We start from the raw sequence: 55943 nt of genomic DNA on the forward strand, positions 1-55943 counted from the left end.
CTGCCGCAGGAACTCAAGGCCATGGGCAGCGACCGGGAAATCCTGATCATCGAAGGCATGGCACACCCTGCTCTCGTGGACAAGATCCGCTATTACCAGGAAGACCTGTTCACCCAGCGCCTGCTGCCCAAGGTGCAGGTTCCGATTCTTGTTCGGGAGCTGTAAAACAAATCGCCGCGCTTCAGTCGATATAAAGGAAGTTGCTGGCGCAAGCAATGGGTATCGATCACTTGCTGTTTGATGAGGTTTTGGGAAAAGGTCCTGAAAAATCCAGAAGCGGGCGGCGTTCTGGCAAGCAAACCGTGAGTCGGCAGGTTCGGTACCGCCAGAGGAAGCGGTCAGGCGCCCAGCAGCGAGAGTCCGCACACGCGCAGCACCTGCCCCTGCACGGTGGTGGCTTCCGGATGGGAGATGAAGGCGATGGCTTCGGCCACATCGGCTGGAAGACCTCCCTGGCTGAGCGCATTGAGTCGGCGTGCGGCTTCGCGTGCCATCCAGGGCATATGGGCTGTCATGGGAGTTTCGATGAATCCCGGGGCGATGGCGTTGATGCGTCGGCCGCTGGATTGCCAGATGCGCGCCCGCTGCTGCACATGGCCGATGAGGCCTGCCTTGGTGGCGGCGTAGTTGGTCTGTCCGGCATTGCCGGCCAGGCCGCTGATCGAAGAGAGGCAGACTTCCCGGGCGCCGGGTTTCCACAGGGTCGCCGCGTCGAGCGCTGCATCGATGGCCAGAATCGCCTGCAGGTTGACTGCCATTACCGTGTGCCATTCGTCGGCACGCATGCGGGCGAATGTGCGGTCGCGCGTGATGCCGGCGTTGTGCACCATGAGGTCGATTCCCCCGTGGCCAGCCAGGGCGGCGGCCAGAATATCGGGGGCATCGGGCTGGATGATGTCGAGCGGCAGGGCAAGTCCCCGTACTTCATGGGCGAGGGCATCGAGCGTCGGGGCGGCTTCGGGGCGATCCACACAGGCCACACGCGCTCCCTCGGCGGCCAGCCGTCGTACCGTGGCAGCACCGATGCCTCCCGCAGCGCCGGTGACGACTGCCAGGGTGTCGTTCCAGGGGGAGGCCGCTGGGCCAAAGGGATGGTCCGCCTCGTCCTGCAGCACAAGCACCTGACCGGACACATAAGCACTGCGGTCCGTACCCAGGAAACGGAGCATGGGAGCCCACTGCTCCGGGGCATCGTACAGAGGCCCCTGGGGCAGGCACACCATGTTGACAGTGGCGCCCCGGCGCCCCAGCTCCCTGGCGAGCGAGCGCATGAATCCTTCCAGCGCACGGCGGCAGAGCAGGGCCTCTGGCAAGGCTGCACGGCAGCTTTCCTCGGCGGCAGGCGCCAGGAACAGCATGCGCCCTCCCGGAGCCATCTGGCGCACTGCGTCGCTCAGTGCGTCATGCAGTTCGTCGAGCAGCGCGGTGCGGATCAGCGTGCGTGCATCGACGATGCAGGTCTGCAGCCGGGGAGACGGCTGCGCATCGGGAGCAGGGACACCGAGTCGCCCGGACTCGGGCCACAGCTGGGCACCCCGGTGCCGCAGCCAGTCTGCCAGCCCTCCGGAGTCTGGCGCCCCGGAGGGAACGCGCACCCGCTGTACATGCCGGCCCTCGAATTCCCGTGGCCCGTAAGCCGAGGTGCAGCGTGGCAGCACGCGGGGCTGGGGCAACCCCAGCCTGCGCACCAGCGGAGCGGTCCAGCGGCCATTGGCCCAGCGCAGCAGATGGTCTTGAGGCATGGAGTTCCTTGAAATCCGCAGTGGGGAACGCGTGGCAGATGAGGGGATTCAGTCTGGCAGCCGCAGGGTAAGGAGCATCACGGTATCTGTCACTGCAGTCAGCGCATGCGGCTCATGGGCTTGGAGATGTACCCAGTCACCCTCCTTGAGGGAGACTGTCCTCTCTGGCGTGGCAAGGACGCATAGCCCCTTGAGACACTGCAAGGTCAGTTCGCCTTCCACCTGATGTTCGGGCAGATTCTTGCCGGCATGAAGTACGATCCGCACGATTTCAAGCTGCCGGCTTTTCATCAAGGCCTGTGTGGTTGCATGCATGACATCCGAGCATAAGCCCGGCAATGACACCACTTCACCCGAGCCCACATGAGGCGTTGCCATGGAGGACCTCCCCCTTCAGAACGGCGGCATGCGCAGGCCTTCTGCCTGCAGCGCTTCCTGCACGGCTGGACGGGCCATGACGCGCTGGCGCAGGGCCAGGATGCGGGGCATGCCGGAGATGTCGATGCGTGTGAGGCGGCACCAGTTCGACGCCACAAAGAAGTAGATGTCCGCCACCGAGTAGGTGTCTCCCATCAGGTACTCCTTGCCTTCGAGCTGGGACTCGACCCATTTCAGCCGCTCGATCAGCAGTGCGGTCGATTCCGTCTTGGCCTTTTCGCCCATGTCGTGGAAGAGGGGGCCGAAGTTCTTGTGCAGCTCGGTGGCAATGAAGTTGAGCCATGCCTGCAGTCGATAGCGGGCAAGAGTGCCGTTGGCCGGAGCAAGGTGTTTTTCCGGGGCCTGGTCTGCGATGTACTGCACCAGGGCGGGGCCTTCGGTCATGCGGGTGCCGTCGTCAAGCTCCAGCACAGGCACATAGCCGAGCGCATTGATGGTGTGAAAATCGGTGCCATCCGGCAGCTTGTGGGTGCTGGTGGAGGCCAGCACGGTCTCGTAGGGCACGCCGGCTTCCTGCAGGGCGATATGGGGGGACAGGGAACAGGCGCCGGGCGAGTAGTAGAGCTTCATGCAGAATCCTTTCGGGGAAATGCGAACGGAAAAACGGGTGCCACACACCGCAGGCGACTCTGGTGGGCCACATGCCGGCACGCGGCGTCCGGGGCTATGGCGAGCTATCGTACACCGATCGTGTGGCCCTTCCGGACCGAGGGGAAACCGGCCATGGGACCTCCGCCCGGCCGTATTGGCTGCACCGGCATTCGCGTCTTTTTGCGGTATGGTTTGCGCCATGGTGCTCAATCTGGTCTGGCTTGGATTCTTTGTGGTGTCGTTCCTGATCGCGCTGGTGCAGCTGGCACAGGGGCAGGTCGATGTGTTCGCGCGCCTGCTTTCGGCGCTGTTCGATGCTGCCCGCACCGGCTTCGACATCTCCCTGGGGCTCACGGGCATCATGGCGCTGTGGCTGGGCATTCTGCGCATCGGTGAAAAGGCAGGCCTGATTGCTCTGCTCGCGCGCATGGTCAACCCCATGTTTCGTCATCTGTTCCCGGGTGTGCCTTCGGGGCATGCCGCCCAGGGGGCCATGACCATGAACCTGTCGGCCAACCTGCTGGGGCTCGACAATGCGGCCACTCCCCTGGGCCTCAAGGCCATGCAGGAGCTGCAGCATCTCAATCCCCGACCCGACACGGCCACCAATGCGCAGATCCTGTTCATCGTGCTCAACACGGCCGGACTGACGCTGATCCCCACCTCTGTCATCGCCATCCGCCAGACCCTGGCTCTCAAGCAGGGGCTCGTGGGGTTCAATGCGGCCGACATCTTCCTGCCGACTCTGGTGGCCACTTCCGTTTCGCTGCTGGCAGCGCTGCTCATGGTGGCTGCTGTGCAGCGTCTGCCGCTGTGGCGCCTGGCCGTATGGCTGCCCATAGTTCTTTTCGGTGCGGGGCTGGGGGCGCTGACATGGTGGCTCGCACAGTGGCCTGCGGCCCAGGCGTCGCGCTTCGTTGGCGCACTGGGGGCAGGCATCATCTTCGGCCTGGTGGTGCTGTTTCTGGTGGCGGGAGCGGTACGCCGGGTGCCGGTGTACGACACCTTCGTCGAAGGCGCGCGAGAAGGTTTCCAGGTAGCGGTGCAGATCATCCCCTACCTGGTGGCCATGCTGGGCGCCGTGTCCGTGTTCCGGGCCAGCGGGGCACTCGACTGGATCATGCAGGGCATCGGGGCTGGAGTGGCGGCTCTGGGGCTGCCGGTCGATTTTCTGCCGGCACTGCCGGTGGGGCTGATGAAGGTGCTTTCGGGTTCCGGAGCCCGGGGGCTGATGGTGGACGTGATGCAGACCTATGGAGTGGGTTCGTTTCCGGCCCAGGTGGCGGCCATCATTCAGGGATCGACCGAAACGACTTTCTACGTACTGGCCGTGTACTTTGGCAGCGTGGGAGTGCGCAACACCCGCCATGCGCTGGCCTGTGCCCTGTTTGCCGATGCCGTGGGCATCGTGGCGGCGGTATGTGTGGGCTATGCCTTCTTTCACCGCGCCTGAGGAGGTGTGACAGGGTGGCGCAGTGACGAGACCTGTCCCGGGCGGGGAACATCACGGACACGGGGGCAGCAGGCCTTGATACTGTGTCTGCAGCCTCGCCCCAGACATGAAAAAACCGCCCGGAGGCGGTTTCTTGGGAGTGCTGGCAGCGCACCCAGACAAACGGCGGTGTGGGCCAGCCACACCGTGCGGGTTGCCTGAAGAGGATCAGGCAGCGGCCAGAGCCTTGACCTGTGCGGACAAGCGGCTCTTGTCGCGGGAAGCCTTGTTCTTGTGGAAGATGCCCTTGTCGGCGACGGTGTCGACCACGGACTGCATCTTGGCGAACAGTTCCTTGGCCTTGTCCTTGTCGCCGGCTGCAACGGCCTTCTCGACGTTCTTCACCGCAGTGCGGTACTTGGAGCGCAGGGACGTGTTGGCGGTGTTGAGCTTGACGTTCTGACGAGCGCGCTTGCGGCCAGAGGCAAGACGCGGGTTCTTTTTCTTGGGTTTTCCGGAAGCCATATCAATAATTCCTTGTGTTGATGGATGTTGCCAGCAAAGCCGAGCATTATAGCCTGATGGCTCTGCCGCTCGCAAATGCGCGTGCCGGATACAGTGGCGTGTCTGGCAGGAGGGTGTGACGCCTGCTTGCATCTGAGGCCGCAGCAGGGCCATGGCGCGGGGTGGCTGCGCGCTACACTTGCATCCATTTTCACGCGCCGGTGCATTCCGGCCCCGGCTGCAGGGCTGGGGGCCTGGAAGCACTGGCCTTCTGCCGTGCCGTTGTGAGTCTTTTCAAATCCGCCTCCCTCGTTTCCCTGTTGACGCTGGCATCCCGCATCGCGGGTCTGGTGCGTGAGCTGCTGATTGCTTCGGCCTTCGGGGCGAGCATGTACACCGATGCGTTCAACGTGGCGTTTCGCATCCCCAACCTGTTTCGGCGCCTGTTTGCCGAAGGGGCCTTCAGCCAGGCCTTCGTGCCGGTGCTGGCCGCTTCCCGCGAGCAGGAGGGCGACGCGGCCACCCATCGCATGATCGACCATGTGAGCACGGTCCTGTTCTGGGTGCTGCTGGTTTTCTGCATCCTGGGGGTGCTCGGGGCGCCGGTGCTGGTCTGGGCCATGGCCAGCGGACTGGAGCAGCGCCCAGAAGGGTTCCACGCCGCAGTGGTCATGACGCGCTGGATCTTTCCCTATATCGGCTTCATGTCGCTCGTGGCTCTCGCGGCCGGGGTCCTCAACACCTGGAAGCACTATGCCGTGCCGGCGGCCACGCCCGTACTGCTCAATGTGGCCATGATCGCCTCGGCCTGGTGGGGGGCGCCGTGGTTTGCGCGCATGGGCATCCATCCGGTGTATGCGCTGTGCATGGGGGTCATGGTCGGAGGGGTGCTGCAGCTGGTGACGCAGCTCGTGGCACTCAAGCGACTCGGAATGTTTCCCCGCATCGGGGCCAGTGTGGCGAGCCTGCGGGTGTCGCTGGCCGATCCGCACACCCGACGCATCGGCAGGCTCATGCTGCCTGCCATCCTGGGGGTGAGCGTGGCGCAGATTTCCCTGCTCATCAACACACAGATTGCATCCCATCTTGCACCGGGCAGCGTGAGCTGGCTCAGCTATGCGGATCGCCTGATGGAGTTCCCCACGGCGCTGCTCGGGGTGGCGCTGGGTGTGGTGCTGATGCCGCAGCTGGCCCGTGCCAAGGCCTCCAACGATGCGGCCGCCTATTCCTCTATGCTCGATTGGGGGCTGCGACTCGTGGTGCTGCTGTCGGTGCCCTGTGCGGCGGCGCTGCTGGCGTTCTCGATGCCGCTCGTGAGCGTGCTCTACCACTACGGGGCCTTCAAGGTGTCCGACGTGCAGCAGACCACGCTGGCCCTGATGGGCTATGGCTCCGGGCTGGTGGGGCTGGTGGCCATCAAGGTGCTGGCCCCTGCCTACTATGCACGGCAGGACATCAAGACGCCCGTGAAGATCGCCATAGGGGTGCTGGTGGCGACCCAGCTCATGAATCTCGTGTTTGTGCCGCGCCTGCAGGTGGGGGGGCTGTCCCTGTCGATCGGTCTGGCGGCCATGGGCAATGCCGGTATGCTGCTGGCGGGGTTGCTGCGCCGCGGGAGCTATCAGCCTGCACGCGGGTGGCTGCGCTTTGCCCTGCAGGTGCTGGCGGCTACGCTGCTGATGCTGGCGTTCCTGCTGTGGGCCGATGAGCAGCTCGCTTGGCTCGCAGGCATGAATCGCCTGCACCGCATCGTGCAGTTCACGTGGGTGATCGCGGTGGCGGCCGTGCTCTATTTCGGCGCGCTGGCGGTTGGAGGGTTCAGGGTCCGTACGCTGTTGCGGCGCTGACAGGCAGTGCCGTGCTGCAGCCGAATGAAGAAGGTTGCAGCATCACCAGGCGCGCGGGCCATGCATGCCATCGCATGGGAGGGGAGCCATGAGCAGGCATCTCACTCCTCTTCCGTGGGGAACAGGGCACAGGATGGCAGCAGGGCACTTTTCCATAAAAAAAGCCGTGCTTCTCATGGAGCACGGCTTTTTGCCTTGCAGGGAATAGAGGCCGGTGCGCGCGAGGCGCACCGGGAACATCAGGCTACCGTCACCTGCGGTGCATCGTCGGTGCGAGCGGTGATTTCTCCGATGGCGTAGACCGTTTCCCCCTGTTCGCGCAGCGCATCCGCCACGGCGCTGGCCTGGGTTGCATCGACCACCACGACCATGCCGATGCCGTTGTTGAAGGTGCGGTTCATTTCGATGTCGTCAATGCCGGCCGTGCCCTGCAGCCAGGCGAACAGTTCGGTGCGGGGCCAGGAGCCTTGCTGCAGTGCGGCGCCGGTACCTGCCGGCAGGACGCGCGGAATGTTTTCGAGCAGGCCGCCGCCGGTGATGTGGGCCAGAGCCTTGATGGCAGGGGCATGGTCCTGACCGTTGAAGCGTGCGAGTGCCGCCAGCACGCTCTTCACGTACAGGCGAGTGGGGCGCATGATGGCGTCCCGGAAAGGCATGCCGTCGAGCGTGACAGGCAGACTGGAACCGGCGCGCTCGATGCATTTGCGCACCAGGCTGAAGCCATTGCTGTGCACGCCGTGGCTGGCGAGACCCAGCACGACGTCGCCGGGGCGCACGTCGCGACCGGTGAGGATGCGGCTCTTTTCGACTGCACCGACGGCGAAGCCGGCAAGGTCGTATTCGCCGTCGGGATACATGCCGGGCATTTCGGCCGTCTCTCCGCCGATGAGGGCACATCCGCTTTCTTCGCAGCCGCGGGCGATGCCGCCCACCACGGCAGCCGCGGTGTCCACGTCAAGGTGGCCGCAGGCAAAGTAGTCCAGGAAGAAGAGCGGCTCGGCACCCTGCACCAGCACGTCGTTCACGCTCATGGCCACAAGGTCGATGCCGACGCTGTCGTGCATGTTCCACTCGAAGGCCAGACGCAGCTTGGTGCCCACACCGTCCGTGCCGGAAACCAGCACGGGCTCGCTGTACCGCTTGGGGATCTCGAAGAGTGCGCCAAAGCCGCCGATGCCGGCCAGCACCCCCTCGCGCATGGTCTTCTTGGCCAGGGGCTTGATGCGTTCGACGAGAGCGTCGCCTGCGTCGATGTCAACGCCGGCGTCTTTGTAGGAAATGGGGGTCTGCATGGGAGTGAAAGGGGAAAGGCGCGATGGCGGTTGCACTGTACGAAAAATGTTGCAACTGGGCCGAGGCGCCGGCCCCGTCTTTATTGGACAATTCCCGTATTGTAAATAGCTTCAACCGGCTCTCCCATGGAATTTACCGACTACCAGAAGCGCGTGGCTGCATGGCTGGTCATTGCCTGCGTGTTCGTCCTCATGCTCTGGCTGCTGGGGGCTGTCCTCACGCCCTTCATCGTGGGGGCGGTCCTGGCGTATGCGCTCAATCCAGCCGTGACCCATTTCGAGGCGGCCTGCCGGGGAAGGATGCCGCGCTGGGCGGCAGTCATTCTGGTGATGACGGTCTTTCTGCTGGCCGTCACGGGCTTGGTCATGCTCATCGTGCCGGTCATTCTCAAGGAGGCGCCCATCATGCGGCAGCAGCTCCCGATGCTGGTGGACCGCGGCGGGGCCTGGACGCAGCAGATGCTCAACCGGTTTGGCGTGCCCTTCCAGTTCAACTTCAGCTCCCTCAGGGATCTCATGCTGCGGGCCATGAGCAACGGGGACAGCTCCACCGTCGGCAGTTCGGTGTGGTCCTCCCTCAAGATCGGCGGCAGTGCGGCCCTGTCGGTGCTGGGCAACGTGATGCTCATTCCGATGGTGCTGTTCTATCTCCTGATGGACTGGAAGCGTTTTGTCTTCTTCATGTTCAAGCTCGTTCCCCGCAAGATGCGCGGGGCCGTGGAGCATTTTGCCGAGGATGCCGATGCCGTGCTGGGGCAGTATCTGCGGGGGCAGCTCATCGTCATGCTGGTGCTGGCCCTGTACTACAGCGTAGGGCTGTCGCTGTTCGGGCTCGATCTGGCCCTGCCGGTGGGCATCTTCACAGGGCTGGCTGTCTTTGTTCCCTACCTGGGCTATGGCACAGGGCTGCTGCTGGCCTCTCTGACGGGGCTGCTGCAGATGGGGTTTGCCTCCACGGCACTCATGGTGGCTGTGGTGTACGGCGTGGGGCAGGTGCTGGAGAGCTTCTATCTGACCCCTCGCCTGGTGGGGGAGCGCATCGGGCTGCATCCGCTTGTGGTGATCTTTGCGCTGATGGCCTTCGGGCAGCTCTTCGGGTTCGTGGGGGTGCTGGTGGCGCTGCCGTGCAGTGCCGTGCTGCTGGTGGCAGTGCGCCGCCTGCGCGAGCAGTATTTTCGCAGTGATCTCTACAATCACGACTGACCGGAGGAGGTGCTGCGACCGGTCTTTGAGCAGTATGGAGAGTGGACAGGCAGGGGAGGTGCGGGCAGACCCTCTAAAATAGCGGCCGTGCAAGCATCCATGAAACAGATTCCTCTCGACATCGGCCTCGTGCCGCGCCCCCGGCTCGATACCTGGGTAGCCGGTCCCAATGCGCAGGTCCTGGCCCATGTGCAGCAGCTCGTCACGCATCCCCTGGCCACGGCGGCACCCACCTACATCTGGGGCGATGAGGGGAGCGGCAAGACCCACCTGCTGCTCGGTGCACTGCAGGAGCTGCAGGAGCAGGGTCTGACGGCAGGCTGGCTCGATGCGGACACCATCTGCAGCGGCTATGTGCGCGAATTCGATCCGCGGTGGAGTGCCGTGTTCATGGATGACGTGGATCTCTACAACGACGAACAGCAGCACACGGCCTTCAACTGGTTCATCAACGCCATGGCGCCACTGCAGGGCGAGCCGCGCTGGGTGCTGGCCGCTGGCAGCCTGCCCGTGACCGATCTGCCCCTGCGCGAGGATCTTCGCACCCGTCTGGGCTGGGGGCAGGTCTACGCCCTGCAACCCCTGGGCGACGACGATGTGCGCGCCGCGCTGCGCCGGGCCGCTGCCGAACGCGGCATCGTGCTCAGTGACGAGGTGCTGCACTTCATGCTCAAGCGTTTCTCGCGCGACCTGGGCAGCCTCAACGAGCTGTTGGGCATGCTCGACGGCTACTCGCTCGAAATGCGCCGCAACATCACCATTCCCCTGCTCAAGCAAATGCTGCACGAAACATGAACATTGCCCTGTTTGACCTCGACCATACCCTGCTGCCGATCGACTCCGACTACACCTGGGCGCGCTTCACCAACGAGATCGGATGGACCGATCCCGAGGAATCCCTGCGCCAGAACGACATCTTCTACCAGCAGTACGTGGCCGGCACGCTCGACATGCGTGAATACGTGCGCTTCGTCACCCGGGCCGTGCGGGCCCACACCCTGCCGGAGGCCCAGGCGGCCCAGCAGCGCTATCTCGACGAGTTCATCCGTCCGCAGATCACCCGCCCGGCGCTCGACCTGCTGGCTGCGCACCGCCAAGCCGGCGACGCGCTCGTGATGATCACCGCCACCAACCGTTTCATTGCGGGCCCGATCGGCGAGGCCCTTGGGTTTGCCGATGACCACATCATCGCCACCGAGCTGCAGCGAGACACGCGCGGCCACATTACTGGCGAGATCGACGGGGAACCCAATCTCCGAGAGGGAAAGGTGCACAATTTCGGTCTCTGGCTTGCGCGCCGCAATCTGGCTTCGGAACAGGTAAGGGTGACCTTCTATTCCGATTCGATGAACGATCTCCCGCTGCTCGAACGGGCGGCCGTGCCGGTGGCCACCAACCCCGACGACCGTCTGCGCGCCCATGCCACCCGCGAGGGCTGGCGCATTCTGGATCTTTTTCCCACCCACTGACATGATCAAGAACCTCTTTCACAAGCTGCTGGGCAAGCCGGCTGCGGAAAAAAGGCGCCGTCCCTCGTTCGGCAAGCGGGTGGAGGTGCCGGCCAGCATTCATCACATTGATCCCGCGCTGGTCGACGACCGGGCCAAGGACGTGGTACAGACCCTGCGCAGAGCCGGTTTCGATGCCTACATCGTCGGCGGAGCGGTGCGCGACCTGCTCGTGGGGCTCAAGCCCAAGGATTTCGATGTGGCAACCAATGCCACCCCCGAGGAGGTCAAGCGTCTGTTCCGGCGTGCCTTCATCATCGGGCGGCGCTTCCGGATCGTGCACGTGGTGTACGGACGGGGGCGCGAGCACGAGGTCATCGAGGTGTCCACCTTCCGTGCCTATCTCGATGCCGCCGATGCGGCCCATGTGAACGGCAACGAAAAGACCAGCCGGCGCGCCCTCGAAGGTGTCGAGCATGCCGTGGACGCCTCCGGCCGGCTCCTGCGCGACAACGTGTGGGGCCCGCAGGAGGAAGATGCCGCCCGGCGCGACTTCACCATCAACGCCATGTACTACGACCCCGAGAGCGAGATCGTGGTCGACTATCACAAGGGCATGGCCGATGTGCAGAAGCGCGTCATCCGCATGATCGGCGAGCCTGCGCTGCGCTATCACGAGGATCCGGTGCGCATCATCCGGGCCATCCGCTTCGCTGCCAAACTCAGCCCCCTGGGTTTCAAGGCAGACAAGGCTACCGTGGCTCCCCTGCGTGACTGCCTGCCGCTCCTGACCCATGTGCCGCAGAGCCGCATGTTCGACGAGATGCTCAAGCTGCTGCAGACCGGACACGCCATGGCCACGGTCGAGCTGCTGGCGCGTCTCGGCTTTGCCGATGCCATCTATCCGCTGCTGGGGCTGGCCGTGGATCGAGCCAGCGATCCCTTTGTGCGCGGAGCCCTGCAAGATACCGACCGCCGCGTCGGAGAGGGCAAGCCCGTGGCCCCGAGCTTCCTGCTTGCCTGCCTGTTGTGGCAGGACGTGCGCGAAGCCTGGCAACGGCAGGTGCATGCACACAAGCCCGCATTCGTTGCGCTGCAGGATGCCATCGACGAAGTGTTCGAGGCCCGCATCGGCGATGTGTCCGGCCGGGGCAAGCTGGCCGCCGACATGCGCGAAATCTGGATGATGCAGCCTCGATTCGACAAGCGCACCGGCAACGGGCCTTACAGCCTCGTGGCACAGCTGCGTTTCCGGGCGGGTTTCGACTTCTTCCGCCTGCGTGCGTCGGTGGGAGAGGTGACCGACGAACTGGCCGACTGGTGGCAGACCTTCAGTACCGCCAACGATGCCGTGCGTGACGACCTCCTGGCCGAGGCCCGCGAGCAGCAGCGCCAGCAGCAGAAACAGGCCCGTCAGGCCACCACAGGCAAGGTCAAACCCACCGGCAAGGTGCATCGCGTGTCCGGCGCATCGCTGTCCACAGCGTCTGAGGAATCGGTGGAGGCCGAAGCCTCCGCTCAGGGCCAGGCGGAAACCCTTCACGGCGAGCCCGACAGCGCCCCTGCGCGCAAGCGCCGCAAGCGGCATCGCAAGGGCACCGCTGCCGGGATCGATGCTCCGCCGGCGGCAGACATGGGGGCAGCGGAACCGTCTGCTTCATCGTCCATCAGTACCCCATCGACACAGCCGGGAATGGCGGTATCGCAAGAGGCTGCCTCTGCCTCCGCAGCAGGGGGCGATGACGAACGCGACCTGGCCGCAGCACCGCCCAAGCGGCGCCGGCGTCGCAAGCCTGCAGCATCTGCAGAAGGGGATGCCCCCCGGCAGGCAGCCGATGACTGAGCCCCGAGGCAGGCAGCCTGAAGCGGCAGCCAGGTCTTCCTGCGGCAGCGCATCTCCAGAACCGACTCCCAGCATCGCCTATCTGGCACTGGGAGCCAATCTGGGAGACCCGGTCCGTGCCGTGCAGGCGGCCATGCAGGCCTTAGATACCTTGCCGTCCACGCATCTCCGGGCGGTTTCCTCGCTCTACCGCACCGCGCCCATCGAGTCGAGCGGGCCGGATTATGTCAATGCAGTGGTGGCCGTGGAAACCACGCTCTCCCCGCTGGCCCTGCTCCATGCCGTGCAGGCCATCGAGAAGGCGGCAGGCCGTGAGCGGCCCTACCGCAACGCTCCCCGCACGCTCGACATCGACGTGCTGTGCCATGGCACCACCTGCCAGTGCACCCCCGAGCTAGAGCTCCCGCATCCCCGCATGATGGAGCGGGCCTTTGTGCTGGTTCCCCTGGCCGAAATCGCTCCGCACCTCGTGCCTCCCGACCGCTTGGCGGCCGTGCAGGGGCAGGGCATCGTGCGCATCGCGCACTGAGAACCCCCTGCGCCTGCACGTGGGTCTTTCGGCTTCTGCCAGGCCATGCCCCCATCGAGGGGGAATCTGAAAGGCTGTGCCGCATGGTTGCTGCACCAAAAGTGCATTTCTTTCAGAATCGGGGCAGGAACCGCCGTTTGGGCGTGTGCCGGAGATCCGGATCAGGAGAACAGGTCATGAACATTCTGCTGTGCGGCGCCACGGGATTCGTGGGCCGAGCCCTCATGCGTGCCGTGCAGGCCGAAGGACACCACGTGCTGCCCGGGGTTTCCCATGCCCGAGGTCTGCCGGACGAGGTGGTGGTCGATTACACGCGGGATCATGCTTCGGCCGTCTGGTTGCCCCGACTTGCGAGCGTCGACGCCGTCATCAATGCAGTGGGCGTCCTGCGTGATACGCCCCGCAGACCCATTCAATCCATTCATGCGCTCGCACCCATAGCCCTGTTCGATGCCTGTGCCGAGGCGGGCGTGCAGCGTGTGGTGCAGATTTCTGCGCTGGGGGTGACCCAGGGCACCAGTGACTATGCAGGCACCAAGCTGGCGGCGGATCGGCATCTGGAGCAGCTTGCCCGTCAGGGGCGCCTTCAGCCCACCATCGTGCGGCCCAGTGTGGTCTTTGGACAGGGGGGCAGCAGCACCGCCCTGTTCCTGAATCTTGCGCGTCTGCCGGTGCGCCTGCTTCCGCGTCCGGTGATCGAAGCGCGCATCCAGCCGGTCGCAGTAGGGGAGCTGGCCGAGGCTGTGGCCCATCTTCTGCGCTCCGGCGCGGCATCGCTCCCTGCATGGGTGGAGGCGGTGGGGCCGCAGCCCGTCACCATGGCCGAATTCGTCACCAGCCTGCGCCGTCAGGCGGGACGGTCGGCGGGCTGGCAATGGCCTTTGCCGGACTGGGTGACGGAGCTCAGCGCATCGGTGGGCGATCGTATTCCCGCTTCCCCCTGGTGCCATACCAGCCTGGCCATGCTGGCCACCGACAATGTGGCTCCACCCGGGCCTTTCGCCGCTCTTCTGGGGCGGGAAGCCACTTCCTATGACCGATTGCTGGCTTCGCCCGCCGCGGCTGCCGTCTGATGCGGGACGGACGCGAACGCGATCGTTCGCTTCAGGAGGCACCGTCTCCGGAGGTTTCATCCCACCACAGGGGGGTCGCCTCCATGACGAGATCGGATTCCGGCACCGCCACACACGGAAGAATCCAGCCTTCGGCCTTTTCGTCTGCGCTCAGGCCCGGCCACTCCGCCACGTAGCGCACACGTCCTGCATGCAGCCTGCACAGACAGGTACGGCATACGCCGTTGCGACAGAGGCTGGGCAGCGCCACACCGGCTGCATCGGCCGACTGCAGCACCGTCTGAGATTCGGGCGCCGGGAATGTAGAGCCTTCCGGCTGCAGCACCACCCGGTGGAGCATCGACAGGGCAGAGGAGGGGGCATCAGGAAGATCGTCTGGAGGCATCATGGCAAGAAGGCATCAGAGGCGAGGCGCAGAAACGTGCACATGGCTGCAGCCTGATGCATCCATGCTGTACGGTGCAGGTCCCTGCAAGACAGGGCATGCACCGAAAATTCCGTGTGCCGCCCAGTGGCACGGCATGGCCGACTCAGGCTACAATGCCCACCTTCTCGGAGCATAGCGCAGTCTGGTAGCGCATCTGGTTTGGGACCAGAGGGTCGGGAGTTCGAATCTCTCTGCTCCGACCAATTCTTCTTGTCTGCACTTTCCCCGTTCCGTGGGGTGTCGTGCAGTGCCCGGCACAGCGGTGCAGACATATCCGGACATGACGTCCGGCCCGTTTCCCCATAGCATCCTGGATCCTGCCACCATCGCCTTCGCGAGCGGCGATGGCAGCGGTGGGTGCGATCGCATCGCCTGTTTCGCGTCCTTATGGGCCTTGCTGCGCCATACTGGACAGGGAGCGCTGGGGGCGCCTCCATCACAGCCCGTAGCTCAACTGGATAGAGCAACTGCCTTCTAAGCAGTAGGTCGGGGGTTCGAGTCCCTCCGGGCTGGCCATGCATTCGATGACATAGGCCGTGTGCTGCTTCCAGTGCATCCACGAGCTCTCCACGTGTGCACTTGGCCGTACTGCACGCAGAGATCCAGCGAATCACGAACGGTCCTGCCGCTCAGACGGCCAGAGGCGACGAGTCCCAAGAATGTCGGGCGGTCGCCAGCGGCAGGAACAGGGTAAGCGACGAGTCTGCCAAGGCAATGAGGCCATGATGCCGGTAGAAAGCTGTCGCGGCCTCATCCTTGGCCTCTGCGACCAGGGCGAACGCGGCAATTTCCGAACGTGCCGCAGGGGCGTGCACGGTCGGATGGCGCGCAAGCTTCTTGCAGGTGCAGGCAGGAGGCCAGGGAGCAATGGGCTCGCCCATGACAAGGTGCAGTAACCCGCGAGGCGCTGTTCGTGCGTCAAGGCCACCAGACAGGGAGCTACACGGCGGCGAATGTCTGGGTGACGTGAAGTTCACGTCAAGTGCGTTCAACCTGCCCAGGATGAGGGAGGGTCGTGCTGGAAAACGAGCACAAGAACTTCTGCGAGAAGCGGACGGACGTCGTAGGGCGCAGCGCATGAGCGCCTTTCCAGAATCGTCCGAGACAGACTGCATGTGCACCATGTCCACAAAGTGTGTGCTTTGGGCTCATTCTGCTGCCGTGCCGCATCCCGCGCGACTGCAGGTGACCGACTGTGGATTTCACATCAAAAAAATCCATCTCACGATTTGCATGCACCCAACACATTACCGCATCGAGATGTAAACACATGCATCTTCGCACCAAATGTGAGCCTGCAGTCTGTCATCGGCATGCAGGCCACCCTACAATACCGGGATTCTGGAAAAGCATCCCCAGGGACTTTGGGCTTTTCCCAGCGGCCGACCGCCTGCCCTTCCAACAAGAACAATCACTGCGCGCAGGTGCTCCGCACGAGACCGGTTTAACTTTTGGAGCATGCAATGACTGCACTTTTCACGGCGACCGATCTGGTCGTGCCTTTCGAGAAACTGCGGATGTCCGATGTGGACACCGTCGGCGGCAAGAACGCCAGCCTCGGCGAAATGATCTCCCAGCTGCCTCAGGGTGTCCGGGTGCCCACTGGCTTTGCCACCACGGCCTATGCCTTCCGTGACTTTCTCAAGAACGACGGGCTCGACAAGCGGATCCACGCCATTCTCGACAACCTCGACGCCGACGATGTGAACGCCCTGGCCAAGGCCGGTGCCGAAATCCGCGAAATGGTCGAGAACCAGCCCTTCCCGGCTGATCTCGAACAGGCCATTCGCGAAGCATTTGCCACCCTGAGCGCCGGCAACGATCAGGCCAGCTTTGCCGTGCGTTCTTCCGCCACGGCCGAGGATCTGCCCGATGCCTCCTTTGCAGGCCAGCAGGAAACCTTCCTGAACGTGGTCGGCATCGACGACGTTCTGCGCAAGATGCGTGAAGTGTTCGCCAGCCTCTACAACGACCGCGCCATCAGCTATCGCGTGCACAAGGGCTTCACCCACAGCGACGTGGCCCTGTCGGCAGGGGTGCAGCGCATGGTCCGTTCCGATCTGGGCGCGGCGGGCGTCATGTTCACGCTCGATACCGAATCCGGCTTCCGCGATGTCGTGTTCATCACCAGCAGCTATGGCCTCGGCGAGACCGTGGTGCAGGGCGCCGTCAACCCTGACGAGTTCTACGTGCACAAGCCCAAGCTGCAGGAAGGCAAGAAGGCCCTGATCCGCCGCAACCTGGGCAGCAAGCTCATCCAGATGGAATTCGCCACGCCCGAGGAAAAGGCAGCCAGCGGCAAGCTGGTCAAGACCACCAGCGTGCCGGCCGAGCTGCGCAACCGCTACTCCCTGACCGATGACGAAGTCGAGCAGCTGGCACGCTACGCCCTGGTGATCGAGGAACACTACGGCCGTCCCATGGACATTGAATGGGGCAAGGACGGCACCGACGGCCAGCTCTACATCCTCCAGGCCCGTCCCGAGACGGTCAAGAGCCAGGCCGAGGGCAAGGTCGAGCAGCGCTACAAGCTCAAGGGTACCGGCACTGTGCTGGTCGAGGGGCGTGCCATCGGCCAGAAGATCGGCACCGGTCCTGTTCGCCTCGTCAACGACATCAGCCAGATGGACAAGGTGCAGGCAGGTGATGTGCTCGTCACCGACATGACCGACCCCAACTGGGAACCCGTCATGAAGCGCGCCAGCGCGATCGTCACCAACCGTGGCGGCCGTACCTGCCACGCCGCCATCATTGCACGCGAGCTGGGCATTCCGGCCGTGGTGGGATGTGGCGATGCCACCGAGCGCCTGAGTGAAGGCACACTGGTGACCGTGAGCTGCGCCGAGGGTGATACCGGGCGCATCTACGACGGCCTGCTCGAAACCGAGGTGACCGAGGTCGAGCGTGGCACCATGCCCGAGATCCCCACCAAGATCATGATGAACGTCGGCAATCCCCAGCTGGCCTTCGACTTTGCCCAGCTGCCCAACAGCGGGGTGGGGCTGGCTCGCCTGGAATTCATCATCAACAACAACATCGGCGTGCACCCGAAGGCCATTCTGGACTATCCCAACGTCGATCCCGACCTCAAGAAGGCCGTCGAATCGGTGGCCCGTGGCCATGCCTCTCCGCGTGCTTTCTACGTGGACAAGGTGGCGGAAGGGGTGGCTACCATCGCTGCGGCCTTCTGGCCCAAGACGGTCATCGTCCGCATGAGCGACTTCAAGAGCAACGAGTACCGCAAGCTCATCGGCGGCAGCCGCTACGAGCCCGATGAAGAGAACCCGATGCTCGGCTTCCGTGGAGCTGCGCGCTACGTCAGCGAGGACTTCGCCGAAGCCTTCGCTATGGAATGCGAAGCCCTCAAGCGCGTGCGCAACGACATGGGGCTCACCAATGTCGAGATCATGATCCCCTTCGTGCGTACGCTCGGCCAGGCCAAGAAGGTCACCGAGCTGCTGTCCGAGCATGGTCTGCGTCGCGGCGAGAACGGCCTGCGCCTCATCATGATGTGCGAGATCCCCAGCAACGCCATTCTGGCCGAGCAGTTCCTTGAGTATTTCGATGGCTTCTCCATCGGATCGAACGATCTGACCCAGCTCTCCCTGGGCCTGGACCGCGATTCCGGCATGGAGCTGCTGGCCGCCGATTTCGACGAGCGCGATCCTGCCGTGCGCTTCCTGATCAGCCGTGCCATTGCAGCCTGCCGTGCTCAGGGCAAGTACATCGGGATCTGCGGCCAGGGCCCCAGCGACCATCCCGACTTTGCCAAGTGGCTGGCCGAGGAAGGCATCGTGTCCATTTCCCTCAACCCCGACACGGTGATCGACACCTGGAAGCAGCTGGCTTCCGCCTGAAGGTCTTGTGAGGCAGGGTGGTCACTGAGGTGACCACCCTGCCTTCCGCAAGCTTCCGAGCCGTCCCGTTGGTGCATTCATCATGAATGCCTGATCGGACGGTTTTTTTGTGCCCGGCGGCCCGCAACCCTGTGGCGATCCTGCAGACATGCGGCATCATGAAATACGGTCTCTCTTGAGGGGAGAGTCGCAACGGGCCCAGTGCCCATGCATCGATCGTCATCGCGTCGTCAACAGGGGGTGTGCATGCACGCGTCACGTCATTACACGGATATCGCTGATTCGGAGCCTGTGGGCTGGGGGATGCGGCTGCTGTTGCTGGCACTCTGGGGGCTTGCAGGATTCGGAACCATGTACGTGGCGCGCGATCTGGAGCAGATCGAGATCATGCACTGGCCGCTGGCCTACTGGCTTGCCGCACAGGGCATCATCGTGGTGTATGTGGCACTGGTTGCGCTGTATGCGTGGACAGCCAACCGCAGGGAATCCCGCCAGCGGGGGAGGGGGGCCATGCCCGATGGGGAACCGGCGGTCCGCTCGGAGCGTTCGGGAGATTCTCGGGACGTCGTGGCGACGGCACTCCCGGAGCAGGAACGCCCATGAAGCGCAGATATCTGATTCATGCTCTCTTTGGCCTGTACGTGGTTGGAACGGTGCTGTTCGTGCTGGCCATGGTCTGGGCCGAACGCCAGGGGCTCTCGCGCGAGTGGCTGGGCGGCATCTGTCTGACCGGGTCCATCGTGAGCTATGCCCTCATCGGGGTGTACTGCCGCACCACGCAGATGGACGAATACTATGTGGCCGGCCGGTCGGTGCCGGCGTTCTACAACGGCATGGCCAGTGCCGCAGACTGGATGAGCGCCGCCACCTTCATCAGTCTGGCGGGAGGGCTGTATCTGCAGGGGTTCTCGGGCAACGCCCTGCAGGCGGGCGGATTTGCCTATCTGCTGGGCTGGACGGGGGGCTTCTGTCTGGTGGCATTTCTGGCTGCTCCCTATCTGCGGCGCATGCAGCTGCTCACCATTCCGCAGTTTTTCGAGAAGCGCTACGGGGGAGACTGGCCCCGTCGCATCTCGATGCTTGCCACCATTCTGGTGACCTTCATCTACATGGTGGCCCAGATCTATGGCGTCGGACTGATTGCCTCGCGCCTATCGGGGGTGCGCTTCGAAATCGGCATGCTGCTGGGGCTCAGCGGCGTCCTGGTATGTTCCTTCCTGGGCGGCATGCGTGCAGTCACATGGACACAGGTGGCACAGTATGTGATTTTGCTGCTGGCCTTTGTGGTACCTGCCTCCATGCTGGCCTATCACCAGATGGGAACTCCCTGGGCAGCGGTGGCCTATGGCCAGCAGATCGACAAGGTCAACTCGCTGGAGCTGCATCTGCTGGCATCTGGGCAGGAGCAGGAGGTGGCCGACCTGTATGGCCAGCGCGCCCAGCTCGACCTGCAGCGCATCCAGGACGCGCGAACTTCGCTGCAGCGCGATCGCGTCCAGCTGCTGCGCCAGCTCCAGGAGCTCAAGGATGCCAATGCCGACACCTCCACCATCTTTGCAGCCAGCCATGCCCTGAGCCAGCTGCCGCGCACCGAGTCCGAGGCTCGGGCCCAGTGGCGTGCCTCCTACGCCGCCAACCATTCGTACAGCCAGCCTCTGGCGGGCATGCCGTTTTCCGCGCAGGCGTTTGCGGGCAGTCCCCATGGTTCAGCCGAGGAGCAGCGAGCCTTCGAGGTGTCGCGGCGCAATTTTCTGGCTCTCATGTTCTGTCTGATGGTGGGCACTCTCGGGCTGCCTCATCTGCTGACCCGCTTTTTCACCACTCCCAGCGTGGCGCAGACACGGTCTTCGGTGGCCTGGGCTCTGCTGTTCATTGCCCTGCTGTATCTGGTGGTTCCGGCGCTTGCCGTGCTGCTCAAGTACCAGATCATGCACGATCTCGTGGGAACCCGGTTCGGGCAGCTGCCTCAGTGGATCGGGCTATGGTCGCGGGTTGACCCCGGACTGCTGTCGGTCGAGGACATCAATCATGACGGCGTCCTCCAGTTCGGTGAGCTGCACATCAATGCCGACCTCATCATGCTCGCCATGCCGGAAATTGCAGGACTCCCCTATGTGATCTCTGCTCTGGTGGCAGCGGGCGGGCTGGCGGCCGCGCTGTCCACGGCCGACGGCCTGCTGCTCACCATGGGAACCACCATTGCCCATGACGGCTATTACCGCGAAATCAATCCCAAGGCGCCGGAAATCCGGCTCGTGATGCTTTCCAAGCTGGTGCTGCTGGTCATGGCGCTGGCGGCTGCCTATGTGGCAGCGCATCGGCCGGGCGAAATACTTGCGCTCGTCTCCGCGTCCTTCTCGCTGGCGGCAGCCACCTTCGCTCCTGCCATGGTGATGGGTATTTTCTGGCGCAAGGCTTCGGGGCAGGGGGCAGTGGCCGGAATGGTCGCGGGGTGTGCCGTCACGGCGGGCTACATGGCGGTCAACAGTACGCGGATGCAGCATTGGTTTCCCTGGCTGGGGGGTGGCCATCTGTGGTGGGACATCCAGCCCATTTCGGCAGGCGTGTTCGGCGTGCCAGTGGGGGTGCTGGTGCTGGTGCTGGTGAGCCTGATCACGCCTCACATGCCGGAACCCGGTCACCAGGAAGAAGGCGATTTCCCCATCTGAAGCGGTTTGTTCTATAATGCGTGGTTTCCCTTGCCACATCGCACACTGACGCTGCGGGTGGCACTTCATCCCACAAGGAGCATCAATGCGTCATTATGAAATCATTCTGCTGATCCATCCGGATCAAAGCGAACAGGTTCCGGCCATGCTGGACCGCTACAAGGGCATGGTCACGGCCGGCAATGGCCAGATCCACCGCGTGGAAGACTGGGGCCGCCGCCAGCTGGCCTACCAGATCAACAAGCTCAACAAGGCGCACTACCTGTGCCTGAACATCGAGGCAGACCAGGCAGTGATGGCCGATCTGGAGCACGCATTCAAGTTCAACGACGCCGTGCTGCGCTCCCTGACCGTCCTCAAGAAGCATGCGGACACCGCTCCTTCCGTGATGATGAAGTCCGTCGAACGCGAAGAAGCCCGCAAGAGCCAGCAAGCCAGCGAGGCAGAAGCATCCTGATCCGTGCGTGACGCACAGGTGGAAAACGAAGCCTCGGCCGCATCCCAGAGCCTCAACCACTGGGTGCTGATGGCTTCAGTCGTCGAGAGACAGCCCCTGCGGCTGACCCCGGCTGGCATTCCGGTCTGCGATTGTGTGCTGGAGCATGGCTCCACACAGATCGAGGCAGGAGACTTCCGGCAGGTGACGACAAGGGTAAGAGCCATTGCCATGGGCGTGATGGCCGAACGGCTGGATCGCCAGGAGCTCGGACGCGCAGCGCGGTTCGAGGGTTTTCTGGCTACCCCGGCGAGAGGAAGACGGCACGATGCATCTTCCGCGCCTGCCCGGCCCACCCTGGTTTTTCACATTCAGGACATGACCTTGCTTGCCACTACGCCAAGCCTTTAACAACCAGATTTTCAGGAGTCCACACCATGGCCTTCAAGAGCAACAAAGACAAGCGCCCGAAGCGCAACACCCAATCCCCGCTGTTCAAGCGCAAGCGCTTCTGCCGTTTCACGGTCGCCAAGGTCGAAGAGATCGACTACAAGGACATCGACACCCTGCGCGATTTCATCTCTGAAAACGGCAAGATCATCCCCGCACGTCTGACCGGCACCCGTGCCATCTATCAGCGCCAGCTCAACACCGCCATCAAGCGTGCACGCTTCCTGGCCATGCTGCCGTACACCGACCAGCACCGCGTCTAAGGAGTCACACCATGCAAATCATTCTGCTCGACAAAGTTGTGAACCTGGGCAACCTGGGCGAGATCGTCAAGGTCAAGGACGGCTATGCACGCAACTTCCTGATTCCTACCGGCCGTGCACGTCGTGCCACCGAAGCCGCCAAGAAGGAATTCGAAGCCAAGCGCGCCGAACTCGAAAAGGCTGCAGCCGAGAAGCTGGCTGCTGCACAGGCCCAGGGCGAGAAGCTGGCCGGTGCCGTGGTCAAGCTAACCCAGAAGGCAGGTGTCGATGGCCGTCTGTTCGGTTCCGTGACCAACCACGACATCGCCGAAGAGCTCAACAAGATGGGCTTCGACGTGCACAAGTCCCAGATCCGCATGCCCAACGGCCAGATCAAGACTGTCAGCGACAACACCGTCGAAGTGGCTCTGCACACCGACGTGGTCGTCGAAGTCAATGTGGTGGTCTACGGCGAAACCGCCTGATACCGCACTGTCTCCCGTCCCGAGGGACGGAGGCTCCAAGAACCGCCAGCCTGTCTGGCGGTTTTTTTATGGGTGGTGCACAGGCACGCAGCCAGCCCGTGATAGGAGCGAAGCAGAATCGGTGCGGGTGGACTGGTGTATGCTCAGTCCATGGCCCGCAGACCTTGAAAAGGGGGGGCTGATTCGTGTACCCGAGGAGATCGGTGATCGGCTCCCGGGTCTTCTGCTTTCTGGATGGTGAGAAATGGACAATTCTTCTCTTGAGCGACTGGTGCAGCGTGCCGAGGTCGTGCTGGAGCGGCTCGAACAGGTGTTGCCGCAGCCCATGCAGCAACCCGACTGGGGTGCTTCCGTGGCATTTCGCTATCGCAGGCGCCATGCAGGCTTTGCCGGACAGACCGGCATGCTGGAGGCGGTGCGCCATGTGGCGACCATTGCACTCGATGACCTGCAGGAAATCGATGGTCAGAAAGAACGTCTGGTGCGCAATACCGAGCAGTTCGTGCGCGGAAGGCCTGCCAACAATGTGCTGCTCACGGGGGCGCGGGGCACGGGCAAGTCATCGCTGATTCGGGCATGTCTGAATGCCTATGCCGATCAGGGCCTGCGTCTCATCGAGGTGGACAAGGGTGATCTGGTCGATCTGCCGGATATCGTGGATCTGGTGGCTGCACGGCAGGAGCGCTTCATCGTGTATTGCGATGACCTGAGTTTCGACGAAGGGGAGTCAGGGTACAAGGCGCTCAAGTCCATGCTGGACGGCTCCGTGGCAGCCAGCACTCCCAACGTGCTCATCTATGCCACGAGCAATCGCCGGCATCTGCTTCCCGAGTACATGAACGACAACCTCAGCTATACCCATACGCCCGACGGCGAGGTGCACCCGGGCGAGGTGATTGAGGAAAAGGTGTCGCTGTCCGAACGCTTCGGGCTGTGGATCAGCTTCTATCCCTTCAGCCAGGAAGAGTATCTGGTCATTGTGCGGCAGTGGCTGCATGCTCTCGGTGTGCCGGATGCCGAGGCTGCAGCGGCAGAGCCCGAAGCTCTGGTCTGGGCACTGGAACGCGGTTCGCGCAGTGGCCGGGTGGCCTATCAGTTCGCACGGGATGTGGCGGGAAGGATCACACCATGAACGGCGCTGCTGCTTCTGCGGCTCCGGTCGATCTCGTGGCGGACGGAGAGCGTCCGCGCGTCGATGCCATCGACGGGCAGCCCCGCAGGCTGGTCGAGGTGGCGGTGGGCGTGCTGCTGCGTTCCGACGATGCCTTTCTGCTCACTTCCAGGCCCCAGGGCAAGGTGTATGCGGGGTACTGGGAATTTCCGGGCGGCAAGCTCGAAGCCGGGGAAACGGTGGAGCAGGCCCTGAGACGGGAGTTGCAGGAGGAAATCGGCATCACGATTGCACACGCACAGGCCTGGCGCAGCAGCGTGGTGGATTATCCGCATGCGCTTGTCCATCTGCATTTCTGCAAGGTGCGTGAGTGGAGCGGGATGCTGACCATGCGGGAAGGGCAGCAGTGCATCTGGCAGCAGCTGCCTGTCACAGTGGAGCCTGTGCTTCCTGGTGCGGTTCCCGTGCTGGAGTGGCTGGAGTGCGAGCGCAGTGGCCGCTCCGTGACGTCCTGACGGAGTCCGCGCACTCTTCTGCGCATTCTTGCCTGGGCAAATTCAGTCACAATAGCGCCTCAGGTTTGTGAGCGAGGCAAAGTGTCATGTCCGATATTGAAATGACGAGTTCCGCAGCCGGTGTGTCGGCAACGCGGGTATTTGATTTTCCGCTGCAGGATGCCCAGGGGGCTACCTGCACGGCACATGCGTGGGCCAAGGTGCCGCCGGCGCTCGACCCTGTGCAGCGTGAAGCCGCCATGCAGCGGGCCGCCGAGTGCCTGCGTGCCCAGGGAGCGGTGCTGGTGGCGCATTACTATGTCGACGGCGACCTGCAGGATCTGGCCCTGGCCACTGGAGGGTGCGTGGCCGATTCGCTCGAGATGGCCCGCTTCGGGCGCGATCATGCTGCCCAGAACCTGGTGGTGGCCGGTGTGCGCTTCATGGGAGAGACGGCCAAGATTCTCAGCCCCGAAAAGACCGTGCGCATGCCTGATCTGGACGCGACCTGCTCGCTGGATCTCGGTTGCCCGATCGACGAATTTGCAGCCTTCTGCGACGCGCATCCCGACCGCAAGGTGGTGGTGTATGCCAACACGAGTGCCGCCGTCAAGGCCCGTGCGGACTGGATGGTGACCAGTTCCTGTGCGCTCGCCATCGTGAACCATCTCAAGGCGCAGGGCGAGAAGATCCTGTGGGCGCCGGATCGGCACCTGGGGGAGTACATCCAGCGCCAGACAGGCGCTGACATGCTGATGTGGCAGGGAGCCTGCATCGTCCATGACGAGTTCAAGGGGCTGGAGCTGGAGCTGCTGAGACAGCAGCATCCGGGAGCCAAGGTGCTGGTGCACCCCGAATCTCCCCTGAGCGTAGTGGCACAGGCCGACGTGGTGGGGTCTACCTCACAGCTGCTCAAGGCCGTGCTGGATGGCCGCGAAGGCGACGCCTTCATTGTGGCCACCGACAACGGCATCATGCACCGCATGCGCCAGCTGGCTCCGGGCAAGACGCTGATCGAGGCGCCCACGGCCGGCAACAGTGCCACCTGCAAGAGCTGCGCGCATTGTCCCTGGATGGCCATGAACAGCCTGCAGGGGGTGATCGACTGTCTGGAGCAGCGCACGGGAGAGATTCATGTCGATCCGATGGTGGGGCACCAGGCCAGTGGCTGCATCACCCGCATGCTGGATTTCGTCAGGGAGCATCCCGAAGCCCTGGTGGTGCAGGGTGGGGGGCGCCTGCCCGGCATGACGCCGGGCATCGGGGCGGCCTGATTCGCGAAGGCAGCAGGGTGCGTTCTGCTGCCTTTTTTGTTCATTTCCGTCGCAGGAGACCCGAGTCGGGTTCCTGTGCAGTTGCCATTTCCTTTTTGCATGTTTGATCACAACGAAACCCTGGAGCAGGCCCGGAGCCGCAATGTCCATGATGCCTTGATGGAAGACATTGGCGAAGGTGACTGGACGGGGCAGCTCGTGCCCTTTCCTCATCAGGTTACGGCCCGTGTGCTGGTGCGAGAGGAAGCCGTGCTCTGCGGCCGTGACTGGTTCGAGGGCTGCATGCATGGCGTGGATGCCGGGTTGCAGATCGACTGGCACTATGCCGAAGGGGACCTGATGCGGGCTGACACGGAGGTGTGTCACATTCGGGGCGAGGCCCGTTCGATTCTGACGGCCGAGCGTTCGGCACTCAATTTTCTGCAGCTCCTCAGCGGCACGGCGACCGTGACGCGGCGGCATGTGCAGGCGATCGAGGGGGCATCTCCGCATGCCTGTGCCGTGCTCGATACGCGCAAGACCCTGCCTGGCCTGCGTCAGGCGCAGAAATATGCCGTGCGGACCGGAGGGGGGCGAAACCAGCGTCTGGCGCTGTGGCATGGCATCCTGATCAAGGAGAACCACATTGCAGCAGCCGGAGGCATTCGGCAAGTCCTGGCCCATGCCCGTGCGCTTGATGCGGGCGTGCCCATCCAGATCGAGGTGGAGACGCTCGAACAGCTGCAGGAGGCCCTGGATGCAGGTGCACAGAGTGTGCTGCTGGACAACTTCACTCCTGACCGGATGCGCGAGGCCGTGCGCCTCACGGCGGGGCGCGCCCTCTTGGAGGCGTCCGGAGGAATCGGTTTCGAGGGGCTGCGTACCATTGCCGCGACCGGCGTGGATCGCATCTCGATCGGCAAGCTCACCAAGGATGTGGTGGCCACCGATTATTCGCTGCGGGTGGTTGCCGGCTGACAGGCTGCAGGAGGGGCATCCATTGGGTAGCCCTCCATGCCTCGGCAGCACCACCATTTGCAGACCCCATGAAAAAACCCGCCTTGGCGGGTTTTTTCATGGGTGAACGGAGCGGGCTCCGTTCGGCCGGACTGAGACAACTCAGTCGAAGTTGGGAGTCTCGACTCCCAGCACCTTGTGCAGCTTGGGGCTGGTGGTGGTGTACTGGAGGAAGACCTTCTTCTCGGGGAAGATGTAGTCCATGGCGGCAAAGGCCGCGAGGGCACACTCGTGGAAGCCGGAGAGGATGAGTTTCTTCTTGCCGGGGTAGGTGTTGATGTCGCCCACGGCAAAGATGCCGGGTTCGTTGGTGGCGAATTTCTCGGTGTCGACCACGAGCTGCTTGCGTTCGATTTCGAGTCCCCATTCGGCGATGGGGCCGAGCTTGGGCGAGAGGCCGAAGAACACGAGCAGCACATCGACGGGCACGGTGCGGGTGACGCCGTCGCCGCCAGTGACCTTGACGTTGACGAGCTTGCCGTCACGTTCCTCGAAGCCGGTGATCTGGCCGACCATGAACTGCATTTCCATGAGGCCGCACAGTTCGTGCATGCGGGCCACGCTGGCCGGAGCGGCGCGGAAGCCGTCGCGGCGGTGCAGCAGGATGACGCTTTCGGCCTTGTGCTCGCCTTCGACGAAGTTGAGGGTCCAGTCCAGGGCGGAGTCGCCGCCACCGACGATCAGGAGGTTCTTGCCCGCGAAGTCGGCGGGGTTGCGGACGCGGTAGAAGAGCTGGGAGCCATCGAACTTGTCGATGCCTTCGACCTTGAGGGTGCGCGGCTGGAAGGCGCCCACGCCGGCAGCGATGAAGATGGTCTTGGTGAGGAAGCTGGTGCCCTTGCTGGTTTCGACGTAGAAGCGGCCGTCGGGCTGGCGCTCGACCACGCTGACTTCCTGCCCGAAGTGGAAGGTGGGGCCGAAGGGTTCAATCTGCTTGAGCAGGGCGTCGGTGAGCTCGCGGCCGGTGCACACGGGCACGGCCGGAATGTCGTAGATGGGCTTGTCGGGGTAGAGCTCGACAGGCTGGCCGCCGGGATAGGCGAGGGAGTCGATCACATGGGCCTTGACTTCGAGCAGACCGAGTTCGAAGACCTGGAACAGCCCGACGGGGCCGGCGCCCACGATGACCGCGTCGGCATCGATGGCATTGGCGAGATTGCGCTCAGTGTTCATGGGAGAGAGAGGGAAAAAAGGCAGCAGGCGCTGCCGTGCGGGCGAAGGAGCATCCGTGGGGCCGGAGGGCAGGGATGTGCCGCGGGAGCACGCCCAGGCAGGACTGCGTCACGGCCGGGGCGCGGAGAGATCGCAGGATCAGCGAACCAGTTCCTTGAGCTTGCCGGTCTTGTCCTTCCATTCCTCGGCATCGGGAAGGGGGTCGTGGCGCTTGGTGATGCTCTTCCAGGTGGGGAGCTTGGCCAGGTCGGCATTGAGCTTGATCATGTGCTGCTGGTCGGCGGGCACGTCTTCCTCGGCATAGATGGCGCCGACAGGGCACTCGGGAATGCAGACTGCGCAGTCGATGCATTCGTCGGGATCGATGGTCAGGAAGTTGGGGCCTTCACGGAAGCAGTCGACCGGGCAGACATCCACACAGTCGGTGTATTTGCAGCGGATACAGACTTCGGTTACTACGTGCGTCATAGGGGGGCTCTGAGTGGTTCGGTAGGGAATAAAACCCTGCTATTTTAGCCTTCGCACAGGGGGCGAAGACACTTCATGTATTTGTAGATCCATTCGGGCCGGAGAGGTTTGCCGCAAATCAAGTGCATGGCATCTTGTCTGTGGTATTCCTCTCCGGCGAATGGGGCTGGTGGCCGATCAGGGGGCGATGTGGTCGACCAGGGCAGCTGCTGCGGTGGCGTTGCTGGCCATGTCCACCAGGATCAGCGAGCCGAGCCGGCGATTCTCGCGGTAGGGCAGCAGGGGCAGGGGGGCCTGCAGCTGGATACGGACGCGGCCGATGGCATTGGCGTCGAGTTCACCCGCGGGCTGGCGTTCCAGGGTGTGGATGTCGAGCTGGTGGGTGATTTCGGTGACACGGGCCTTGACCCAGCTGTGACCGGCGAGCGCCCAGTAGGTGCGACCGGGCAGCAGGGGGGTGGTGTCGAGCCAGGCGAGCGTGGCCTCGAAGGTGGTGGTGGGGGTGAGGGCACCGGGCTGGAGGAGCCAGTCGCCCCGCGAGATGTCGAGTTCGCGGTCGAGCACGATGCCGGCGCTCGCTGGAGAGGCGAGGCCGGTGGTGTCGCGACGGACGTGGTCGAGCACGCGCAGGACGGTGGCTTCCTGTCCGCTGGGGTGCAGGGTGACGCGATCCTGGGGGGCGAGTCGTCCGCTGGCGATGCGACCCCACAGGATGCGGCGGGCCTGGGAAATGTCGGCACTGCTGGCGTGCTTCTCGATCCACTGCACCGGGAAGGCGAAGGGGCCTTCGGTGTCGGCGGGGGTGACGGGAAGGGTTTCCAGCAGGGGCAGCAGGCCGGGGCCTTGGTAGCCGCACCAGCCGTCGGTGCGCGCATCCACCACGTTCCAGCCCATGAGGGCGGAGACGGGGACGATGGCACGGGGCGTGATGCCTGCCTGCGCGCAGAAGGCCTGCAGGGCGGCCGAGATGTCGGCAAAGGCGGCTGCGTCGTGCGCGACGGCGTCGAGCTTGTTGACGGCAAAGACGATGTGCGGCACTCGCAGCAGGTGGGCCAGCAGGGTGTGGCGCCGGGTCTGGGGCAGCAAGGCATGGCTGTCTGCGCCTGCGGCGTCGGGTTGGCCGGCCCAGGGCAGCTTGGTGGCGTCGACGAGGACGACGGCGCAGTCGGCCTGCGAGGCGGCAGTGACCATGTTGCGGGTGTACTGCTCGTGTCCGGGAGCGTCGCCGATGATGAACTTGCGAGCCGCACTGGTGAAGTAGCGCCAGGCCACGTCGATGGTGATGCCCTGCTCGCGTTCGGCCTGCAGGCCGTCGGTGAGGCGGGAGAGCTCGGCGGCGTTGATCTGGCCGCTGCCCTGGTGGGTGACGTTGCGCAGCTGGTCCTGCAGCACAGCCCGGCTGTCGAGCAGCAGGCGGCCGATCAGGGTGCTCTTGCCGTCATCGACGCTGCCGCAGGTGATGAAGCGCAGGGCGGCCGCGGTATCGGGGGCGGTCTGGGCGGTGGAGGTGCTGGCCGCGGCGAGGGGGGACTGGAGGGAGGTGCTCATCAGAAATATCCTTCAAGTTTGCGCTTTTCCATGCTGGCTTCGCTGGTCTGGTCGTCCATGCGGGTGGCACCGCGTTCGCTGACGTCGACCGACAGGGTTTCGCGCACGATGTCGGCGGCGGAAGCGGCGTCGCTGGCGACCGGGCAGGTGCAGGTGATGTCGCCCACGGTGCGGAAGCGCACGGTGCGGGTTTCGACCTGTTCGCCTTCGCGGGGCGGGGTGAGAGCGGTGACGGGCACCAGCAGGCCCCGGCGCTCGACGACCTGGCGCTCGTGGGCGTAGTACAGCTCGGGCAGGGCAATGTGCTCGCGGTCGATGTACTGCCAGACGTCCAGTTCGGTCCAGTTGCTGATGGGGAACACCCGAAAGTGCTCGCCGGGGTGCAGCCGGGTGTTGAACAGCGTCCAGAGTTCGGGGCGCTGCTGTTTGGGCTGCCACTGGCCGAAGCTGTCACGATGGCTGAAGATGCGCTCCTTGGCGCGGGCTTTTTCCTCGTCGCGGCGGGCTCCGCCGATGAGGGCATCGAAGCGGAATTCCTCGATGGCTTCGAGCAGGGTGACGGACTGGTGGGCGTTGCGGCTTTCATCGGGGCGCGCGAGGCGGACCGTGCCGCGCTTCATCGAGTCCTCGACGCTGCGCACGATGAGGGTGGCCTGGAGTTCCTGGGCGCGCCGGTCGCGGAAGGCCGTGACTTCGGGGAAGTTGTGCCCGGTGTCGATCATGAGGAGCGGGTACGGGATCTGGCCGATGCCGAAGGCCTTTTCGGCGCATTTGAGCAGAACCAGCGAGTCCTTGCCGCCCGAGAACAGGAGGGTGGGGCGGTCGAAGGCGGCTGCGACTTCGCGCAGGATGAAGATGGTTTCCTCTTCGAGGGCATCGAGGTGGGCATTGCGCAGCGACAGGGGAGCTGCCTGGGGGGCGGGGGCTGCAGCGGCTGGCCGAGAGGGGGTGGACAGGGCGTTCATGGCAAATCGGGAAGTCTGTGGATGCGGAAATCAGGCGTGGGAAGCACCGGGCAGCGGGCTGGCAGGGGCGTGGCCTGCTGCCGGAGCGGTGTCGGCATGGACGTGGAGGCCGCATTCGCGGGCCTGATCGTCCTCCCACCACCAGCGGCCGGCGCGGAAGTCTTCGCCCAGGGTGATGGCGCGGGTGCAGGGGGCGCAGCCGATGCTGGGGAAAAACTGGTCGTGCAGGGGGTTGTAGGGCACGTGATGGGTGGCGATGTAGTGCCACACGTCGCCCCAGGTCCAGTTGGCCAGGGGGCTGAGTTTGACGGGCTTGCCGGCGGGCACCTCGCTGTCGTCGCGCAGGTGGATGTCGGAGCGGGCGTCGGACTGCTCGCGGCGCAGGCCGGTGATCCAGGCAGCCTTGTCCTGCAGGGCGCGTGCGAGCGGTTCGAGCTTGCGGATGCGGCAGCATTCCTTGCGCAGGGCGATGCTGCGGTACATGGCATCCTGGCCTTCGCGGGCGACGAAATCGGCCACGTGGGCAGCATCGGGTTCGTAGACGGAGACTGACAGGCCGGGGTCGGCCTGCAGCTCGGCGAGCAGCTGCAGCGTCTCGGGATGGAGGGCTCCGGTCTGCAGCACGAACAGCGGGATGCCCAGGCCGGCCGATTGGGCCAGGTGGGTGATGACCATGTCCTCGGCACCGAGGCTGGAAGCCTGGGTGATGTGGGCTGCACCGAATTCGGCCACGGCGGCGCGCAGGAGTTCCGTGGCCTCATCCACCAGGGCGGCGTGGTGGGCGCTCGGCTTGTCATGCAGCACGGTGGCGGGCAGGGGGGTGATGGCGATGGGCGTCATGGGCTATCTCCTGGATCGGGGGTCAGGCGGCGCGGGGAATGGGGCCGTCCTGGTAGAACCCTTCGGGGAACAGGGCGAGCAGGCGCTGGGCGTGGTCGAGGCTTTCGCCGGGGGCCAGCACGGCCTGGTCGAAGCCGCAGCGCTGCATGAGCTGGAGCTGGTCGATGCGCACATCTCCCACGGCGCGCAGCACGCCGGTGTAGTGTGCGCGGCGACGCAGCAGCTGGGCCTGGGTGTAGGCACGGCCATCGGTGAAGGCGGGAAACTGCAGGGCGATGACGGAGATGCCGGTGAGGTCCACGCTGGAGAGATCGGCATCGTTGGGCAGCGTCAGCAGGCCCTGGGGCTCGGGCTGGTAATGATTGGCAGGGATGAGGGTAAGGGGCGACTGGCTCATGGCAAACATTCCGGAAAATGGCGGGCGGGGCGGAGCGATGGGGCTCAGGCGGGGGTGGGGGCGTGGAGGTCGACGCGACGTGCGGACTGGGCGGCCTCGCGGAACGGGGCATGGCCCGTGCGGCGCAGGGTGTCGATGAAGTGCTCGCCCGGCGTGCGCAGCTGGCGGTAGGTGCCCAGCAGGGCCTCGATCACCTCGGGGACTTCGGCTGCGCTGAAGGCAGGGCCTACGACCTTGCCGGGGGTGGCAGGGCCGGAGAGGGCCGAGCCGTCGGCGCCGCCCACGGTGATCTGGTACCACTCCTTGCCGTCCTTGTCGACGCCGAGGATGCCGATGTGGCCGCTGTGATGGTGGCCGCAGGAATTCATGCAGCCGCTCATGTGCAGGTCGATCTCGCCCAGGTCCCACAGCTCATCCAGATCCTGGTAGCGCTCGGTGAGAGCGGCAGCGATGGGGATGGAGCGGGCGTTGGCGAGCGAGCAGAAGTCGCCGCCGGGGCAGGAGATCATGTCGGAGAGCAGGCCCAGGTTGGGGCGCGCCAGCCCCAGCGCACGTGCCTGTTCGTAGAGCGCGGGGAGGTCTTCGGCATGGACCCAGGGCAGCAGCAGGTTCTGCTCGTGGGTGAGGCGGGCCTCACCGGCGCTGAAGCGGTCGGCAAGATCGGCCACGGCGTCGAGCGTGTCGGCATCGGCATCGCCGGGAGCGTAGCCGGGACGCTTGAAGGACAGGCCGACGATGCGCAGCCCCTCGATGCGGTGGGGGCGCACATTGCGTTCGAGCCAGCGCTGGTAATCGCGCGATGCGGGATCGACGGCAGCGGCGATGCCGGCAGGCTGCAGGGGTGGCACGGCGAACCGGGCAGTCATCTCGGTGAGTGCGGCATCGCTGATGGTGTGGGGGGCACCGTCCTGCTCGACGATGGCGCGGTATTCGGCCTCGACGGCATCGACGAAGCGCTGGCCCTCGGACTTGACGAGGATCTTGATGCGCGCCTTCCAGAGGTTGTCACGCCGGCCATAGGCGTTGTAGACGCGGATGACGGCTTCCAGATAGTTGAGGAGCTGGTTCCAGGGCAGGAAGTCGCGCACCACCGGGCTGTTGATGGGGGTGCGCCCCATGCCGCCGCCGACGCTCACCTCGAAGCCCAGCGCATCCCCTGCGTCGCGCACGAGGCGCAGTCCCACGTCATACCAGTGCAGGGCGGCGCGGTCTTCGGCTCCGCCTGCGAGCGAAATCTTGAACTTGCGGGGCAGAAAGGCGAATTCGGGATGCAGGCTGCTCCACTGGCGCAGGATTTCGGCAAAGGGGCGCGGATCGGCAACCTCGTCGGGGGCGATGCCGGCGAGCGCGTCGGCGTTGATGTTGCGGATGCAGTTGCCGCTGGTCTGGATGCCGTGCATCTGCACGGTGGCCAGCAGCTCCATGACCTCGGCCGCGCGGGGCAGCGGAATCCAGTTGAACTGCACGTTGGTGCGGGTCGAGAAGTGCCCGTAGCCGTAGCGCAGGGGCGGGGCCGCCAGCGTCAGGCCCGGCTGGGCTGCCTGCAGCGCATCCTGAGTGGACTGGGCCTGGGCGAGCAGCTCGGGGGTGGGGCGATCGTATTCGCGTGCGATGCGAGCCAGCACGCGCAGCTGGCGGCCGGCGATTTCGCCATAGGGCACGGCCACGCGCAGCATGGGGGCATAGCGCTGGATGTACCAGCCGTTCTGCAGCCGCAGGGGCCGGAAGGCCGCGTCGGAGAGCTCGCCGGCGAGGTTGCGCGCGAGCTGGTCGCGGAACTGGGCTGCGCGTTGTTCGATGAAGTGCTGGTCGAAAGCGGAATACTGGTACATGAAGCGGCTCTGACGGGACCTGTGCACACGCGGCGAGGAGGTGACCAGCGCGGGCGCATCGGAATATTCGTGGAATCAGGAATGTACCTTTCTTTATTCCAATTCAAACTACTTTTTAATGATGTATATATTCCAATCTCATATATAAGAGAGTGTGCAAGCACGGGCTGTCCGGCTCCCGCCTTTTCCCGCAGAGACCGGGTGTCTTCAGACCGGAGCAAGGCCCCACCAAGAAGGCAGCAGACCACGGCGGGCGAGGTCGCGGTAGCGGTCATCGACGAGCAGCAGGGAGCCCGCATCGGACTCGGTGCGTACCACGCGGCCACAGGCCTGGATGACCTTGCGCAGGCCGGGGTACAGATACACATAGTCGAAGCCGTGCCCCAGCGCCTGTTGCACGGTGCGCCGCATGGCTTCGTGAACCGGGTCTACCGGCGGCAGGCCCAGTGTGGCGACGAAGGCCCCGATGAGCCGCTCGCCCGGCAGGTCCACCCCTTCGCCGAAGGCGCCCCCGAGCACGGCAAAGCCGATGCCCGATCCGCCGGGCTGGAAACGGTGGAGAAACGCGGCGCGGGCTGCGTCGTCCATGCCCGGCGTCTGCGTCCAGACCGGAAGGTCGGGATGGGTGGCGGTCAGATGCACGCGCACGGCATCGAGGTAGCGGAAGCTGCTGAAGAACGCGAGGTAGTTGCCAGGTCGTGCAGCCAGGCGCGTGGCCATGGCCTGAACCAGCGGAGCCACCGAGGCTTCCCGGTCCTGCCAGCGCGTGGACAGTGGCAGGATGTCCACCTGCAGCTGGTCGGCCCGGAAGGGCGAAGGGGCCTGCAGCCGCACGTGACTGGCCGGCAGCCCGAGCATGTCGGCATAGAAATCCATGGGACGCAGGGTGGCCGAGAACAGCACCGCACAGTGGGCGTGGCGGAGCCTTTCCTGCACGAAGGGCGCCGGGATCACGTTGCGCAGCGTGAGCGTGCCGGGCAGGAAGCCGCGCACAGGGCGTTCAGGGGCGGCGCCCGCCAGATCGACCGGCGGCGGCGCGTCGGCAGGGCAGACCAGATCGGCGATGGAATGGGGGCCGAAGCGCTCGATGGCGCCCGCATAGGCCACCAGCATGAAGAAGGCATCCAGCGCCTCGCCCGCGAGGGCTTCGGGGGCATCGGCCAGATGGCGTGTGATGCGTGCCACCAGATCCTGGATGCGCGCATGCAGGGCATCGTCGGGCTCGCAGGTCTGGTAGCCGGGACGGGCGTGGGCCAGGACGCGGTTCCACTCTTTGCGCACGCTGCCCACGGCCCGCCTGAGAGGGGTGGGGAGGCTGCGCTGCAGGCGCCGCAGATCGCCCGCCTGCAGCGCGGCACTGTACATGTCGCGTGCCCGGTCGACGAGGTTGTGGGCCTCGTCCACGAGCACTGCAGTGCGCCAGCCTTCCTGCTGGGTCAGGGCAGGCAGCAGGGCGGTGGTGTCGAAGTGGTAGTGGTAGTCGCCCACCACCACGTCGGCCCACTGCACCAGCTCCTGGGTCAGGTAGTAGGGGCAGATGGCATGGGCATCGGCAAGGGTCTGCAGGGTCTGGCGGTCGAGCACAGCGCCGGCAGCGGCATCGATGGCCGCCTGGCGGGCGGCAGGCAGGCGGTCGTAGAAGCCCTGTGCCAGCGGACATGTGGCTCCCAGACAGGGCGTACCGGGATGGGGGCATACCCGGTCCTTGGCGCTGAGTTCCAGTGCTCTCAGGGGAATGGCGGGGGAACTGGCCTGGCGCACCGTGGCCAGTGCATCGAGCGCCAGAGTGCGGCCGGTGGTCTTGGCAGTCAGAAAGAACAGGCGGTCCACCAGATCCTCGCCCATGGCCTTGAGCATGGGAAACACGGTGCCAAGCGTTTTGCCCACTCCGGTAGGGGCTTCGGCCAGCAGCACCCGGCCCCGACGCGCGGCGGTGTAGACGTTCTCGGCGAGCTGACGCTGCCCAAGCCGCATGCGCGCCAGCGGAAATGCCAGGGTCCGCAGGGCCTGGGTGCGTGCTTCGCGGTGCAGTGCTTCCTGTTCGCCCCAGGCGGTATAGCGTGCGCACAGGGCTGCAAAATCGGTGGCCAGCTCGCTGGCTTCGCAGGTGCGTTCGAGCACGGTGTCGCGGTCACGCAGCAGGTCGTGGTAGCGCAGACAGACCCGGATGGAGGCAAGTCCGTGCTGCACACACAGCATGTGGGCATAGAGTCGGGCCTGGCTCCAGTGCAGCGCCTGCTGGGCTGCGGGAATGCGCTCCCAGGACCCTTTGTGGGTTTTCACTTCTTCCACCGTGGCGAGAGTGCGTGACCACGCATCGGCCCGCCCCCGCACGAGAAGGGGGCCGTGGGCCAGCTCCAGCGCAACTTCGGTGTCCCATTCGCCGCTGCGCCGCCCCGCCACCGTGCGGTGGCCTTCCATGCCTTCGAGCGCGGAGGGGCCCGGCGCGTAACGATGATCCAGGTCGCCTTCCCGGCAGAAGGCAGCCAGCGCAGTGACTGAGACGGTGAGTGGAGGCAGGGACGACATCCGAAACTGAACAAAACGCCACGTCCCCCACAGGAAGAACGGAGATCGCAGCCACGGCGCTGCACGCAGAGGCCGCGAGGGGGACTGCGTGCAGCCGTGTGGGGCGAGCGTAGCAGCTTTGCAGCACCGGTGCGAGAAGTGCGCCGGGGGCAGAGGTACGGGCAAGGGTGAAGGGGCATGCGCGGGCAGGGTTCTAGAATCGGAATCTGTCGCGTTTGTATCCGCATGCCGAGCATGCCGATATGGATGCGGATGCGTTCCGTTCCGTTCCGTTTTACTCACCATTCATTGATTGCAGGAGTTTTCCGATGAGTACCCCCCAGGGCAAGGATTTCGACCAGGGTCTGGCCATGCGCAAGCGCGTCATGGGAGACGCCTTTGTGGAGAAGGCTTTCAGCGGGCTCACCGAGTTCACGGCACCGCTGCAGGACTACATCACCCGCAACGCCTGGGGTGACACCTGGCAGCGGGAGGGACTGGATCTCAAGACACGCAGCCTCGTCACCATTGCCATGCTGACCGCACTGGGCAAGTCGCAGGAGCTGCGAGGCCATGTGCGCGGCGCCCTGCACAACGGCGCCACGGTGCAGGAAATCCAGGAAGTGCTGCTCCACGCAAGCATCTACTGCGGCATTCCGGCGGCGGTGGAGGGCTTCCGGGCTGCGGCCGAGATCATCGACGGCCCCAGGGCCTGAGAGGACACAGGCTGCTGCGCGGCGGGAGCGCATGCACCTTGCGGCACCGACGTCCAGAGACAAAAAAGCGACCTCACTGCCACAGCGGGGTCGCTCGAAAGAGAGAACCCGGGAAAGGGCAGCGCCCCTTCCCGGATCTCTGCAGCATGATCAGCGCTTGACGGGAGCCAGCGGCGTCGTGAGCGGGCGTACCTCGCCCATCGGATGCTCGCCGGTTTCGTAGATGTTGTTGGCACGGCCGACGAGCAGGGTGTCGAGCGTGCCGATGTTGTCGGTGTCCTTGTTGGAATAGGGCACCTTGTTGAGCACATAGCGCATGGCGTTGAGGCGGGCGCGCTTCTTGTCATCGCTCTTGATGACGGTCCAGGGTGCATCCACCGTGTCGGTCTCGAAGAACATGGCTTCCTTGGCGCGGGTGTAGTCGTCCCACTTGTCGAGGCTGGCCTTGTCCACGGGGCTGAGCTTCCACTGCTTGAGGGGGTGCAGCTCGCGTTCCTTGAAGCGGCGGCGCTGTTCGTCCTGGCTCACCGAGAACCAGAACTTGAAGAGATGGATGCCGCTGCGGGTGAGCATGCGCTCGAACAGGGGCGCCTGCAGCATGAATTCCTGGTATTCCTCGTCCGAGCAGAACCCCATGACACGCTCCACTCCGGAGCGGTTGTACCAGGAGCGATCGAACAGCACGATTTCGCCGTTGGTGGGCAGGTTCTTGACGTAGCGCTGGAAGTACCACTGGCCGCGTTCCTCGTCGGTGGGCTTTTCGAGGGCCACCACGCGCGCGCCACGGGGGTTGAGGTGTTCCATGAAGCGCTTGATGGCGCCGCCCTTGCCGGCAGCGTCGCGTCCTTCGAAGACGATCACGACGCGGGCACCCGTTTGCTTGACCCATGCCTGGAGCTTGAGCAACTCGACCTGCAGCTTGTATTTCTGCTTCTCGTAGTTCTTGCGGATCATCAGGTTCTTGTAGGGATAGCCGCCCTTGCGCCAGTTGGGCGCGAGTTCGTCATCCGGGGAGACCTTGATGGTCTTGCTGCCGGTGCCGGATTCCGCCAGCATGCGGCGCAGGGCTGCCACCTCGTCCTTGGAGGCGCGGCTCAGCAGGGTCTGCATGGCCGATACCTTGTCCTCTGCCTTCTCCAGGATCTGTTCGATGGCCACTTCGCGGCGGGTGAGCGCGGAGTCTTCCGCCTCGCGGGTGGCCACGCGGTCGATGTTGCGGGGGGCTGTCTTGCCCAGCACCACATCTCCGGATCGGGCGAGGCGGGGTTTGTCCTGGGAGGCCGTGGGGGACTTGGAAGAGGTGGCCATAGGGGAGCTCCTTAGCGAGTGGAAATATCCCTTGGGATTTTAGGACTATTGGGGCCGCCGTTACAGTTTTTTGACCAAAACCTGACTTTTGCGGTCCCAGTTATATTTGCGCTTGCGTGCCTCGGGCAGCCAGGAGGGATCGACCACCTGGAAGCCGCGCTTGATGAACCAGTGCATGGTGCGCGTGGTGAGCACAAAGATGCTCTTGAGCCCCATTGCCCGGGCGCGCTGCTCGATGCGGCGCAGCAGCTTGTCACCGTCGCCCTGGCCCTGCACGGCGGGGCTCACGGTCACGGAGGCCATTTCGCCCGTGCTGTCCTCGGCATAGGGGTAGAGGGCCGCGCAGCCGAAGATCACCCCATCGTGTTCGATGATGGTGTAGAGGTGCGCATCGCGCTCGATCTCGGTGCGGCTGCGCTTGACGAGCGTGCCGTCCTGCTCGAACGGCTCGATCAGGTGCAGGATGCCGCCCACGTCCTCGATGGTGGCCTCGCGCAGGTTCTCCAGCTTTTCGTCCACGACCATGGTGCCGATGCCGTCGTGGGTGTAGATCTCCAGCAGGATGGAGCCATCCACCGAGTAGGGCACGATGTGGCTGCGTTCCACGCCCTTGATGCAGGCCCTGACGCAGTACTGGAGATAAAACGCGAGATCGTTGGGGTGTTCGGGGGCGGGGAGCCTGGTCAGCAGCCGCTGGGCATCGGCCAGCGACAGTTCGGTGTCGACCGGGTTGTCCTCGCTCTCGGGATCGAGGGGCCGCTGGCGCAGGCCGCCGATCTCGGTGAGGAAGATGAGCTTGTCGGCGTGCAGCTCGCTGGCGACCTCGGTGGCCACGTTCTCCATGTTGAGGTTGAAGGCTTCGCCGGTGGGAGAAAAGCCGAGCGGAGAAAGCAGCACCAGCGCCCCCTGGTCGAGCATGGACTGGATGGCGCTGGAATCGACCTTGCGCACCAGCCCGGAATGCTTGTAGTCCACCCCGTCCACGATGCCGACGGGCCGCGCCGTGAGGAAGTTGCCCGAGATCACCCGCACGGTGGCACCCGCCATGGGCGTGTTGGGCAGGCCCTGGCTGAAGGCGGCCTCGACTTCGTAGCGCAGCTGTCCGGCGGCTTCCAGCGCGCTGTCGAGTGCCACGCCGTCGGTGATGCGGATGCCCTTGTAATAGCGGGGCTCCTCGCCCTTGGCACGCAGCTGCTCGTTGACCTGCGGGCGGAAGCCGTGCACGAGCACGATCTTCACGCCCATGCTCTTGATGAGGGCCAGATCCTGCACCACGTTGGGCAGCTTGCCGGCGGCGATGGCCTCGCCCGGAACGCCGACCACCATGGTCTTGCCGCGATGCATGTGGATGTAGGGTGCAACCGCCCGGAACCAGGGCACAAAGGTGAAGTTGAAGACCGCAGACATGGACATGGAGGTGAGAACCAGGGAGGTCTGTCCCGTGCCGGCAGGCGGCCCGGAGCAGCATGTAAAACCCCTATTGTGTACTCGATTGGCCCCGTTCCTGCGGTGCCTTCACACACGGTTGCCGCTTGCTTGGCGCGAAGGTGCCGGCTCGCTTCTAGCCACCGCGGCTCACCTCGCCCACGAGCTGCTGCCAGAAGGTGGGCAGCAGGTCGTAGAGGGGGGTGGGTTCGCGCTGCCAGATCTGTACACCGTCCGGCACGATGGCGCTGGAGGGGACCACGCCCGGATCGACCTGCGCGAGCTGCTGCATCCACAGAATGTCGACGCCGCCCTGCGGGGCAGGACGCGCGTAGATGAGCTGCAGCATGCGCTGTGCCGCCACGCTGCCCCGGGATGCCGCCTTGGCGTAGAGGCGCAGGGCCTCGCTGTAGTTCGGCGTGCGGCCGATGCCCCGGTGCAAGGCACGTGCCTTTTGGTAGAGCGCATCGGCCGAGGCATGGGCTTCGCCCGAGGTGGACGTGGGGCGGCTGACGGTGCTGTCGCGGGCCGATGGCCTGCGGGTCAGGCGCTCCAGGTTGGCGCGGGCAGCCGGCGAGCCCGGCGCCGCACGGCGGAAGTAGCCCTCGGCCACGGCGTCCTGTCCGTGCAGGGCGGCATCGATGCCGAGCGCATTGAGTGCATGGACTTCGCCTCCCTGTGCCGCTGCAAGCAGCAGGGGGGAGCGCCCGGGGGCGAGCTGCTGCGAGGGCTGGTTCCGGGCGCGGCGTCCTTCCACCAGCCAGGCCAGAAAGGCGGCCCGTGCCGGCGCGGATGGGTGCAGCGCTGCAATGGCTGCGTCTGCCGCCTCCAGATCCGGCGGGCCACTGCAGCCGTCCATGGCACACCAGGCCAGCCCGGCCTGGGCCAGAGGAAATCCCCCGGCAGCGGCCTGCATGAACCACCGCTGGGCCTGCATGCGGTTCTGTGGAACCCCGGCCCCGTGCAGATGGATCAGCCCCAGGGTCCAGGCCGCCTGGGCGGCGGAGCGGGATTCCGTTGCCGAACGGGCGGCTCCGTGCAGGGTGGCTGCGCGGTCGGCCTGCTGCATGAGGGCGGACAGCCGCTGGGCGATGTCCTGATCGGAGGGGCCGGCTGCAGGCTGCGGCAGGGGGCTGGCATGAATCAGCCGAATGGGGGGCTCTGTGGCGGCATCGGCGTGTGTCGCGGGTTGCGTCCAGCCGGGATGCGTTGCCATGCTCGTCAGGAGGCACAGGGTCAGTCCCAGTCCCAGCCCGTGGCGTGGTCGAAGCCCCGTCGACGGAAGAACAGTGCGCTGACTGCCCCCGGAGAGGGGGAGAGCCATACGGCGGCAGAAGGCGAGGGCGTGCATGGTTGTGCGCTCCAGGCGGGAGAGGTGGCTCGGGGCAGCGTGTCAGCGCTTCGGGGCGGGGGCGGCAGGCACCACGTTCCAGTGCAGTGTCTGGGCGGTATAGCCGTTCTTGCCGAAGGCGGAGGCAAACTGGGTCTCGACCCCCTGCACACCCTGCACACCCTGTACCAGGGTCAGGGGCGGAACCCGGAACGCCGCCGGCAACCGCTCCATGGCCTCATCCGGGGTGGCCAGGCAGATCACCGATTCGGTACCCGGCGTGCCGGTATCGAGCACAAAGGGCGGGTTGGGCGACATCCAGTCCGGGATGCGGATCGTGGTGTTGGCCGAGACAGAGGACGAGGGGTTCGACTGGTTCGGCAGCAGCCGGATCACGTTGCCCTGCGGGCTGGAATGGAAGCAGTACAGATGGGCACTGCGCGAGACACGGGTCGAGAGAAAGAGCTGGGTGCCGGAGGGGAAGGTCGTCTTGTCCGGGACGGGGTTCTCGATCTGCAGCGAAATCTGCAGCGTGCGCGGCGCATCCTGCCGGGGTGGGGTGGGGGCTGCCAGCGCGTTCCAGCCGATGCGTTCGATGGAGCCGTCGGCGGCCATGCCCACGAAGTTGCGCAGGGCGCGGTCATAGGTGGTGTAGTCGATCTCGCCGGTCACCACCAGCCCGCGATCGGCCTGGAACTTGCCGATCGCCTCGCGCAGCACCGGGCTGTTGGCCGGCAGGATGGCCGAGCCGGTGGGCAGATAGCCCTGCCGCATGAGCGAATGCTGCACCATGGTCTGGCGGTAGGAGGGGCTGCCCTCGTCATACCACATGCGCAGCTGGTGCTGAAACTCGGGGTGCGTCTGCTCCAGCGTCAGGCACTGCCAGTACGGCACGCGCGCCCACTTGCCGGTGAGCTCGATCATGGCCAGCTCCACGAGCGTGCGAATGGCACTGCCCGTACCCTGGCTGTAATCGCGCCCGACGTTGAATTTCCACCCCGTCTTGCCGATGGCGCCGGCCAGATCCAGTCCCTGTCCACCGCTGCCGATGGCCACTTCGTTGGCCGAGTCCATCCCGGGAATCAGCGTGCGTGACTTGAAGTCCCCCAGATGCAGCTCCAGGCCGATGATGTTGGCATTGCGGGTGCGGCTGATGCCGGTTTCCAGACGGCTTGCCGACGTGCCGGCGTCGATGTGGTTGCTGAGCACGCCCTGATCCACGAAGGCCACGGCCCCCGACACATACAGCGCGGGGCGCTGCAGCTGCATCTGGCCGTTGTTGAGCAGGATGGTGGTGAGGTTCTGCACCGTGTCCTGCTGGGCGATGTTGACCTCGTAGTCCACGTAGCGGAAGGCATTGCTGATGCGCGACATCTGCGACAGGGAGGTCTGGATCATCTCCTTGGTGGCCACCGGCACCTTGCCGGAATAGTCCGGAATGGTCTTGCTCGAAATGAGCGTGGGCGGCACATGGGCTTCCTGGAACAGGCGGTCCATGCACATGAGCGAATCCGAGAAGCTGGAGATGGAGCGCACCGGCCGCACCACCGGGCGGGCCGCCACGTTGGCATAGGACTGGTAGCCGGCATCCACGGCCGGATTCATTGGGGCACAGGCGCCAAGCACGGCACCCGACGCCAGCAGGCTGCCCAGGCGCAGCGTGGACCAGGGAGACAGGGGGAGCCGCGCAGCAGCTCCAGGGGGCAGGAGGGCGTTTTCCATGATGACTCTCTTCGCGTGCGCGCACGCTTCAGGCCGGAATGGTCGGAAAAGGGGGCCCTCCGTTCGCCTGGCCACCAGGCATGCAGGCGGACAGGGCTCCGGGGGGAAAGAGGAAACAAGAAAGAGGGAAGAGGCGGCACTTCCCCTGCAGGCTGCCTTATCGGCAGACGTTCACCAGGTCGCCTCTCAGCACCACGATCTGCTGGTTGCTGCCGAGCCGGCTGAAGGGAGTGCTGCTGCTGGAGGTGCTGTTGCCCACTTCCTGCAGGCAGGACTTCTGCACCCCTTCGCCTGCCGTGCTGGTGATCACGTTGGCGTCGGTGAACATGGAGCCGTCATTGGCCGTGGCTGAATAGGCCTTGGCCTCGTAGCGGGACACCTTGGCCTTGAGCCAGTCGGGAATGTCGGTCTTGTTCTGAATGTCGGTGGATTTGGCGGTGCCACCGCTCGGCAGCGACAGATACTGCACCGGCCGGTTGAGATAGATGGTGTCCTCGCCCGGAGCCGCCATTGCCTGCATGGAGAGCCCCGCCAGGAGGCATCCCCCGGCCAGATACAGTGACACAGTAGGAGTGGGATGCATGATGTGCTCCTCGATCTGCAAAGAGTCAGGACAAGAGGCGCCCATATGTCTGGACGGGACACAGGGGCGCCCTTGAGCTCACGTCAGCCGACCACGGTCAGTTGCAGCTCGTGCATCCGTTGTTGGTGGCCAGGTTCTGGACCGCCTTGGAGTACGAGCCCGACGAGAAGTTGCCCACGAAGGAATTCGCCAGCGCGGTCAGCTGCAGCGAGGGGCCGTTGATGTCCACATGGCCCACATTGGTGGAGAGGTTCTGGGCCGCCGTGCTGTAGCCGCCAGTGGAGGAGTTGACCACGGCCGAGTTCCGCATGGCGGTCAGCTGCATCTGGGGTGCATTGACCGTCACGTTGCCGGCATTGGTCGACAGGTTCTGGGTCGCCAGCGAATAGCCGCCCGAGGACTTGTTGAGGATGCCGGACTGCACCGCAGCCACCGCCTGCACCGAAGGCGCATTGATGGCGATGTAGGGCGTGGGGGTGGAAGGAGCGGGGGGCGTGCCGCCGCCGGAATGGCCGGACCCGCTGGCGAAGGCTGCAGTGGCAGAAACTGCGACGGCGATGAGAGCAAGCTTTTTCATGATGAACCTCCATTGGGGGGTGAACTCAAGCGAAAAGGGTGATGGCTCATTCCAGACACCCGACATCTGCAGAACTCGGTAGAAAAGTGAGATTTCGCAGAAGTCGAGGCCAGTGTCAGGCCGATGACCAGCTCCCCCAATCGCCGGCAAGGGGTAACGGAAAGAGGGGATCCATGGGCGATCAGACGGGAAAAAACGTACGGGTTTCAAGGACTTGCACCGAATTTGTGCAATACTGAAAAGGTTAGTAACGTAATGTGACGAATTAAACAGTGTGAAAAAATAATGACCTGAGTTGGTGAAAAATTCCCCGAAACGTCATTTTTTGTTTAAATCAGTCACATGTTGGAACATTTACTCAGATTCCCGCACCGCAGCAATATTTATTGATACGGCGGTCTCCAATCTGAAGTGCAACACTGTGATGGAACTGCAGTGACTTCGATCAGTGGATGGTAGCGGTCTTGGCCTGTTGGATGTCCCGCATGAACTGCCTGAAGGTCTGGTAGGGGCTGTTCCAGTCCAAGGTCTGGCGTGGCCGGTTGTTCATCAGATCTGCGATGGAGTCCAGCATGTCCTGGTCATGCACCGACAGGTCAGTGCCCTTGGGCAAGAACTGGCGCAACAAGCCGTTGGTGTTCTCGCATGAGCCGCGCTGCCAAGGACTGTGGGGATCACAGAAGTAGATCTTCACCCCGGTGGCTTGAGTCAGCTCGCGATGACAGGCCAGCTCCTTGCCCTGGTCGTAGGTGAGCGTCTGGCGCAGAGGCTGGGCGATCTGGTTGAGCTTGGCGCTGAAGGCGGCCAGGGCTGAGGCAGCGGTGGCATCGGGCATCTTGCACAGCAGCACCAGACGGGAGCTGCGCTCCACAAGAACACCCACTGCGGAGCGGTTGCCCTCGCCCTTGATGAGATCGCCCTCCCAGTGCCCCGGCATCAGGCGGTCATCGACTTCGGGCGCACGCACATGGATGCTGACCATCTCGGGCAGCTTGCCCCGGCGGTCTTCACCGCCACTGCGAGGGCGGCGTGTGCTCTTGCCTTGGCGCAGCAAGGCGATGAGCTGGCTGCGCAGCTCACCACGGGGATAGGCATAGATCGCGTTGTAGAGCGTCTCATGGCCCACACGCTGGGAGGAATCATCAGGATGCATGCGCCGCAGTGTGCGGGCAATTTGCTGAGGAGACCAGCGGCGCAGCAACAGATCGGTGACCACATGCCACAGCGCCCCGTCGGCATGCAGCTTGGGCAGGGGGCGAGAGGCGATGCGACGCTGCTGGCACAGGCTCTGAGCGGGGGCAGACCAGTAGGCATCGCCACTGCGGTTGCGGGTCACCTCGCGGCTCAAGGTGCTGGGGCTGCGCCCCAACTGCTGAGCAATGCGCCGCAGGCTCCAGCCTTGCTGGAGCAAGGAAGCGAGGGTCAGGCGCTCTTCAGGTTGCAAGTGGCGGTATCGGGTGCTCATCGTGACAACTTACCTCAGGACGGAGGTGTTGCACTTCAGATTGGAGACCGCCCCCTGAAACCCCGACGACGCAGCACGCACACTGTCGCGAGCCTGTGTCACCGCCGCAAACACTCGGGGTACGTGCTCCAGGAGCGCTAGTCCTGCACGGGTCAGCCGTGTGCTGCGAGTGTTGCGGTCGAAGAGGCGGGCACCTAGATCCTCTTCCAACTCTTTGATTGTCCGGGACAGCGGTGACTGTTCGATATGCAGGCGAGCAGCAGCACGCGCGAAATGCAGCTCTTCGGCTACAGCCAGGAAACAACGTAGGTGTCGAAGCTCCATGGTCGTTGCCTGGCTGATGGCTCAGTAGGCCTCGCTTCCTGAGGGATTCAGATGAAGTCGAGACTCGATCAAGGTCAGAAGAGCGTGGGAAAGTGAGCCTTCGGGCGGAGTGGCGTGTCCGCAACGCTCTCTGACAAATCCACGAAGTAGTCGACTGAGTTCCCGAGCCTCTTCGTACTCTTCCGGGCTGAGAGTGGACACGAACATGCCTCTTCGTATCCGAGCCGTGAGCAAGCCTTCGTGCTGCAGGATGCGCAGCGCCTCCCGCACGGGTGTTCGGCTGACACCGTAGTGCGCAACCAATGCTGCCTCGTCGACAGCTTCTCCAGGCTGAATTTCTCGACGGCAAATCTGCCCGCGAATGCGTTCGGCAAGCTGTTCGCAAAGCGCCTGTGATTGAAGCGGTGCTGCGGTCATCGGCTGCGTATTCAGCTGTATTGCTGCTCCAGCTTGTCCCACTCGGGTTTGCCCACCAATCTCTGGCGTTCGGAGAACGCGGCGACCAGACCACTGGATTCTTGCACTTCCTTGTTGTCGCGCAGCACAGTCAGCGCCTTCTGCATGCCGGCCACCGCGCCCTGCAGCGCGGCGTTGGCGTAGAGCACGATGCCGTAGCCCAGCTCGCCGAGTTCGGTGGCGTTGAAGATGGGCGTGCGGCCACCGATGACCATGTTCATCAGCTGGGGCTTGGCCAGGCGCTGGGGCAGGGCACGCACCTCGTCGGCCTTGGTCACGGCCTCGACGAACAGGATGTCGGCACCGGCCTCGGCGAACTGCTGCGCGCGCTCCACCGCGGCTTCGAAGCCGTGGGTGGCGGCGGCGTCGGTGCGCGCCATGATCATCAGGTGCGGGTCATGCCGCGCATCGACGGCGGCCTTGATCTTGCTGACGGCCTCTTCGGTGGAGATGACTTCCTTGCCGGAGAAATGCCCACATCGTTTGGGGGCAACCTGATCCTCGAACTGGATGCAGTCGGCACCGGCGCGTTCCAGTGTGCGCACGGTGTGGCGTACGTTCAGCGCGTTGCCAAAGCCGGTGTCGGCATCCACGATGATTGGCAGGGACACGGCGTCCCGGATGCGGGCTGTGTGGTCAGCGATTTCGGCCAGACCCATGAAACCCTGGTCGGGCATGCCGAACCACATGTTGGTGACGCCAGCGCCAGTGACGTAGATGGCCTCGAAACCCAGGTCTTCGATGACCTTGGCGGACAGCGCGTTGAACGCACCGGGAACGAGTACGCCACGGCGCGCTTCTGCTAGGGCTTTGAGTTTTTTTCGGGTGGACATGGTGTTTTGAGTTGGATTCAGAATGCATCGCCGGGTACGCGCACCCAGCCTTCCATCAGTATGCGGGCGCTGCGGCTCATGACGGCCTTGGTGACCTGCCACTGGCCGTCCACCTGCCGGGCCTCGGCCCCCACGCGCAACGTGCCCGAGGGGTGACCGAAACGCACGCTCTGGCGTTCGCCGCCACCGGCAGCGAGGTTGACCAGGGTGCCGGGAATGGCCGCGGCCGTGCCGATGGCCACCGCCGCCGTGCCCATCATGGCGTGGTGCAGTTTGCCCATGGACAGGGCGCGCACCAGCAGGTCCATGTCGCCAGGCTCGATTTGCTTGCCGCTGGACGCGGTGTAGCGCCGGGGCGGGGCGACGAAGGCGATCTTGGGCGTGTGCTGGCGCGTGGTGGCCTCTTCGGGCGTGTGGATCAGCCCCATGCCCATCGCGCCCGCCACGCGGATCTGCTCAAAGCGTGCCAGCTGCGCCGGGTCGCTGTTGATGTCCTCGCGCAGCTCGGTTCCCTGGTAGCCGATGTCGGCGGCGTTGACGAACACCGTGGGAATGCCGGCGCTGATCATGGTGGCCTTGAAGGTCCCGACGCCGGGCACGACGAGGTCGTCCACCAGGTTTCCGGTCGGGAACATGGCTCCGCCTTCATCGCCGTCGTCGGACGGGTCCATGAACTCCAGCACGATCTCGGCGGCGGGAAAGGTTACGCCATCGAGTTCGAACTCGCCCGTCTCCTGCACCTGTCCGCCCGAGACCGGCACGTGTGCAATGATGGTCTTGCCGATGTTGGCCTGCCAGATGCGGACCGTGCACACGCCGTCGCGCGGTACGCGGGCCGCATCGACGAAGCCGGCGTGGATGGCAAACGCGCCGGCCGCCGTGGACAGGTTGCCGCAGTTGCCCGACCAGTCCACAAAATCCTTGTCGATGGCGACCTGGCCGTAGAGGTAGTCCACGTCGTGACCGGGCCTCGCGCTTTTGCTCAGGATCACGCATTTGCTGGTGCTGGATGTGGCACCGCCCATGCCGTCGATCTGCGCGGCGTAGGGGTCGGGGCTACCGATGACGCGCTGGAACAGGCGGTCGCGTGCGGCGCCGGGCACCTGACAGCGCTCAGGCAGGTCTTGCAGGCGGAAGAACACGCCCTTGCTGGTACCGCCGCGCATATAAGTGGCAGCAATCCTGATCTGCGGAACTGAACTTGTTCGGGTGCTCATGCGTGTGCCTCCTGTGCGGGGGAACGGGTCGTGGCCAGGAAGTCTTGCGCAAAGCGCTGCAGCACGCCACCGGCTTCGTACACCGAGACTTCCTCGGCCGTGTCCAGACGGCAGGTGACGGTCACGTGATCCGTCTCGCCGTTCCGTCGGTGGATCAGCAGCGTGAGGTCGGCGCGCGGCGTGAGCTGGCCTTCGACATCGTAGGTCTCGGTGCCGTCCAGCTGCAGCGTCAGGCGGTTCACGCTGGGCTTGAACTCCAGCGGCAGCACGCCCATGCCGATCAGGTTGGTGCGGTGGATGCGCTCGAAGCCCTCGGCCACCACGGTCTCGACTCCGGCCAGACGCACGCCCTTGGCGGCCCAGTCGCGGCTGGAGCCCTGGCCGTAGTCGGCCCCGGCGATGATGATCAATGGCTGACGGCGGTTGAGGTAGGTCTCGATGGCCTCCCACATGCGCACCACCTGGCCCTCGGGTTCGACGCGGGCCAGTGAGCCCTTCTTCACCTGGCCGTCCACCACGGCCATTTCGTTGACCAGTTGCGGATTCGCGAAGGTGGCGCGCATGGCGGTGAGGTGGTCGCCGCGGTGCGTGGCGTAGGAGTTGAAGTCCTCCTCCGGCAGGCCCATCTTCGCCAAGTATTCACCCGCCGCGCTGTCGGCCAGGATGGCGTTGGACGGCGAGAGGTGGTCGGTGGTGATGTTGTCGGGCAGCAGGGCGAGCGGGCGCATGGCCTTGAGCGTGCGCGGGTAGGCCGCCAGTGCGCCCACGCCTTCGGCGTCCCAATAGGACGGGCGACGGATGTAGGTGGACTGGGGGCGCCAGTCGTACTGTGGGCTGGCCTTCTCGCCGCTATCGGCGCGGATGGCGAACATCGGCCCATAGACCGCACGGTACTGCTCGGGCTTGACGGCGGCCGCCACGACGGTGTCGATTTCCTCGTCGCTGGGCCACAGGTCTTTCAGGCGGATCGCCTGGCCGTTCACCACACCCAGCACGTCCTGCTCGATGTCGAAGCGCACCGTGCCCGCGATGGCGTAGGCGACCACCAGCGGAGGACTGGCCAGGAAGGCCTGCTTGGCGTATGGATGGATGCGGCCGTCGAAGTTGCGGTTGCCTGAGAGGACAGCGGTGGCGTACAGGTCGCGGTCGATGATCTCCTGCTGGATGGCAGGGTCGAGCGCGCCGCTCATGCCGTTGCAGGTGGTGCAGGCAAAGGCGACGATGCCGAAGCCCAGCTTTTCCAGATCGTCCAGCAGTCCAGCCTCTTTCAGGTACAGCTCGACGGCCTTGGAGCCGGGCGCGAGCGAGGATTTCACCCAGGGCTTGCGGGTCAGCCCCAGCCGGTTGGCGTTGCGCGCCAGCAGGGCGGCGGCTATCACGTTGCGCGGGTTGCTGGTGTTGGTGCAGCTGGTGATGGCGGCGATGATGACGGCGCCATCGGGCATCAGCCCTTGTGCTTCGTCGGCGCGGCCGGCGGTCAGCTTGGCGGCGTCGGCAATGCCGCGCTCGGCCAGCGCCGTCACCGGCAGGCGGCGGTGCGGGTTGCTGGGGCCGGCCATGTTGCGCACCACGGTGGAGAGGTCAAAGTGCAGCACGCGCTCGTACTGCACGTCCTTGAGGGTGCTGCTCCACAGCCCGGCCTGCTTCGCGTAGGTTTCCACCAGCTCCAATTGCTCGGGCGCGCGGTCGGTCAGGCGCAGGTAGTCGATGGTTTGCTGGTCGATGTAGAACAGCGCGGCGGTGGCGCCGTACTCGGGGCACATGTTGGAGATGGTGGAGCGGTCGCCGATGGTCAGGCTGTCCGCCCCCGCGCCGAAGAACTCCACGTAGGCGCCGACCACCTTTTCCTGGCGCAAGAATTCGGTCAGCGCCAGAGCGATGTCGGTGGCGGTGATGCCCGGTTGGCGCCGCCCGGTCAGCTCGACGCCCACGATGTCGGGCAGGCGCATCCAGCTGGCGCGGCCCAGCATCACGTTCTCGGCTTCCAGGCCGCCGACGCCGATGGCGATCACGCCCAGCGCATCGACGTGCGGCGTGTGGCTGTCCGTGCCGACGCAGGTGTCGGGGAAGGCCAAGCCATCTTGGACGTACACGACGGGCGACATCTTCTCCAGATTGATCTGGTGCATGATGCCGTTGCCAGCCGGGATCACGTCCACGTTGGCAAACGCCTTCTTTGTCCACTCGATGAAGTGGAAGCGGTCCTCGTTGCGGCGGTCCTCGATCTCGCGGTTCTTGATGAAGGCATAGGGGTCGTCGCCCCCGCACTCCACGGCCAGGGAGTGGTCCACGATGAGCTGCACCGGCACCACCGGATTCACGGCCGCCGGGTCGCCTCCTTCTTTCGCAATCGCGTCGCGCAGGCCGGCCAGGTCCACCAGCGCCGTCTGGCCCAGGATGTCGTGGCACACCACGCGCACCGGAAACCAGGGGAAGTCGATCTCACGCTGGCGCTCGATCAGCTGGCGCAGGTAGCCGTCCAGTTGCGCCGGGTCGGCGCGCCGCACCAGGTTTTCCGCGTGCACGCGGGCGGTGTAGGGCAGGCCGTCCCAGGCACTGGGTTGCAGGGCGTTGACGGCTTCGCGAGCGTCGTAGTAGTCCAGCGCGGTGCCGGGCAGGTTCTTTCGATGTCGGGGATTCATAGGTGTCTTGTTCGTGGGCGGGCGTGCCGGCCGCAGACGTGCTGCCGGGCTCAAGTTTCACTGACGCTCTTCGATGGGCACGAACTTCTGGTCTTCCGGCCCCGTGTAGTGGGCCGAGGGGCGGATGATCTTGTTGTCGATGCGCTGCTCGGCCACGTGGGCCGCCCAGCCGCTGGTGCGGGCGATCACGAACAGCGGCGTGAACATGGCGGTGGGCACGCCCATCATGTGGTAGCTGACGGCGCTGAACCAGTCGAGGTTGGGGGACATTTTCTTGACCTCCCACATCACCGATTCCAGCCGTTCGGCGATGTCGTACATCTTGGTGCTGCCCGCCTCGTCGGACAGCTTCTTGGCTACACCCTTGATGACCACGTTGCGCGGGTCGCTGACGGTGTAGACCGGGTGGCCGAAGCCGATCACGACCTCCTTGGCGTCCACGCGACGTCGGATGTCGGCCTCGGCCTCATTCGGACTGTCGTAGCGCTTCTGGATTTCGAAGGCCACCTCGTTGGCGCCACCGTGCTTGGGGCCGCGCAGCGCGCCGATGGCGCCGGCGATGCTGGAATACATGTCGCTACCGGTGCCGGCGATCACGCGCGCGGTGAAGGTGCTGGCGTTGAACTCGTGTTCGGCGTACAGGTTGAGTGAGGTGTGCATGGCGCGCACCCAGGTGTCCGATGGCTTTTCGCCGTGCAGCAGGTGCAGGAAGTGGCCGCCGATGGAGTCGTCGTCGGTCTCCACGTTGATGCGCTTGCCCTGCGTGCTCCAGTGGTACCAGTACAGCAGCATGGAGCCCAGACTGGCCATCAGCCGGTCGGCAATGTCGCGTGCGCCGGCCAGGTTGTGGTCGTCCTTCTCGGGCAGCACGCAACCCAGCGCCGAGACGCCGGTGCGCATCACGTCCATCGGGTGCGCGCTGGCGGGCAGCTTCTCCAGCGCATCCTTCACGCTGGCGGGCAGGCCTCGCATCGCCTTGAGCTTGGCCTTGTAGGCGCGCAGTTCGGCGCGGGTAGGAAGCTTGCCATGTACCAGCAGGTGGGCAATCTCTTCGAACTCGCAGACCTCGGCGATGTCCAGGATGTCGTAGCCGCGGTAGTGCAGGTCGTTGCCGCTGCGGCCGACGGTGCACAGCGCGGTGTTGCCGGCGGTCACGCCCGACAGGGCCACCGATTTTTTGGGTTTGAAGGGGGTGTTTGTCTCGCTCATGGTGGGTCCTGTGAAAAGGGATGTGTGGAGAAGGCGGTGAATCAGCCGCGCGCAGCGGCCAGGGTCTGTTCGGTCAGTTGCTCGGGGTTCAGATGCGGTGCGCTGACGGCCACAGGGCGACCGTGTTCGTCCACCGTGACCATCTCGAAATCGCCACGCAGCACACCTTCTGCCCGGGTGCCGGGGGCTGTGTCGAAGTTCGCGCTGATGCGCGCGGTCATCGAGGTCTTGCCCACCCGCACGATCTGCGCATGGATCTTGAGAATGGCGCCCACAGGCACCGGGCGCAGGAACTCGATGCGTGTGGCGCCTGCCATCACCACGGCCTGGCGCGTGTATCGGGTCGCCGCCAGATAGGCGGCCTTGCCCAACAAAGCCAGACCGTTCGGGCCGAACAGGGTGCCGTAGTGGTTCGACTGTTCGGGTAGCACCAGCTCGGTCAGTGTGAGCTGATCAAGCCGGACCCCATCGGCGCCCGAAGGCGCGCTCGCAGCGATGTCCTGGTGCATCGGGTCGGCGTTCAGGTGCTGTGTCCACTTCATTCTATGTCCTTGTTTGATGGTTGAATATTTGCAATCTTCGCTTCGTGATAAGCTGCTGTACAGGACTGAAATAGCCAATGAATGCGAATGTTTTGGCTGTTTTTGCAAATATTGCGAATTTTCGAGAGCGACCTGAATGACACGCAAGACTTTCATGGGGGTGCGGCTTCGGCGGCTGCGTGCCGAACGTGGCATGTCGCAAATCGCGATGGCCCAAGCCCTGGGTCTCTCGCCCAGTTACTTGAACCAGTTGGAGCAGAATCAGCGTCCACTGACCGTGGCGGTGCTGCTCAAGATCAGCCGTGCCCTGGGCGTCGATGTTCAGGAGTTTTCCGAGGACCAGGAGGCCCGTCTGGTTGCGGCGCTGCAGGAGGCACTGGTGGATGCGCCGGAGCCGGTGACGCTGCCGGAACTGCGGGAGCTGGCCGTGCAGATGCCGGCCGTGGCCCGGGCACTGGTCAGACTGCATCAGAAGAACCTGGAAATCGCCGAGCGCGTCGAGACCATGGCCTTGCAGGTGGGCGACGACCGCTCGGAAATGGTCGTTCCCCGCGCCATGCCGTTCGAACTGGTGCGGGACTTCTTCTTTGCGCACCAGAACCACTTTGATGGACTGGACCGGGCGGCCGAAGCACTGGCAACCGAGGCCGGGGGGCGAGGGGCGCACCTGGTCGGCTGGCTGGTGCAGCGGCTCAAGCGTCAGCACGGCGTGCGTGTAGTGCATTCCGACGATGTGCAGGAGCTCAAGCGCCGCTACGACGCGGGCCGCAAGACCCTGTACCTGTCCGAGGCGCTTGAGCCCGGCCAGCAGGCCTTTCAGCTGGCCACGCAACTGGCCTTGATCGAGGCCGGCGACGCCCTCGATGCGCTGATCGCCGTGCCACCGTTCGACACCGACGCCGCCGCGCATCGGCTGGCGCGCATCGGCCTGGCCAACTACTTTGCGGGTGCGCTGGTATTGCCTTATGGTGAGTTTTTGCAGGCGGCCGAATCGATGCGCTACGACATCGACCTGCTGGGACAGCGCTTCGGCGTGGGTTTCGAGACTGTCTGCCACCGCCTGAGTACCCTGCAGCGCTTGGGGGCTCCTGGCGTCCCTTTCTTCTTCGTGCGGGTGGATCGCGCGGGCAACATCTCCAAGCGACAGTCGGCTACGCATTTCCACTTCAGCCGTACAGGCGGCACCTGTCCGCTGTGGAACGTCTACGAGGCCTTCGGCCAGCCCGACCGCATCCTGCCGCAGCTTGCCCGCATGCCCGACGGGCGCACCTACCTGTGGATTGCGCGTTCGGTCTCGCGCGGCCGGCACGGCTACGGCTCCCCGCGCAAGACTTTCTCCATCGGCCTGGGCTGCGACATTCGGCACGCGCCGCGACTGGTCTACGCCAAGGGTCTGGACCTGAGCGACCCCGACCTGGCCACGCCCATCGGCATGGGTTGCAAGGTGTGTGAACGCGAGCGCTGCCCGCAGCGGGCGTTCCCGTTCATCGGCAAGCCGCTGGACGTGGACGAGAACCGCAGCCGGTTTTCCCCCTACGGGGCGGAGTAAGGATGACCGCCTGTGTGTCTGCGCAGCGAGCCTGGAAGTGATTTTGTCTGCCCAGTTTGCTCTGGGTCAAAACACGCCGAAACACTATAGGTAGTGTCTGGTAGGTGCAAAAAACACTGTATATTGTGTTTGTCGGTATTTGCCCTGATAGGGTAAATCGCAAGAGGGAATCCGGTGCAAGTCCGGAACTGCCCCGCAGCGGTAAGCAGAAACGAAGCGCTCGAATGACACTGGGTCTTCATGGCCTGGGAAGTGGAGCGGAGTAGGTGGGCCTGAGAGTTCAGGACCGTGTCTGCGAAGTCCGAAGACCTGCCGACACACCTGGCGCCAATCCTCCGTAGAGCGATGGCCCCAGGTGCAAGTGAGTGCTTTCGCGGGAAGAGCACGCTGCAGACCGGGCGTTGTGTCCGGTTGCGAGCGTTCGTCGTGTGAGCCCACTGCATGGCCCTGTGCGAGGGAGCAGGTGTATCAGTCAGCGCTGCGGGAGTTTCCGGTCCTGGCAGCTGCGCACATGGGACACACGCTCATGCTGGAAACCATCATCAAGCGCGACGGCCACTCAGAGCCTTTCACGCCCTTCAAACTCAACCAGTGGGGCCAGTGGGCGGCCCAGACCCTGGGCGACGCGGTGGACTGGCCGTCGGCCGTGCTCGAAGCCGTCTCGGCCATGTCTACCACGGCCACGTCTCGTGAACTGCAGCAGCAGCTCATCCGCACCTGTCTGAACTTCGACTCCTGGTCTTACAACCGCATGGCCGGGCGCCTGTACGCCACGCTGATCCGCAAGGACCTTTACCGCAACGCCCGACCCACGGTGCTGGAGCTGCACCGCAAGCTGCAGCAACTGGGCCTGATGGAGGTGCTGGCGTACTCCGCGTCCGAGTACGCAGTGATCCAGGAGTGGATCGACCACGAGCGCGACTTCGAGTACGCGCACTACCAACTGCACACCCACCTGACCAAGTACGCCATCGCCGACCGGGTGCAGGGCCTGTACTACGAGTCTCCGCAGTTCATCTACATGCGCATGGCCATGGCGCTGGCGGTGGACCAGCCGCGCGAGCGCCGCATGCGCGATGTGCAGCGCTTCTACGAACACCTGTCCAAGAACCGCATCAACGCGCCCACGCCCAACCACGTCAACCTGGGCACACCGCTGCGCGGCTACGCCAGTTGCTGCCTGTACACCACGGGCGACAACGCACGCTCGATCGCCGTGGGCAACCACATTGCCAACACCATGACCTACATGAGCGCGGGCATTGGTGCGCACATGGGCACGCGCTCGGTCAACGACCCGGTGCGCGGCGGCGTGATCCGCCACCAGGGCAAGCTGCCGTACTTTCGCGCGCTGGTGGCCGAGGTCAAGTCCAACCTGCAGAACGGCCGTGGCGGCGCCTGCACCACCTATTTCCCGATCTTCGACCCCGAGGTGGACACGCTGCTGCGGCTGAAGAACCCCATGTCCACCGAGGACAAGAAGATCCGCGGTATGGACTATTCTTGGGGCGGCAACCGCTTCTTCGCGCGCAAGGTGGCGCGTAACGAAGACATCTTCCTGTTCAACTGCTTCACCGCGCCCGAGCTCTACGACGCCCTGTACAGCGGCGACGAGGCGCGTTTCGAAGCCCTCTATGAACGCCATGCGGCGGACGAGAACTTCCCCAAGACCTGGGTCAGCGCGCGCGAGCTGCTCATCACGGCCAGCAACGAGTGGAACGAGACCGGCCGTGTCTACGAGCACAACATCAGCGAGATGAACCGGCACACGCCGTTCAAGGACCGGATCTATTCGTCCAACCTGTGCGCCGAGATCGCCCTGCCGACCGAGGCCTACAACCACATCACCGAGCTGTACGCCGAGGACGACATCTCCAGCGTCGAGGTGCAGTTCATCGATGGCACGCGCCGCGAGATTCCGGGCAAGGCCC

At 64.7% G+C, this 55943-nt stretch carries 50 protein-coding genes, 2 tRNA genes, 1 pseudogene and 1 riboswitch (1 of these 54 running past the window's edge); of the genes and pseudogenes, 24 read left to right on the top strand and 29 right to left on the bottom strand.

The window, feature by feature from the left end; genetic code table 11:
* Positions 1-338: 338 nt before the first annotated feature.
* The 3 genes from ACE3P9_RS09335 to gstA are packed head-to-tail and all read right to left on the bottom strand — an operon-like array spanning position 339 to position 2750.
* A complete protein-coding gene (locus ACE3P9_RS09335) occupies positions 339-1742 on the bottom strand; it encodes a 3-oxoacyl-ACP reductase (RefSeq protein WP_374493603.1) in 1404 nt (467 codons plus the stop codon).
* 48 nt (positions 1743-1790) lie between these two features.
* Entirely contained in the window at positions 1791-2120 is a 330-nt protein-coding gene (locus ACE3P9_RS09340) for a cupin domain-containing protein (protein ID WP_374493606.1), read from the bottom strand.
* A gap of 15 nt (positions 2121-2135) precedes the next feature.
* On the bottom strand, positions 2136-2750 hold the full coding sequence (gstA, locus tag ACE3P9_RS09345; protein ID WP_374493608.1) for a glutathione transferase GstA: 615 nt from the start codon (positions 2748-2750) through the stop codon (positions 2136-2138).
* 220 nt (positions 2751-2970) lie between these two features.
* Between gstA and ACE3P9_RS09350 the strand changes: the two genes are divergently transcribed.
* Positions 2971-4224 (top strand): nucleoside recognition domain-containing protein, encoded by a 1254-nt coding sequence (locus ACE3P9_RS09350; protein ID WP_374493610.1) that lies wholly within the window; start codon positions 2971-2973, stop codon positions 4222-4224.
* 207 nt (positions 4225-4431) lie between these two features.
* Here the strand turns inward: ACE3P9_RS09350 and rpsT are convergent, their stop codons facing one another.
* Positions 4432-4728 carry a 30S ribosomal protein S20 gene (gene rpsT / locus ACE3P9_RS09355; RefSeq protein WP_374493612.1) on the bottom strand — a complete coding sequence of 99 codons (297 nt, stop codon included), beginning with the start codon at positions 4726-4728 and terminating at the stop codon, positions 4432-4434.
* A 263-nt stretch (positions 4729-4991) separates the two neighbouring features.
* Here rpsT and murJ point away from each other — a divergent pair, with 263 nt between their 5' ends.
* Positions 4992-6554 carry a murein biosynthesis integral membrane protein MurJ gene (murJ, locus tag ACE3P9_RS09360; protein WP_374493614.1) on the top strand — a complete coding sequence of 521 codons (1563 nt, stop codon included), beginning with the start codon at positions 4992-4994 and terminating at the stop codon, positions 6552-6554.
* A 239-nt stretch (positions 6555-6793) separates the two neighbouring features.
* Here murJ and purM read toward each other — a convergent pair whose 3' ends face one another.
* Complete coding sequence (gene purM / locus ACE3P9_RS09365; protein ID WP_374493616.1) at positions 6794-7846, bottom strand: phosphoribosylformylglycinamidine cyclo-ligase; 1053 nt, start codon at positions 7844-7846, stop codon at positions 6794-6796.
* Positions 7847-7972: 126 nt separating this feature from the next.
* On the opposite strand from purM, the gene ACE3P9_RS09370 reads away from it, so the two are divergent.
* From ACE3P9_RS09370 to ACE3P9_RS09395, 6 genes are all read left to right on the top strand, one after another.
* Positions 7973-9049, top strand: a complete 1077-nt coding sequence (locus tag ACE3P9_RS09370; RefSeq protein WP_374493617.1) for an AI-2E family transporter — start codon at positions 7973-7975, stop codon at positions 9047-9049.
* Positions 9050-9148: 99 nt separating this feature from the next.
* Positions 9149-9844, top strand: a complete 696-nt coding sequence (gene hda, locus ACE3P9_RS09375; RefSeq protein ID WP_374493619.1) for a DnaA regulatory inactivator Hda — start codon at positions 9149-9151, stop codon at positions 9842-9844.
* Entirely contained in the window at positions 9841-10518 is a 678-nt protein-coding gene (locus ACE3P9_RS09380; protein WP_374493620.1) for an HAD family hydrolase, read from the top strand. The genes hda and ACE3P9_RS09380 overlap by 4 nt, the downstream gene beginning before the upstream one ends.
* 1 nt (position 10519) lies before the next feature.
* Positions 10520-12340, top strand: a complete 1821-nt coding sequence (gene pcnB, locus ACE3P9_RS09385) for a polynucleotide adenylyltransferase PcnB (protein WP_374493622.1) — start codon at positions 10520-10522, stop codon at positions 12338-12340.
* Positions 12333-12869 (top strand): 2-amino-4-hydroxy-6-hydroxymethyldihydropteridine diphosphokinase, encoded by a 537-nt coding sequence (gene folK, locus ACE3P9_RS09390; protein ID WP_374493623.1) that lies wholly within the window; start codon positions 12333-12335, stop codon positions 12867-12869. Before pcnB ends, folK begins: the two co-directional genes overlap by 8 nt.
* 176 nt (positions 12870-13045) lie before the next feature.
* Positions 13046-13942, top strand: coding sequence for an NAD-dependent epimerase/dehydratase family protein (locus tag ACE3P9_RS09395; protein WP_374493625.1), 897 nt, complete (start codon positions 13046-13048; stop codon positions 13940-13942).
* A gap of 31 nt (positions 13943-13973) precedes the next feature.
* On the opposite strand, the gene ACE3P9_RS09400 is transcribed toward ACE3P9_RS09395, so the two are convergent.
* Positions 13974-14330, bottom strand: a complete 357-nt coding sequence (locus tag ACE3P9_RS09400) for a 2Fe-2S iron-sulfur cluster-binding protein (RefSeq protein ID WP_374493627.1) — start codon at positions 14328-14330, stop codon at positions 13974-13976.
* A 165-nt stretch (positions 14331-14495) separates the two neighbouring features.
* Here ACE3P9_RS09400 and ACE3P9_RS09405 point away from each other — a divergent pair.
* Both ACE3P9_RS09405 and ACE3P9_RS09410 read left to right on the top strand, forming a co-directional pair.
* Positions 14496-14572 (top strand) — tRNA-Pro (locus ACE3P9_RS09405).
* A gap of 236 nt (positions 14573-14808) precedes the next feature.
* Positions 14809-14885, top strand: a tRNA-Arg gene (locus ACE3P9_RS09410).
* 113 nt (positions 14886-14998) lie between these two features.
* Here the strand turns inward: ACE3P9_RS09410 and ACE3P9_RS09415 are convergent.
* A complete protein-coding gene (locus tag ACE3P9_RS09415; protein WP_374493629.1) occupies positions 14999-15250 on the bottom strand; it encodes a hypothetical protein in 252 nt (83 codons plus the stop codon).
* A gap of 582 nt (positions 15251-15832) precedes the next feature.
* Here ACE3P9_RS09415 and ppsA point away from each other — a divergent pair.
* The 11 genes from ppsA to nadC all read left to right on the top strand — a co-directional run bounded on the left by ppsA (position 15833) and on the right by nadC (position 26344).
* A complete protein-coding gene (gene ppsA / locus ACE3P9_RS09420) occupies positions 15833-18226 on the top strand; it encodes a phosphoenolpyruvate synthase (protein ID WP_374493630.1) in 2394 nt (797 codons plus the stop codon).
* A gap of 246 nt (positions 18227-18472) precedes the next feature.
* Positions 18473-18829 (top strand): DUF4212 domain-containing protein, encoded by a 357-nt coding sequence (locus ACE3P9_RS09425; protein ID WP_374493631.1) that lies wholly within the window; start codon positions 18473-18475, stop codon positions 18827-18829.
* The gene (locus ACE3P9_RS09430) at positions 18826-20895 is read left to right on the top strand and encodes a VC_2705 family sodium/solute symporter (RefSeq protein ID WP_374493633.1); all 2070 of its coding nucleotides are present in this window, start codon (positions 18826-18828) and stop codon (positions 20893-20895) included. The genes ACE3P9_RS09425 and ACE3P9_RS09430 overlap by 4 nt, the downstream gene beginning before the upstream one ends.
* Before the next feature lie 85 nt (positions 20896-20980).
* Positions 20981-21352, top strand: a complete 372-nt coding sequence (gene rpsF / locus ACE3P9_RS09435) for a 30S ribosomal protein S6 (protein ID WP_374493634.1) — start codon at positions 20981-20983, stop codon at positions 21350-21352.
* Positions 21353-21355: 3 nt separating this feature from the next.
* Positions 21356-21742: a primosomal replication protein N gene (gene priB / locus ACE3P9_RS09440; RefSeq protein ID WP_374493636.1), complete on the top strand. Its 387-nt coding sequence runs from the start codon at positions 21356-21358 to the stop codon at positions 21740-21742.
* Between the two features lie 26 nt (positions 21743-21768).
* On the top strand, positions 21769-22044 hold the full coding sequence (rpsR, locus tag ACE3P9_RS09445; protein WP_374493638.1) for a 30S ribosomal protein S18: 276 nt from the start codon (positions 21769-21771) through the stop codon (positions 22042-22044).
* A gap of 11 nt (positions 22045-22055) precedes the next feature.
* Positions 22056-22508, top strand: coding sequence for a 50S ribosomal protein L9 (gene rplI / locus ACE3P9_RS09450; protein ID WP_374493640.1), 453 nt, complete (start codon positions 22056-22058; stop codon positions 22506-22508).
* Between the two features lie 244 nt (positions 22509-22752).
* Positions 22753-23640, top strand: coding sequence for an ATP-binding protein (locus ACE3P9_RS09455; protein WP_374493641.1), 888 nt, complete (start codon positions 22753-22755; stop codon positions 23638-23640).
* A complete protein-coding gene (locus tag ACE3P9_RS09460; protein ID WP_374493642.1) occupies positions 23637-24134 on the top strand; it encodes an NUDIX domain-containing protein in 498 nt (165 codons plus the stop codon). The genes ACE3P9_RS09455 and ACE3P9_RS09460 overlap by 4 nt, the downstream gene beginning before the upstream one ends.
* A gap of 101 nt (positions 24135-24235) precedes the next feature.
* Positions 24236-25387: a quinolinate synthase NadA gene (gene nadA / locus ACE3P9_RS09465; protein ID WP_374493710.1), complete on the top strand. Its 1152-nt coding sequence runs from the start codon at positions 24236-24238 to the stop codon at positions 25385-25387.
* 99 nt (positions 25388-25486) lie between these two features.
* A complete protein-coding gene (gene nadC / locus ACE3P9_RS09470) occupies positions 25487-26344 on the top strand; it encodes a carboxylating nicotinate-nucleotide diphosphorylase (RefSeq protein ID WP_374493643.1) in 858 nt (285 codons plus the stop codon).
* 141 nt (positions 26345-26485) lie between these two features.
* On the opposite strand, the gene ACE3P9_RS09475 is transcribed toward nadC, so the two are convergent.
* From ACE3P9_RS09475 to ACE3P9_RS09510, 8 genes are all read right to left on the bottom strand, one after another.
* Entirely contained in the window at positions 26486-27556 is a 1071-nt protein-coding gene (locus ACE3P9_RS09475) for an NAD(P)/FAD-dependent oxidoreductase (RefSeq protein WP_374493644.1), read from the bottom strand.
* A 138-nt stretch (positions 27557-27694) separates the two neighbouring features.
* Positions 27695-28024 (bottom strand): ferredoxin FdxA, encoded by a 330-nt coding sequence (gene fdxA / locus ACE3P9_RS09480; RefSeq protein WP_374493645.1) that lies wholly within the window; start codon positions 28022-28024, stop codon positions 27695-27697.
* A 177-nt stretch (positions 28025-28201) separates the two neighbouring features.
* Positions 28202-29572 (bottom strand): sulfate adenylyltransferase subunit 1, encoded by a 1371-nt coding sequence (locus tag ACE3P9_RS09485; RefSeq protein ID WP_374493646.1) that lies wholly within the window; start codon positions 29570-29572, stop codon positions 28202-28204.
* Positions 29572-30537: a sulfate adenylyltransferase subunit CysD gene (gene cysD / locus ACE3P9_RS09490; protein WP_374493647.1), complete on the bottom strand. Its 966-nt coding sequence runs from the start codon at positions 30535-30537 to the stop codon at positions 29572-29574. The genes ACE3P9_RS09485 and cysD overlap by 1 nt, the downstream gene beginning before the upstream one ends.
* Before the next feature lie 30 nt (positions 30538-30567).
* Positions 30568-31377: a phosphoadenylyl-sulfate reductase gene (locus ACE3P9_RS09495; protein ID WP_374493649.1), complete on the bottom strand. Its 810-nt coding sequence runs from the start codon at positions 31375-31377 to the stop codon at positions 30568-30570.
* A 22-nt stretch (positions 31378-31399) separates the two neighbouring features.
* Complete coding sequence (locus ACE3P9_RS09500) at positions 31400-31774, bottom strand: DUF934 domain-containing protein (RefSeq protein WP_374493651.1); 375 nt, start codon at positions 31772-31774, stop codon at positions 31400-31402.
* A gap of 44 nt (positions 31775-31818) precedes the next feature.
* A complete protein-coding gene (locus ACE3P9_RS09505) occupies positions 31819-33606 on the bottom strand; it encodes a nitrite/sulfite reductase (RefSeq protein WP_374493652.1) in 1788 nt (595 codons plus the stop codon).
* Between the two features lie 207 nt (positions 33607-33813).
* Entirely contained in the window at positions 33814-36135 is a 2322-nt protein-coding gene (locus ACE3P9_RS09510) for an ATP-dependent DNA helicase (RefSeq protein ID WP_374493654.1), read from the bottom strand.
* A 308-nt stretch (positions 36136-36443) separates the two neighbouring features.
* On the opposite strand from ACE3P9_RS09510, the gene ACE3P9_RS09515 reads away from it, so the two are divergent.
* Positions 36444-36830 carry a carboxymuconolactone decarboxylase family protein gene (locus ACE3P9_RS09515; RefSeq protein WP_374493656.1) on the top strand — a complete coding sequence of 129 codons (387 nt, stop codon included), beginning with the start codon at positions 36444-36446 and terminating at the stop codon, positions 36828-36830.
* Positions 36831-36980: 150 nt separating this feature from the next.
* On the opposite strand, the gene ppk2 is transcribed toward ACE3P9_RS09515, so the two are convergent.
* The 14 genes and pseudogenes from ppk2 to ACE3P9_RS09585 all read right to left on the bottom strand — a co-directional run bounded on the left by ppk2 (position 36981) and on the right by ACE3P9_RS09585 (position 52463).
* Entirely contained in the window at positions 36981-38138 is a 1158-nt protein-coding gene (gene ppk2 / locus ACE3P9_RS09520) for a polyphosphate kinase 2 (protein ID WP_374493659.1), read from the bottom strand.
* A 60-nt stretch (positions 38139-38198) separates the two neighbouring features.
* A complete protein-coding gene (gene argA / locus ACE3P9_RS09525; RefSeq protein WP_374493711.1) occupies positions 38199-39545 on the bottom strand; it encodes an amino-acid N-acetyltransferase in 1347 nt (448 codons plus the stop codon).
* A 154-nt stretch (positions 39546-39699) separates the two neighbouring features.
* Positions 39700-40779: a tetratricopeptide repeat protein gene (locus tag ACE3P9_RS09530; protein ID WP_374493660.1), complete on the bottom strand. Its 1080-nt coding sequence runs from the start codon at positions 40777-40779 to the stop codon at positions 39700-39702.
* A 177-nt stretch (positions 40780-40956) separates the two neighbouring features.
* Entirely contained in the window at positions 40957-42615 is a 1659-nt protein-coding gene (locus ACE3P9_RS09535) for a DUF4384 domain-containing protein (protein ID WP_374493662.1), read from the bottom strand.
* A gap of 157 nt (positions 42616-42772) precedes the next feature.
* Positions 42773-43198 (bottom strand): hypothetical protein, encoded by a 426-nt coding sequence (locus tag ACE3P9_RS09540; protein ID WP_374493664.1) that lies wholly within the window; start codon positions 43196-43198, stop codon positions 42773-42775.
* A gap of 97 nt (positions 43199-43295) precedes the next feature.
* Positions 43296-43775: a hypothetical protein gene (locus tag ACE3P9_RS09545; RefSeq protein ID WP_374493667.1), complete on the bottom strand. Its 480-nt coding sequence runs from the start codon at positions 43773-43775 to the stop codon at positions 43296-43298.
* A 445-nt stretch (positions 43776-44220) separates the two neighbouring features.
* Complete coding sequence (locus ACE3P9_RS09550; protein WP_374493669.1) at positions 44221-45240, bottom strand: IS30 family transposase; 1020 nt, start codon at positions 45238-45240, stop codon at positions 44221-44223.
* 51 nt (positions 45241-45291) lie between these two features.
* A pseudogene (locus ACE3P9_RS09555) lies at positions 45292-45564 on the bottom strand (LysR family transcriptional regulator); the annotation flags it as partial.
* A gap of 21 nt (positions 45565-45585) precedes the next feature.
* Positions 45586-45981 (bottom strand): GntR family transcriptional regulator, encoded by a 396-nt coding sequence (locus ACE3P9_RS09560; protein WP_374493671.1) that lies wholly within the window; start codon positions 45979-45981, stop codon positions 45586-45588.
* Between the two features lie 11 nt (positions 45982-45992).
* Positions 45993-46853, bottom strand: coding sequence for an oxaloacetate decarboxylase (locus ACE3P9_RS09565; protein WP_374493673.1), 861 nt, complete (start codon positions 46851-46853; stop codon positions 45993-45995).
* Between the two features lie 17 nt (positions 46854-46870).
* Positions 46871-48070, bottom strand: a complete 1200-nt coding sequence (prpF, locus tag ACE3P9_RS09570; protein ID WP_374493674.1) for a 2-methylaconitate cis-trans isomerase PrpF — start codon at positions 48068-48070, stop codon at positions 46871-46873.
* Complete coding sequence (acnD, locus tag ACE3P9_RS09575) at positions 48067-50712, bottom strand: Fe/S-dependent 2-methylisocitrate dehydratase AcnD (protein WP_374493676.1); 2646 nt, start codon at positions 50710-50712, stop codon at positions 48067-48069. Before acnD ends, prpF begins: the two co-directional genes overlap by 4 nt.
* A gap of 57 nt (positions 50713-50769) precedes the next feature.
* Positions 50770-51921 (bottom strand): 2-methylcitrate synthase, encoded by a 1152-nt coding sequence (gene prpC, locus ACE3P9_RS09580; protein WP_374493679.1) that lies wholly within the window; start codon positions 51919-51921, stop codon positions 50770-50772.
* Positions 51922-51962: 41 nt separating this feature from the next.
* On the bottom strand, positions 51963-52463 hold the full coding sequence (locus tag ACE3P9_RS09585) for an acyl-CoA thioesterase (RefSeq protein ID WP_374493681.1): 501 nt from the start codon (positions 52461-52463) through the stop codon (positions 51963-51965).
* Positions 52464-52599: 136 nt separating this feature from the next.
* On the opposite strand from ACE3P9_RS09585, the gene ACE3P9_RS09590 reads away from it, so the two are divergent.
* Together ACE3P9_RS09590 and ACE3P9_RS09595 are read left to right on the top strand one after the other, a co-directional pair.
* On the top strand, positions 52600-54012 hold the full coding sequence (locus tag ACE3P9_RS09590) for a short-chain fatty acyl-CoA regulator family protein (RefSeq protein ID WP_374493683.1): 1413 nt from the start codon (positions 52600-52602) through the stop codon (positions 54010-54012).
* Between the two features lie 116 nt (positions 54013-54128).
* Positions 54129-54344, top strand: a riboswitch (cobalamin riboswitch).
* Positions 54345-54523: 179 nt separating this feature from the next.
* On the top strand, positions 54524-55943 hold the 5' portion of the coding sequence (locus ACE3P9_RS09595) for a ribonucleoside-diphosphate reductase subunit alpha (protein WP_374493684.1). It continues 1049 nt past the right edge of the window; only the first 1420 of its 2469 coding nucleotides appear in the window; it begins with the start codon at positions 54524-54526; its stop codon lies beyond the right edge, outside the window.

Source organism: Allobrachymonas sp., assembly GCF_041912815.1.
Classification (GTDB): domain Bacteria; phylum Pseudomonadota; class Gammaproteobacteria; order Burkholderiales; family Burkholderiaceae_C; genus Brachymonas.

Bases quoted from the DNA above. Each gene is read 5' to 3' on its own strand.
- ACE3P9_RS09455 (WP_374493641.1), top strand. From the start codon at position 22,753: ATGGACAATTCTTCTCTTGAGCGACTGGTGCAGCGTGCCGAGGTCGTG.
- ACE3P9_RS09485 (WP_374493646.1), bottom strand. From the start codon at position 29,572: ATGAGCACCTCCCTCCAGTCCCCCCTCGCCGCGGCCAGCACCTCCACC.
- rpsF (WP_374493634.1), top strand. From the start codon at position 20,981: ATGCGTCATTATGAAATCATTCTGCTGATCCATCCGGATCAAAGCGAA.
- purM (WP_374493616.1), bottom strand. From the start codon at position 7,846: ATGCAGACCCCCATTTCCTACAAAGACGCCGGCGTTGACATCGACGCA.
- ACE3P9_RS09350 (WP_374493610.1), top strand. From the start codon at position 2,971: ATGGTGCTCAATCTGGTCTGGCTTGGATTCTTTGTGGTGTCGTTCCTG.
- ACE3P9_RS09550 (WP_374493669.1), bottom strand. From the start codon at position 45,240: ATGAGCACCCGATACCGCCACTTGCAACCTGAAGAGCGCCTGACCCTC.
- ppsA (WP_374493630.1), top strand. From the start codon at position 15,833: ATGACTGCACTTTTCACGGCGACCGATCTGGTCGTGCCTTTCGAGAAA.
- hda (WP_374493619.1), top strand. From the start codon at position 9,149: ATGAAACAGATTCCTCTCGACATCGGCCTCGTGCCGCGCCCCCGGCTC.
- ACE3P9_RS09460 (WP_374493642.1), top strand. From the start codon at position 23,637: ATGAACGGCGCTGCTGCTTCTGCGGCTCCGGTCGATCTCGTGGCGGAC.
- ACE3P9_RS09340 (WP_374493606.1), bottom strand. From the start codon at position 2,120: ATGGCAACGCCTCATGTGGGCTCGGGTGAAGTGGTGTCATTGCCGGGC.
- acnD (WP_374493676.1), bottom strand. From the start codon at position 50,712: ATGAATCCCCGACATCGAAAGAACCTGCCCGGCACCGCGCTGGACTAC.
- ACE3P9_RS09530 (WP_374493660.1), bottom strand. From the start codon at position 40,779: ATGGCAACGCATCCCGGCTGGACGCAACCCGCGACACACGCCGATGCC.
- gstA (WP_374493608.1), bottom strand. From the start codon at position 2,750: ATGAAGCTCTACTACTCGCCCGGCGCCTGTTCCCTGTCCCCCCATATC.
- ACE3P9_RS09380 (WP_374493620.1), top strand. From the start codon at position 9,841: ATGAACATTGCCCTGTTTGACCTCGACCATACCCTGCTGCCGATCGAC.
- ACE3P9_RS09500 (WP_374493651.1), bottom strand. From the start codon at position 31,774: ATGAGCCAGTCGCCCCTTACCCTCATCCCTGCCAATCATTACCAGCCC.
- ACE3P9_RS09510 (WP_374493654.1), bottom strand. From the start codon at position 36,135: ATGTCGTCCCTGCCTCCACTCACCGTCTCAGTCACTGCGCTGGCTGCC.
- ACE3P9_RS09395 (WP_374493625.1), top strand. From the start codon at position 13,046: ATGAACATTCTGCTGTGCGGCGCCACGGGATTCGTGGGCCGAGCCCTC.
- ACE3P9_RS09370 (WP_374493617.1), top strand. From the start codon at position 7,973: ATGGAATTTACCGACTACCAGAAGCGCGTGGCTGCATGGCTGGTCATT.
- ACE3P9_RS09425 (WP_374493631.1), top strand. From the start codon at position 18,473: ATGCACGCGTCACGTCATTACACGGATATCGCTGATTCGGAGCCTGTG.
- pcnB (WP_374493622.1), top strand. From the start codon at position 10,520: ATGATCAAGAACCTCTTTCACAAGCTGCTGGGCAAGCCGGCTGCGGAA.
- ACE3P9_RS09565 (WP_374493673.1), bottom strand. From the start codon at position 46,853: ATGTCCACCCGAAAAAAACTCAAAGCCCTAGCAGAAGCGCGCCGTGGC.
- ACE3P9_RS09535 (WP_374493662.1), bottom strand. From the start codon at position 42,615: ATGGAAAACGCCCTCCTGCCCCCTGGAGCTGCTGCGCGGCTCCCCCTG.
- nadC (WP_374493643.1), top strand. From the start codon at position 25,487: ATGTTTGATCACAACGAAACCCTGGAGCAGGCCCGGAGCCGCAATGTC.
- prpF (WP_374493674.1), bottom strand. From the start codon at position 48,070: ATGAGCACCCGAACAAGTTCAGTTCCGCAGATCAGGATTGCTGCCACT.
- ACE3P9_RS09430 (WP_374493633.1), top strand. From the start codon at position 18,826: ATGAAGCGCAGATATCTGATTCATGCTCTCTTTGGCCTGTACGTGGTT.
- ppk2 (WP_374493659.1), bottom strand. From the start codon at position 38,138: ATGGCCACCTCTTCCAAGTCCCCCACGGCCTCCCAGGACAAACCCCGC.
- ACE3P9_RS09475 (WP_374493644.1), bottom strand. From the start codon at position 27,556: ATGAACACTGAGCGCAATCTCGCCAATGCCATCGATGCCGACGCGGTC.
- ACE3P9_RS09590 (WP_374493683.1), top strand. From the start codon at position 52,600: ATGACACGCAAGACTTTCATGGGGGTGCGGCTTCGGCGGCTGCGTGCC.
- ACE3P9_RS09400 (WP_374493627.1), bottom strand. From the start codon at position 14,330: ATGATGCCTCCAGACGATCTTCCTGATGCCCCCTCCTCTGCCCTGTCG.
- ACE3P9_RS09335 (WP_374493603.1), bottom strand. From the start codon at position 1,742: ATGCCTCAAGACCATCTGCTGCGCTGGGCCAATGGCCGCTGGACCGCT.
- ACE3P9_RS09515 (WP_374493656.1), top strand. From the start codon at position 36,444: ATGAGTACCCCCCAGGGCAAGGATTTCGACCAGGGTCTGGCCATGCGC.
- ACE3P9_RS09540 (WP_374493664.1), bottom strand. From the start codon at position 43,198: ATGCATCCCACTCCTACTGTGTCACTGTATCTGGCCGGGGGATGCCTC.
- ACE3P9_RS09505 (WP_374493652.1), bottom strand. From the start codon at position 33,606: ATGTACCAGTATTCCGCTTTCGACCAGCACTTCATCGAACAACGCGCA.
- ACE3P9_RS09495 (WP_374493649.1), bottom strand. From the start codon at position 31,377: ATGACGCCCATCGCCATCACCCCCCTGCCCGCCACCGTGCTGCATGAC.
- nadA (WP_374493710.1), top strand. From the start codon at position 24,236: ATGACGAGTTCCGCAGCCGGTGTGTCGGCAACGCGGGTATTTGATTTT.
- ACE3P9_RS09585 (WP_374493681.1), bottom strand. From the start codon at position 52,463: ATGAAGTGGACACAGCACCTGAACGCCGACCCGATGCACCAGGACATC.
- fdxA (WP_374493645.1), bottom strand. From the start codon at position 28,024: ATGACGCACGTAGTAACCGAAGTCTGTATCCGCTGCAAATACACCGAC.
- ACE3P9_RS09415 (WP_374493629.1), bottom strand. From the start codon at position 15,250: ATGGGCGAGCCCATTGCTCCCTGGCCTCCTGCCTGCACCTGCAAGAAG.
- rpsR (WP_374493638.1), top strand. From the start codon at position 21,769: ATGGCCTTCAAGAGCAACAAAGACAAGCGCCCGAAGCGCAACACCCAA.
- rpsT (WP_374493612.1), bottom strand. From the start codon at position 4,728: ATGGCTTCCGGAAAACCCAAGAAAAAGAACCCGCGTCTTGCCTCTGGC.
- ACE3P9_RS09545 (WP_374493667.1), bottom strand. From the start codon at position 43,775: ATGAAAAAGCTTGCTCTCATCGCCGTCGCAGTTTCTGCCACTGCAGCC.
- prpC (WP_374493679.1), bottom strand. From the start codon at position 51,921: ATGAGCGAGACAAACACCCCCTTCAAACCCAAAAAATCGGTGGCCCTG.
- cysD (WP_374493647.1), bottom strand. From the start codon at position 30,537: ATGAACGCCCTGTCCACCCCCTCTCGGCCAGCCGCTGCAGCCCCCGCC.
- argA (WP_374493711.1), bottom strand. From the start codon at position 39,545: ATGTCTGCGGTCTTCAACTTCACCTTTGTGCCCTGGTTCCGGGCGGTT.
- folK (WP_374493623.1), top strand. From the start codon at position 12,333: ATGACTGAGCCCCGAGGCAGGCAGCCTGAAGCGGCAGCCAGGTCTTCC.
- rplI (WP_374493640.1), top strand. From the start codon at position 22,056: ATGCAAATCATTCTGCTCGACAAAGTTGTGAACCTGGGCAACCTGGGC.
- ACE3P9_RS09560 (WP_374493671.1), bottom strand. From the start codon at position 45,981: ATGACCGCAGCACCGCTTCAATCACAGGCGCTTTGCGAACAGCTTGCC.